53 protein-coding genes (2 of these 53 cut by a window edge) are annotated in these 56,626 nt (G+C 64.8%); 21 read left to right on the top strand and 32 right to left on the bottom strand.

Features of this window, described 5'->3' with window-relative positions; genetic code table 11:
• The 3 genes from J7I79_RS14505 to J7I79_RS14495 all read left to right on the top strand — a co-directional run.
• Positions 1-952, top strand: the 3' portion of a protein-coding gene (locus J7I79_RS14505) for an RNB domain-containing ribonuclease (protein WP_214954214.1). It extends 521 nt beyond the left edge of the window; only the last 952 of its 1,473 coding nucleotides appear in the window; its start codon lies off the left edge, out of view; its stop codon occupies positions 950-952.
• A gap of 289 nt (positions 953-1,241) precedes the next feature.
• Positions 1,242-2,972 (top strand): DEAD/DEAH box helicase, encoded by a 1,731-nt coding sequence (locus tag J7I79_RS14500; protein WP_214954212.1) that lies wholly within the window; start codon positions 1,242-1,244, stop codon positions 2,970-2,972.
• Between the two features lie 8 nt (positions 2,973-2,980).
• The gene (locus tag J7I79_RS14495; RefSeq protein ID WP_214954210.1) at positions 2,981-3,847 is read left to right on the top strand and encodes a site-specific DNA-methyltransferase; all 867 of its coding nucleotides are present in this window, start codon (positions 2,981-2,983) and stop codon (positions 3,845-3,847) included.
• A gap of 13 nt (positions 3,848-3,860) precedes the next feature.
• Here the strand turns inward: J7I79_RS14495 and J7I79_RS14490 are convergent, their stop codons facing one another.
• Entirely contained in the window at positions 3,861-4,709 is an 849-nt protein-coding gene (locus J7I79_RS14490) for a PHP domain-containing protein (RefSeq protein ID WP_214954208.1), read from the bottom strand.
• 28 nt (positions 4,710-4,737) lie between these two features.
• Positions 4,738-5,163: an ester cyclase gene (locus J7I79_RS14485; protein WP_214954206.1), complete on the bottom strand. Its 426-nt coding sequence runs from the start codon at positions 5,161-5,163 to the stop codon at positions 4,738-4,740.
• Positions 5,164-5,341: 178 nt separating this feature from the next.
• Here J7I79_RS14485 and J7I79_RS14480 point away from each other — a divergent pair, with 178 nt between their 5' ends.
• Positions 5,342-6,934 carry an aminopeptidase P family protein gene (locus tag J7I79_RS14480; protein WP_214954204.1) on the top strand — a complete coding sequence of 531 codons (1,593 nt, stop codon included), beginning with the start codon at positions 5,342-5,344 and terminating at the stop codon, positions 6,932-6,934.
• Positions 6,935-6,994: 60 nt separating this feature from the next.
• Here J7I79_RS14480 and J7I79_RS14475 read toward each other — a convergent pair whose 3' ends face one another.
• Positions 6,995-7,876, bottom strand: a complete 882-nt coding sequence (locus J7I79_RS14475; RefSeq protein ID WP_214954202.1) for a general stress protein — start codon at positions 7,874-7,876, stop codon at positions 6,995-6,997.
• 76 nt (positions 7,877-7,952) lie between these two features.
• Between J7I79_RS14475 and J7I79_RS14470 the strand changes: the two genes are divergently transcribed.
• From J7I79_RS14470 to J7I79_RS14460, 3 genes are read left to right on the top strand one after another with little or no spacing between them, the layout of a single operon-like run.
• Positions 7,953-9,236 (top strand): magnesium transporter MgtE N-terminal domain-containing protein, encoded by a 1,284-nt coding sequence (locus tag J7I79_RS14470; RefSeq protein WP_214954200.1) that lies wholly within the window; start codon positions 7,953-7,955, stop codon positions 9,234-9,236.
• Positions 9,217-9,939: a DUF1003 domain-containing protein gene (locus J7I79_RS14465; protein ID WP_104172175.1), complete on the top strand. Its 723-nt coding sequence runs from the start codon at positions 9,217-9,219 to the stop codon at positions 9,937-9,939. Before J7I79_RS14470 ends, J7I79_RS14465 begins: the two co-directional genes overlap by 20 nt.
• An 11-nt stretch (positions 9,940-9,950) precedes the next feature.
• Positions 9,951-11,078, top strand: a complete 1,128-nt coding sequence (locus tag J7I79_RS14460; protein ID WP_214954198.1) for an Mrp/NBP35 family ATP-binding protein — start codon at positions 9,951-9,953, stop codon at positions 11,076-11,078.
• A 36-nt stretch (positions 11,079-11,114) separates the two neighbouring features.
• Here the strand turns inward: J7I79_RS14460 and J7I79_RS14455 are convergent, their stop codons facing one another.
• The 3 genes from J7I79_RS14455 to sigE form a co-directional block, all read right to left on the bottom strand.
• On the bottom strand, positions 11,115-11,516 hold the full coding sequence (locus J7I79_RS14455; RefSeq protein ID WP_104172173.1) for a Sec-independent protein translocase TatB: 402 nt from the start codon (positions 11,514-11,516) through the stop codon (positions 11,115-11,117).
• Positions 11,517-11,597: 81 nt separating this feature from the next.
• Positions 11,598-12,731, bottom strand: coding sequence for an anti-sigma factor (locus J7I79_RS14450; RefSeq protein ID WP_251042775.1), 1,134 nt, complete (start codon positions 12,729-12,731; stop codon positions 11,598-11,600).
• Positions 12,732-12,739: 8 nt separating this feature from the next.
• Entirely contained in the window at positions 12,740-13,369 is a 630-nt protein-coding gene (gene sigE, locus J7I79_RS14445; RefSeq protein ID WP_214954196.1) for an RNA polymerase sigma factor SigE, read from the bottom strand.
• 312 nt (positions 13,370-13,681) lie between these two features.
• On the opposite strand from sigE, the gene J7I79_RS14440 reads away from it, so the two are divergent.
• Positions 13,682-14,314, top strand: coding sequence for an O-methyltransferase (locus J7I79_RS14440; RefSeq protein ID WP_104172170.1), 633 nt, complete (start codon positions 13,682-13,684; stop codon positions 14,312-14,314).
• Positions 14,315-14,359: 45 nt separating this feature from the next.
• Here J7I79_RS14440 and J7I79_RS14435 read toward each other — a convergent pair whose 3' ends face one another.
• From J7I79_RS14435 to J7I79_RS14420, 4 genes are all read right to left on the bottom strand, one after another.
• Complete coding sequence (locus J7I79_RS14435; protein WP_009357720.1) at positions 14,360-14,527, bottom strand: DUF3117 domain-containing protein; 168 nt, start codon at positions 14,525-14,527, stop codon at positions 14,360-14,362.
• A 246-nt stretch (positions 14,528-14,773) separates the two neighbouring features.
• Positions 14,774-16,003: a hypothetical protein gene (locus J7I79_RS14430; RefSeq protein WP_214954325.1), complete on the bottom strand. Its 1,230-nt coding sequence runs from the start codon at positions 16,001-16,003 to the stop codon at positions 14,774-14,776.
• 50 nt (positions 16,004-16,053) lie between these two features.
• The gene (locus J7I79_RS14425) at positions 16,054-16,413 is read right to left on the bottom strand and encodes a DivIVA domain-containing protein (protein WP_214954194.1); all 360 of its coding nucleotides are present in this window, start codon (positions 16,411-16,413) and stop codon (positions 16,054-16,056) included.
• Positions 16,414-16,436: 23 nt separating this feature from the next.
• Positions 16,437-17,258, bottom strand: a complete 822-nt coding sequence (locus tag J7I79_RS14420; RefSeq protein ID WP_214954192.1) for a TIGR00730 family Rossman fold protein — start codon at positions 17,256-17,258, stop codon at positions 16,437-16,439.
• Between the two features lie 164 nt (positions 17,259-17,422).
• Between J7I79_RS14420 and J7I79_RS14415 the strand changes: the two genes are divergently transcribed.
• From J7I79_RS14415 to J7I79_RS14400, 4 genes are all read left to right on the top strand, one after another.
• Positions 17,423-18,178 carry an amino acid ABC transporter ATP-binding protein gene (locus J7I79_RS14415; protein WP_043429919.1) on the top strand — a complete coding sequence of 252 codons (756 nt, stop codon included), beginning with the start codon at positions 17,423-17,425 and terminating at the stop codon, positions 18,176-18,178.
• A gap of 70 nt (positions 18,179-18,248) precedes the next feature.
• Positions 18,249-19,136: a glutamate ABC transporter substrate-binding protein gene (locus tag J7I79_RS14410; RefSeq protein ID WP_214954190.1), complete on the top strand. Its 888-nt coding sequence runs from the start codon at positions 18,249-18,251 to the stop codon at positions 19,134-19,136.
• 96 nt (positions 19,137-19,232) lie between these two features.
• Positions 19,233-19,883: an amino acid ABC transporter permease gene (locus tag J7I79_RS14405; RefSeq protein ID WP_160672472.1), complete on the top strand. Its 651-nt coding sequence runs from the start codon at positions 19,233-19,235 to the stop codon at positions 19,881-19,883.
• Positions 19,880-20,737 carry an amino acid ABC transporter permease gene (locus tag J7I79_RS14400; RefSeq protein ID WP_214954188.1) on the top strand — a complete coding sequence of 286 codons (858 nt, stop codon included), beginning with the start codon at positions 19,880-19,882 and terminating at the stop codon, positions 20,735-20,737. Before J7I79_RS14405 ends, J7I79_RS14400 begins: the two co-directional genes overlap by 4 nt.
• Positions 20,738-20,800: 63 nt before the next feature.
• On the opposite strand, the gene dapE is transcribed toward J7I79_RS14400, so the two are convergent.
• Positions 20,801-21,925, bottom strand: a complete 1,125-nt coding sequence (dapE, locus tag J7I79_RS14395) for a succinyl-diaminopimelate desuccinylase (RefSeq protein ID WP_214954186.1) — start codon at positions 21,923-21,925, stop codon at positions 20,801-20,803.
• 50 nt (positions 21,926-21,975) lie between these two features.
• On the opposite strand from dapE, the gene dapD reads away from it, so the two are divergent.
• Complete coding sequence (gene dapD, locus J7I79_RS14390) at positions 21,976-23,007, top strand: 2,3,4,5-tetrahydropyridine-2,6-dicarboxylate N-succinyltransferase (RefSeq protein WP_214954184.1); 1,032 nt, start codon at positions 21,976-21,978, stop codon at positions 23,005-23,007.
• A gap of 56 nt (positions 23,008-23,063) precedes the next feature.
• Positions 23,064-23,912 carry a hypothetical protein gene (locus tag J7I79_RS14385; RefSeq protein ID WP_214954182.1) on the top strand — a complete coding sequence of 283 codons (849 nt, stop codon included), beginning with the start codon at positions 23,064-23,066 and terminating at the stop codon, positions 23,910-23,912.
• A 51-nt stretch (positions 23,913-23,963) separates the two neighbouring features.
• Here J7I79_RS14385 and J7I79_RS14380 read toward each other — a convergent pair whose 3' ends face one another.
• Entirely contained in the window at positions 23,964-24,575 is a 612-nt protein-coding gene (locus tag J7I79_RS14380) for a hypothetical protein (RefSeq protein WP_214954180.1), read from the bottom strand.
• Positions 24,576-24,633: 58 nt separating this feature from the next.
• Positions 24,634-25,269 carry a TetR/AcrR family transcriptional regulator gene (locus J7I79_RS14375; protein WP_214954178.1) on the bottom strand — a complete coding sequence of 212 codons (636 nt, stop codon included), beginning with the start codon at positions 25,267-25,269 and terminating at the stop codon, positions 24,634-24,636.
• 81 nt (positions 25,270-25,350) lie between these two features.
• Between J7I79_RS14375 and galE the strand changes: the two genes are divergently transcribed.
• Positions 25,351-26,364: a UDP-glucose 4-epimerase GalE gene (galE, locus tag J7I79_RS14370; RefSeq protein WP_214954176.1), complete on the top strand. Its 1,014-nt coding sequence runs from the start codon at positions 25,351-25,353 to the stop codon at positions 26,362-26,364.
• Positions 26,365-26,444: 80 nt separating this feature from the next.
• On the opposite strand, the gene J7I79_RS14365 is transcribed toward galE, so the two are convergent.
• The 4 genes from J7I79_RS14365 to J7I79_RS14350 form a co-directional block, all read right to left on the bottom strand.
• Positions 26,445-27,728 carry a citrate synthase gene (locus J7I79_RS14365; protein ID WP_104172158.1) on the bottom strand — a complete coding sequence of 428 codons (1,284 nt, stop codon included), beginning with the start codon at positions 27,726-27,728 and terminating at the stop codon, positions 26,445-26,447.
• Between the two features lie 260 nt (positions 27,729-27,988).
• Positions 27,989-29,137 (bottom strand): succinyldiaminopimelate transaminase, encoded by a 1,149-nt coding sequence (gene dapC, locus J7I79_RS14360; protein WP_214954174.1) that lies wholly within the window; start codon positions 29,135-29,137, stop codon positions 27,989-27,991.
• 10 nt (positions 29,138-29,147) lie between these two features.
• Complete coding sequence (gene fdxA / locus J7I79_RS14355) at positions 29,148-29,474, bottom strand: ferredoxin (protein WP_055796733.1); 327 nt, start codon at positions 29,472-29,474, stop codon at positions 29,148-29,150.
• Positions 29,475-29,583: 109 nt separating this feature from the next.
• Complete coding sequence (locus J7I79_RS14350; protein WP_311380581.1) at positions 29,584-30,717, bottom strand: MFS transporter; 1,134 nt, start codon at positions 30,715-30,717, stop codon at positions 29,584-29,586.
• 62 nt (positions 30,718-30,779) lie between these two features.
• Between J7I79_RS14350 and J7I79_RS14345 the strand changes: the two genes are divergently transcribed.
• Complete coding sequence (locus J7I79_RS14345; RefSeq protein ID WP_214954172.1) at positions 30,780-31,289, top strand: helix-turn-helix domain-containing protein; 510 nt, start codon at positions 30,780-30,782, stop codon at positions 31,287-31,289.
• 7 nt (positions 31,290-31,296) lie between these two features.
• Here J7I79_RS14345 and J7I79_RS14340 read toward each other — a convergent pair whose 3' ends face one another.
• Entirely contained in the window at positions 31,297-31,689 is a 393-nt protein-coding gene (locus J7I79_RS14340; protein WP_214954171.1) for a hypothetical protein, read from the bottom strand.
• A 48-nt stretch (positions 31,690-31,737) separates the two neighbouring features.
• A complete protein-coding gene (typA, locus tag J7I79_RS14335; RefSeq protein WP_214954169.1) occupies positions 31,738-33,666 on the bottom strand; it encodes a translational GTPase TypA in 1,929 nt (642 codons plus the stop codon).
• A gap of 275 nt (positions 33,667-33,941) precedes the next feature.
• Here typA and J7I79_RS14330 point away from each other — a divergent pair, with 275 nt between their 5' ends.
• The gene (locus J7I79_RS14330) at positions 33,942-34,895 is read left to right on the top strand and encodes an SGNH/GDSL hydrolase family protein (protein WP_214954167.1); all 954 of its coding nucleotides are present in this window, start codon (positions 33,942-33,944) and stop codon (positions 34,893-34,895) included.
• A 115-nt stretch (positions 34,896-35,010) separates the two neighbouring features.
• Here J7I79_RS14330 and J7I79_RS14325 read toward each other — a convergent pair whose 3' ends face one another.
• The 5 genes from J7I79_RS14325 to J7I79_RS14305 all read right to left on the bottom strand — a co-directional run bounded on the left by J7I79_RS14325 (position 35,011) and on the right by J7I79_RS14305 (position 42,500).
• Positions 35,011-36,726 carry an ABC transporter ATP-binding protein gene (locus J7I79_RS14325; RefSeq protein ID WP_214954165.1) on the bottom strand — a complete coding sequence of 572 codons (1,716 nt, stop codon included), beginning with the start codon at positions 36,724-36,726 and terminating at the stop codon, positions 35,011-35,013.
• An 11-nt stretch (positions 36,727-36,737) separates the two neighbouring features.
• Positions 36,738-37,688 (bottom strand): ABC transporter permease, encoded by a 951-nt coding sequence (locus J7I79_RS14320; RefSeq protein ID WP_214954163.1) that lies wholly within the window; start codon positions 37,686-37,688, stop codon positions 36,738-36,740.
• Entirely contained in the window at positions 37,678-38,607 is a 930-nt protein-coding gene (locus J7I79_RS14315; RefSeq protein WP_214954161.1) for an ABC transporter permease, read from the bottom strand. Before J7I79_RS14315 ends, J7I79_RS14320 begins: the two co-directional genes overlap by 11 nt.
• A gap of 132 nt (positions 38,608-38,739) precedes the next feature.
• Entirely contained in the window at positions 38,740-40,425 is a 1,686-nt protein-coding gene (locus J7I79_RS14310) for an ABC transporter substrate-binding protein (protein WP_214954159.1), read from the bottom strand.
• Between the two features lie 239 nt (positions 40,426-40,664).
• Positions 40,665-42,500 (bottom strand): ABC transporter ATP-binding protein, encoded by a 1,836-nt coding sequence (locus J7I79_RS14305; RefSeq protein ID WP_214954157.1) that lies wholly within the window; start codon positions 42,498-42,500, stop codon positions 40,665-40,667.
• Between the two features lie 77 nt (positions 42,501-42,577).
• Here J7I79_RS14305 and J7I79_RS14300 point away from each other — a divergent pair, with 77 nt between their 5' ends.
• Positions 42,578-43,207 carry a PH domain-containing protein gene (locus J7I79_RS14300; RefSeq protein ID WP_214954155.1) on the top strand — a complete coding sequence of 210 codons (630 nt, stop codon included), beginning with the start codon at positions 42,578-42,580 and terminating at the stop codon, positions 43,205-43,207.
• A gap of 24 nt (positions 43,208-43,231) precedes the next feature.
• On the opposite strand, the gene J7I79_RS14295 is transcribed toward J7I79_RS14300, so the two are convergent.
• The 4 genes from J7I79_RS14295 to ychF all read right to left on the bottom strand — a co-directional run bounded on the left by J7I79_RS14295 (position 43,232) and on the right by ychF (position 49,247).
• Positions 43,232-44,332 (bottom strand): ABC transporter permease, encoded by a 1,101-nt coding sequence (locus tag J7I79_RS14295; protein ID WP_214954153.1) that lies wholly within the window; start codon positions 44,330-44,332, stop codon positions 43,232-43,234.
• Entirely contained in the window at positions 44,329-45,870 is a 1,542-nt protein-coding gene (locus J7I79_RS14290) for an ABC transporter permease (protein ID WP_214954151.1), read from the bottom strand. Before J7I79_RS14290 ends, J7I79_RS14295 begins: the two co-directional genes overlap by 4 nt.
• 176 nt (positions 45,871-46,046) lie before the next feature.
• Positions 46,047-47,825, bottom strand: coding sequence for an ABC transporter family substrate-binding protein (locus tag J7I79_RS14285; protein ID WP_214954149.1), 1,779 nt, complete (start codon positions 47,823-47,825; stop codon positions 46,047-46,049).
• Positions 47,826-48,161: 336 nt separating this feature from the next.
• Positions 48,162-49,247, bottom strand: a complete 1,086-nt coding sequence (gene ychF, locus J7I79_RS14280) for a redox-regulated ATPase YchF (RefSeq protein WP_214954142.1) — start codon at positions 49,245-49,247, stop codon at positions 48,162-48,164.
• A 186-nt stretch (positions 49,248-49,433) separates the two neighbouring features.
• On the opposite strand from ychF, the gene J7I79_RS14275 reads away from it, so the two are divergent.
• Positions 49,434-50,645, top strand: coding sequence for a DNA recombination protein RmuC (locus tag J7I79_RS14275; protein ID WP_214954140.1), 1,212 nt, complete (start codon positions 49,434-49,436; stop codon positions 50,643-50,645).
• A 28-nt stretch (positions 50,646-50,673) separates the two neighbouring features.
• On the opposite strand, the gene J7I79_RS14270 is transcribed toward J7I79_RS14275, so the two are convergent.
• Both J7I79_RS14270 and J7I79_RS14265 read right to left on the bottom strand, forming a co-directional pair.
• Positions 50,674-51,753 carry a 4-hydroxy-3-methylbut-2-enyl diphosphate reductase gene (locus J7I79_RS14270; RefSeq protein WP_104172142.1) on the bottom strand — a complete coding sequence of 360 codons (1,080 nt, stop codon included), beginning with the start codon at positions 51,751-51,753 and terminating at the stop codon, positions 50,674-50,676.
• A 9-nt stretch (positions 51,754-51,762) separates the two neighbouring features.
• Positions 51,763-52,620: a hypothetical protein gene (locus J7I79_RS14265; protein WP_214954138.1), complete on the bottom strand. Its 858-nt coding sequence runs from the start codon at positions 52,618-52,620 to the stop codon at positions 51,763-51,765.
• Positions 52,621-52,816: 196 nt separating this feature from the next.
• Between J7I79_RS14265 and xseA the strand changes: the two genes are divergently transcribed.
• A complete protein-coding gene (gene xseA, locus J7I79_RS14260) occupies positions 52,817-54,091 on the top strand; it encodes an exodeoxyribonuclease VII large subunit (protein ID WP_214954323.1) in 1,275 nt (424 codons plus the stop codon).
• A 66-nt stretch (positions 54,092-54,157) separates the two neighbouring features.
• On the top strand, positions 54,158-54,388 hold the full coding sequence (locus J7I79_RS14255; RefSeq protein ID WP_214954136.1) for an exodeoxyribonuclease VII small subunit: 231 nt from the start codon (positions 54,158-54,160) through the stop codon (positions 54,386-54,388).
• 65 nt (positions 54,389-54,453) lie between these two features.
• Here the strand turns inward: J7I79_RS14255 and J7I79_RS14250 are convergent, their stop codons facing one another.
• The gene (locus J7I79_RS14250) at positions 54,454-55,308 is read right to left on the bottom strand and encodes a polyphosphate kinase 2 family protein (RefSeq protein WP_214954134.1); all 855 of its coding nucleotides are present in this window, start codon (positions 55,306-55,308) and stop codon (positions 54,454-54,456) included.
• A 104-nt stretch (positions 55,309-55,412) separates the two neighbouring features.
• Positions 55,413-56,626, bottom strand: the 3' portion of a protein-coding gene (locus tag J7I79_RS14245) for a pyridoxal phosphate-dependent aminotransferase (RefSeq protein WP_104172138.1). 7 nt of this gene lie beyond the right edge of the window; the window shows 1,214 of its 1,221 coding nt (coding positions 8-1,221); the start codon falls outside the window, past its right edge; the stop codon is at positions 55,413-55,415.

Here is a 56,626-nt window from a genome sequence, read left to right as displayed (position 1 = left end):
CTATAAGAACGTCCAGGAGGACCTCGATTCGGGCGGTGCCGGCCCGGTCCTGCAGCTCCTCAGGGAGGTGGGGCTCAAACGCGTGGAACTGGAGAGGCTGCGCGGCGGCGCCAGCCTGAACATGCCGGACCAGGAAATCCAGCAACTGCCCGACGGCGGCTACCGCATCGTCGCGGCGCCGCCCCTCCCCGTGGAGGACTGGAACGCCCAGATTTCCCTGATGACCGGCATGGCCGCCGCGGACCTGATGCTCGAGGGCAAGGTGGGCATCCTGCGCACCATGCCGGCGCCGGATGAACGTTCCCTCCTGCATTTCAAGAGGCAGACGCACGCACTGGGAAGGCCCTGGGACGGCCAGGCCAGCTACGGCGAGTACCTCCGGTCCCTTGATCCCACCGACCCGCGGCAGCTGGCTATCCTGCACTCCGCCGGCATGCTGTTCCGGGGCGCAGGCTACACACCCTTTGACGGCACGGTTCCGGAGGATGCCATCCAGTCGGCCATCGGGGCGGCGTACGCGCACACCACGGCCCCGCTGCGCCGGCTGATCGACCGTTTTGTCCTGGTGATCTGTGAAGCGCTGAGCAACCGCGCGGCTGTTCCCGGCTGGGCCCGGGAGGCACTCCCTTCCCTGCCGGAAATCATGGCCGCCTCGGACCAGCTGGCAGCGCGGATGGAACGCCTGGCCCTCGACACGGTGGAGGCGGCCCTGCTCATCAACCATGTCGGGCAGGAGTTCGACGCGGTGGTCATCTCGGGGTCGAAACCGGGCAAGCCGAACGGCAACGGCGGCAACGGGAACGGCAACGGACCGTCCGGCATCATCCAGATCGCCGACCCTGCGGTGACGGCCAGGTGCCCCGGTGAGCTCGAATCCGGCACCACCGTGCGGGTCAGGCTTCTCTCTTCGGACATCGCCACGCGGGAGATCAAGCTGGAGCTGGTGGACTGACTTGCGAGGCGTGCACGGGGCGTCAGTCAGGGATGGTTGCGCTCAACGGCTAGACTGAATGAGTAGTAATGGATGCCCGGTCGTTGATTTCCTTGATTTACGAATTCAACAAGCCCGCCCCTACGCGATCTTGAGACACACCCGCTGGTCCCCAGTGCCAGCATTTAGATAGCCCGCGATCGGCTTCCACTGGATTTGCTTGTGCGCTCGAGCGTGCTCCGGAACGGCCTTGCGGCCGGCCCCGTTGAGCAGGCGGCGCCAATGCCCAAATGAATAAGGAAACTCCCCTGTGAGTGAATTGCACACGCACCAACTTCTGACTGACGACACCGGCACGGAATCGATCGAGCCGGAAGAGACCATCATCTCGGACGAAAAACCTCACGAGATCGAGGAGAAGTCCTTCGCTGACTTCAACGTCCGCGCCGACATCGTGGAATCCCTGGCCGATGCCGGGATCACCCACCCGTTCCCCATCCAGGCGATGACCCTGCCGGTGGCTCTCGCCGGCCACGACATCATCGGCCAGGCCAAGACCGGCACCGGCAAGACCCTGGGCTTCGGCATCCCCGCGCTGCAGCGCGTCGTGGGCCGCGACGACCCCGGCTTCGACAAGCTGGCAGTCCCGGGCGCACCGCAGGCACTCGTGATTGTGCCGACCCGTGAACTGGCCGTCCAGGTGGCCAAGGACCTGGAAAACGCCGCCAAGAAGCGCAACGCCCGCATCGCCACGATTTACGGCGGCCGCGCCTATGAGCCCCAGGTGGATGCCCTGCAGAAGGGCGTCGAAGTTGTTGTCGGTACGCCGGGCCGCCTGATCGACCTGTACAAGCAGAAGCACCTGAGCCTGAAGAACGTCAAGATCGTCATCCTCGATGAGGCCGACGAAATGCTGGACCTCGGCTTCCTGCCCGACGTCGAGACGCTGATCGCCGGAACCCCTGCCGTCCGCCAGACCCTGCTGTTCTCCGCAACGATGCCCGGCCCGGTCATCGCCATGGCCCGGCGCTACATGACCCAGCCCACCCACATCCGTGCGGCTGACCCGGACGACGAGGGCCTCACGAAGCGGGACATCCGCCAGCTCATCTACCGCGCGCACAGCATGGACAAGATCGAGGTCGTGTCGCGCATCCTGCAGGCCCGCGGCCGCGGACGCACCATCATCTTCACCAAGACCAAGCGCACCGCCGCCAAGGTGTCCGAGGAACTGGTGGATCGCGGCTTCGCTGCGGCCGCCATCCACGGCGACCTCGGCCAGGGTGCCCGCGAGCAGGCCCTCCGGGCCTTCCGCAACAACAAGGTTGATGTCCTGGTGGCCACGGACGTCGCTGCCCGCGGCATCGACGTGGACGACGTGACGCACGTGATCAACTACCAGTGCGTCGAAGACGAGAAGATCTACCTGCACCGCGTTGGGCGCACCGGACGCGCCGGCAACAAGGGCACGGCCGTCACGTTCGTTGACTGGGACGACATGCCGCGTTGGGGCCTGATCAACAAGGCCCTTGGCCTGAGCGTGCCCGAGCCGGTGGAAACCTACTCCTCCTCGCCGCACCTGTTCGAAGAGCTGGACATCCCCGAAGGCACCAAGGGCCGGCTGCCCCGCGACAAGCGGGTGCTGGCCGGTGTCGATGCCGAGGTCCTGGAGGATCTGGGCGAGACCGGCAAGAAGCCCGGGCGCGGCGGCGCAAGGGACAGCGGCCGCGACAACGCAAAGGACGGTGCCCGCGGAGCCGGACGGGACAGCGGACGCACAGGCGGACGCGATACCCGCCGCAGCGGCAGCGAGGCCGGCGGACGCTCAGGTGACCGCCGTCGTCGTACTTCCGACAGCAGCACCGCAGCCGCTCCGGCAGCCGAGGCAGCACCCGCGGTCGCGCCGGCTTCCGCGCCGGCCGAGGTGGACCGCGCCACCCGCGCCCGCCGCCGCACGCGCACCCGCCGCCGCAACGGCGAAGTGGTTGCCGGTGGAAACGCAGCGCAGGACGGCGCGCAACGTGGCAACACAGAGGCCTAAACCCCTCAATGACTGACACCGTCTGGGCGCCGGACGGCAGCAACCTGGTGGTACACGCGGACAACGCGGAGTACCTGCCAACGCTGCCGGACGGCGCCTTCACACTCATTTACGTCGACCCGCCCTTCAACACGGGCCGCTCCCAGCGCCGCCAGCAGACCACCATGGTGCGCAACGCGGACGGCGACGGCGACCGCGTGGGTTTCAAGGGCCGCTCCTACGACACGATCAAGGGCGCCCTCCACAGCTACGACGACGCGTTCAGCGACTACTGGTCCTTCCTGGAACCAAGGCTCGTGGAAGCCTGGCGGCTGCTTGCCGACGACGGCACCCTGTACCTCCATCTGGACTACCGGGAAGTGCACTACGCCAAGGTGATGCTGGATGCCATCTTTGGCCGCGAGTGCTTCCTGAACGAAATCATCTGGGCCTACGATTACGGCGCCCGCGCCAAGTTCCGCTGGCCCACCAAGCACGACAACATCCTCGTGTACGTCAAGAACCCGGCCAAGTACCACTTCGACAGTGCTGAAGTTGACCGCGAACCGTACATGGCACCCGGCCTGGTGACTCCCGAAAAAAGGGAACTGGGCAAGCTGCCCACTGACGTCTGGTGGCACACCATCGTCTCCCCCACCGGCAAGGAAAAGACCGGCTACCCGACGCAGAAGCCCGAGGGCCTGATCCGCCGCGTGGTGGCCGCCTCAAGCCGTCCGGGTGACTGGTGCCTGGACTTCTTCGCCGGATCCGGCACGCTCGGAGCCGTGGCCGCCAAGCTCGGCCGGAAATTCGTCTGCGTGGACCAGAACCAGCCGGCCATCGACGTCATGGCGGGCCGCCTCGCCGCGCACGCGACCTTCACGTCGTTCCCGTAAGGAACGGAAGAGTTCACGGACGTACGACGGCGGTGCCGGTGGCCTGCTCTTCGATCCTCGCCAGGACCTCCGGGGAGGTCAGGTTCTCGCCCAGCAGGTTCGGCTTGCCCGTCCCGTGGTAGTCCGAGGATCCCGTCACCAGCAGGCCGTGCTCCTCGGCGAGTCCACGCAGGTAGGCCCGTCCGTCTTCAGGGTTGTCGCGGTGTTCGACCTCCAGGCCGGCCAGGCCGGCGTCGATCATTTCCAGGTAGGTCCGCCTGCCCACCACACGGCCGCGCGCGGAAGCCACCGGGTGGGCGAACACCGGCACGCCGCCCGCCGCCCGGACAAGTGCCACGGCCACGGCCGGATCCGGGGCATAGTGCTGAACGAAGTACCGGGAGCGGGACGTCAGGATGGACGCGAAGGCCTCGGTCCGGTCCGCAACCACGCCGGCCGCCACCAGGGCGTCGGCAATGTGCGGCCGGCCCAGCGTTGCGCCCGGTGCCACGTGGTGGATGACGTCGTCCCAGCTCAGCGGGTAGTCCTCGGCAAGGAGCGTGACCATGCGTTCAGCCCGGGTGAGTCGGGCGTCCTTGGACTTGGTGATCTCCTCCAGCAGGCCCGGATGTGCGGGGTCATGGAGGTAGCTGAGGAGGTGGACGCTGATGCCCTCATCGGTCCGGCAGGAAATCTCCATGCCGGGCACGAGGGCGACGCCTTCCGCGCGGGCCGCCAGGGAGGCCTCGGCCCAGCCGTCGGTGGAATCATGGTCGGTCAGTGCCACCACGTCAAGGCCCGCCGCTGCCGCGGCTGCCATCACCGTCGCGGGCGCCTCCGTGCCGTCGGAAACATTCGAGTGGGCATGCAGATCAATCCTCACTTGCCCAGCCTAGTAGATGGTGCCGCAGTCATTCCCCGGGCAGACGGATTACGCCGAGCTGCTGCATGAGGTCCAGATCATCCCTGTTGGACCAGTGCTCGACGATCCGCCCCTGCGCGATCCGGTGCACGGCCACAGCGGTCTCCCGCAACTTCGCACCTGTGGCGGGGAGGGGACCCGGAAGCTCGGCCTCGTGGGTTCCGGACGCAGTCAGCCGGGTTACCACCTTGTCGCCCTCGGCGATCTGGTCCTCGATCTCGTGCCGCCCGGGAGTCGCCGTCCAGAAAATCCGGAAGGCCGCCTTCAGGCCCTCCCGTCCGCCCGGCATGCCTGGAAACGGAGGGTTGTGGTCAAGATAATCCTCCGCAACCAACTCATCCATCGCGTCGATGTTTCCGGCGTCGATTTCTTCGTAGAACCGTCTGATAAGAGCCTTGTTGTCGTCCGTTTCCATGGCTGTCTTTCCGGTTGTTCACGGACGCCCGTCCCGTTGACGGACATTCCCCGTGGGTGCACATCGTAGACCCAAACGCGGCCACGCGGGAGCCCACCCTTTAAGGCCCGTACCCACGGGCTGGAGTGACCGTTCCCACCGTTGGCCTAAGCCACGTCGCTGGTGAGACTATGGGACGGTGAACGATGCAGATAACGCCTACAACGGCGAAACTACCTCAAACCAGCCCCTCGAAGAGCGCGTCAACAACCGCTCGCAGCGGCCCAGTTCCGACGCCTTCAAGGCCTTTATGGCCAGCAATTGGGCGCCGTCGGCACAAGAGCTCCCCGATCGGGACGCCGTTGCCGACCACGCCGCCAAACGACGTCGCACCATTTCGGGCCTGTTCAAAGGCGAACGCCTGGTGGTCCCCGCGGGGCCGCTGAAGGTCCGCTCCAACGACTGCGACTACCGCTTCCGCCCCCACTCCGGCTTCGCGCACCTGACCGGCCTGGGCCTGGACCACGAGCCGGACGCTGTACTCATCCTGGAACCGGTTGAAGAAGGAAAGGGCGACGACGGCGGGAACCACCGCGCCACGCTCTACTTCCGTCCCCTGGCCGGCCGGGACACCGAACAGTTCTACGCTGACTCCCGCTCCGGCGAATTCTGGATCGGTCCGCGGCCCACGCTCGCGGAATTCGAGCGGAGGCTGGGCCTCGCCACGGCGCACATCGACGAACTTGAACTCGCCATCACCAAGAACGTGGGTGCCCCCGAAATCGGCGGCATCTCCATCCGGCTGGTGCGCAAGGTGGACGAGAACATCGACGCCCTCGTGGACACTGCCCGGTACAACACGGCCAAGGACCCGGACAACCTGGACCTGGGCGTGCTCGACGCCCTCGACGAGAAGCTCACGGAAGCCCTCTCCGAGCTCCGCCTGCTCAAGGACCAGTGGGAGGTCGAGCAGATGCAGATCGCAGTGGCTGCCACGGTGGAAGGGTTCACCGAAGTGGTCAAGGCCCTTCCGCGGGCCCTGACGCACCAGCGCGGGGAACGCGTGGTCGAAGGCGCCTTCTTCGCCCGTGCCCGGGAAGAAGGCAACGAGCTGGGGTATGACACCATCGCGGCCTCGGGCAACAACGCCACGGTGCTGCACTGGACCCGGAACACGGGTACGGTCAACGCCGGCGAACTGCTGCTGCTGGACGCGGGCGTTGAAGCTGATTCGCTCTACACCGCCGACGTCACCCGTACGCTGCCGGCCAACGGGACCTTCACCGACGTCCAGCGGAAGGTCTATGAAGCTGTCCTGGACGCTGCGGACGCCGGCTTCGCCGCGGCCCTGCCGGGCACCAAGTTCCGGGACATCCACACTGCCGCCACCACCGTCCTGGCTGAGCGCCTGGCCGAGTGGGGCCTGCTGCCGGTGTCCGTCGAGGAGGCCATCAGCCCCGAGGGCCAGCAGCACCGACGCTGGATGCCCCACGGCACCAGCCACCACCTCGGCCTCGACGTGCACGACTGCGCCCAGGCCAAGCGCGAGCTCTACCTGGACGGTGTCCTCACCCCCGGCATGGTGTTCACGATCGAGCCCGGTCTGTACTTCAAGAACGAAGACCTCGCGATTCCCTCGGAGTACCGCGGCATCGGCGTGCGGATCGAGGACGACATCCTGATGACTGCAGACGGTCCGGTCAACCTCAGCGCGGCCCTCCCCCGCAAGGCCGACGACGTCGAGTCCTGGATGGCGGGCATCTACCAGGAAATCGACCAGCAGCAGCCGTAAGACCCACGCAAAAGGCCTCCGCCCGGATCTCGTCCGGACGGAGGCCTTATGTGTCCCCGTCTACTGCTGAGCGTTGCCTTCGGCTGGCCCCTCTTTGTGGCCTTCCTCCTGCTTGGGGGCATCCGCCACCCGAACACCGTACTGCGGCCTGCCGTCGGGCAAGTCCGGGTAGCGGACGGGGGGCGTGGGAGCCGCGCTGTGCTGGGGGTGTTCCTCGGCAGCAGCCTGGGGTCCGGCACCCGGGGCTCCGGCCGCGTGGGCACCGGCGGACGGCTGGTTCCCGGCCTCAGGCGTCCTCTGGCCGTAAGGATCGTTCCAGCCGGCCGGCCGCTGGGGTCCCGTTCCCTGCTGCGGGCCCTGCTGTCCGGGCTGCTGGAACGGCTGGTTCTGGTAGTCCCGCTGGCCGTACGCTGCGGCACCGGAGGATGCATCCGACGTGGTCATGGGCAGCTGCTGCAGCATACGCCGCGCCTCATTGGACGCTTCAACGGCGACGACGACGTCGTAGTTCGTTGCCACCACCTGGCTCGTTGAGGTGAAGTCGCGCTTCCCGCGCTGCATGGCGTAGGTGACGATGCCGAAGAGCATAAAGAACGCCGCACCCATGAGCACCGAGGTCACAATCGAGAAGTAACCGCCGGTCGGAGAGAAAAAGGACAGCATTACGCCAACAAACAGGCCAAACCACATGCCGCTCAGTGCACCGGACAAAGCGACCCGGGGGTAGCTCAGGCGCCCGGTGACGCGCTCCACCATCTTCAGGTCGTTCCCCACGATGGACACCAGCTGGACGGGAAACTGCTGGTCCGCAAGGTAATCCACCGCCTTTTGGGCGTCCAGGTAGGAGGTATACGAACCGACGGTGTCCCCGGACGGGACCGTGCGGAATTCGTCCGGCCCGTTCGGGACACCAGCCTTGGGAGCACCAAAAATGTTTGACATACATCCATTCTTGCCCATCCGGCTGTACGCAGGCTGAAATTCAGCTAAAAGAGAGCAGACTCGGTAGCCTGTACACGTGAGCACAAATCTTTCGCGGGTGTTTGTTGCGCGCCTTCTCGGACTGGATGTCTTCGACCCCCTGGGCGACCGGCTCGGCAGGCTGCGCGATGTTGTCGTGCTCTCCCGCGGCACCCGGGGCGCACCGCACGTGGTGGGCATCGTGGTGGAAGTGCCCGGCAAGAAGCGGGTATTCGTCCCGATGACCCGGATCACCTCGATCGACCAGACCCAGGTGATCTGCACCGGCCTAGTGAACCTGCGCCGCTTCGAACAGCGCGGCGCGGAAACGCTGGTGGTGGCCGAAATGTTCGACCGCCGGGTGACCCTCGCGGACGGCAGCGGCGACGCCACCATCGAGGACATCGCGATGGACCGGCACCGTTCCGGTGACTGGTTCGTCAGCAAGCTGTTCGTGCGCCGCGGCCACTCCCTCTCGCCGCTGAGCCGGCTCCGCCGCAACGAGACCATGATCATCGACTGGGCTGACGCGCAGCAGGGTGCCAGGACGGAGCCCCAGGCCGCCACCCAGTTCGTCGCGACGCACGAGGGCCTGAAGCCGGCCGACTTCGCCGAAGCCCTCCAGGAGATGAGCGACAAGCGCCGCTTCGAGGTGGCCAGCGAACTCCAGGACGAACGGCTCGCCGACGTCCTTCAGGAGATGCCCGAAGGCGACCAGGTGGAGATCCTCTCCGCCCTCGACGTTAACCGGGCCGCCGACGTCCTCGAAGAGATGGACCCGGACGACGCCGCCGACCTCCTCGCAGAACTTCCCTCGGCCCAGGCGGAGGAACTGCTGCAGCTAATGGAGCCCGAAGGTGCCGAGGATGTCCGGCGCCTCCTCGAGTATGACGAGGACACCGCCGGCGGCCTCATGACGCCTGTTCCGGTGATCCTCCCGCCCGAGGCCACCGTGGCCGAAGCACTGGCCCACGTCCGCCGCGAAGAACTCTCGCCGGCCCTGGCGTCGTCGATCTTCATTGCCCGGCCCCCGCTGGAGACGCCCACTGGACGGTTCCTTGGTGTGGTCCACATCCAGCAGCTGCTGCGCTTTCCTCCGCCCGAACCACTGGGCAACCTCGTGGACAAGACCCTCGAACCTGTCTCCGACCAGGCACACATCAGCGAGGTGGCCCGGACCCTGGCCACCTACAACCTGAACTCGCTTCCCGTGGTCAACGCCGACGGACGCCTTGTGGGGGCGGTGACCGTTGATGACGTGCTGGATCACCTGTTGCCCGATGACTGGCGTGCCCACGAGGACGACGCCCCGATAAGGAAGCTTGGAGGCCGCATTGGCTGAGAACACCTCCGCACGGAGCTCCAACACCAGGCCGGGCAGCAAGGCCGCGGGCAAAGGCAGCCTCGATACGCCCCTGAGCGGACGCCAGCGCATTCTTCCCAAGTTCTCGCCCAATCCCGATGCGTTCGGCCACGCCACGGAAGGCTTTGCCCGTTTTATGGGCACGCCGACCTTCCTGGTCTACATGACGATTTTCTGCGTCTTCTGGCTGGTCTGGAATACCTTCGCGCCCGAGGAATGGCAGTTCGACTCGCAGGCCCTGGGCTACACGCTGCTTACCCTGATGCTGTCCCTCCAGGCCTCCTATGCGGCCCCGCTGCTGCTGCTCGCCCAGAACCGCCAGGACGACCGCGACCGGGTGTCCCTCCAGCAGGACCGGCAGCGCGCCGAACGCAACCTCTCCGACACCGAGTACCTCACCAGGGAGCTGGCCTCCCTGCGCATCGCGCTCCGCGAGGTCGCCACCCGCGACTACGTCCGCGCCGAGCTCCGCAGCCTCCTTGAGGACATGCTGGAGGCGCAGGAGGAACTCCGCACCCATGATCCGTCCGGCGCCGGCAGCCACGAGTCGCCTAAGGACAAAGTCAAAGAGAAGCTGAAGGAACGCCGCGACAAGCAGCGCAACCCGCGCACCCAGCAGATCCCCAAGGTCAAACCGGACAAGCCCGGTTATCCCGCGCACCTCAATTCCCCCGAAAGCTGAGCACTGACTGCATGAGCACCCCCCTGGCCCAGGCAGTGGACACTGCACTGGCCACTGTTATCGACCCCGAACTGCGGCGCCCCATCACCGAACTCGGCATGGTGGAGTCGGTGGACATCGCCGACGACGGCCTGGTCCGGCTCGTGGTGCTGCTCACCATCGCCGGCTGTCCGCTGCGCGGCACCATTACCGCGGACTCCGAGGCAGCGCTGACGGCAGTTCCGGGCGTCACGGGCGTTGACGTCGAGCTGAAAGTCATGTCGCAGGAGCAGCGTGATGCACTGAAGGAGCAGCTTCGCGGTCCCGGAGGACAGCGGGGCATTCCGTTCAACCAGCCCGGATCCCTCACGAAGGTGTTCGCGGTGGCCAGCGGCAAAGGCGGGGTGGGCAAGTCCTCGGTCACTGTGAACCTCGCCTGCGCCATGGCCGCCCAGGGCCTGCGCGTCGGCATTATCGACGCTGACGTGTACGGATTCTCGGTGCCGGCACTGATGGGCATCGACCAGTCCCCCACCCGCGTGGACGACATGATCCTGCCGCCGGTCGCTTACGGGGTGAAGGTCATTTCCATCGGAATGTTCGTCAAGGGCAATCAGCCGGTGGCCTGGCGCGGGCCCATGCTGCACCGTGCGTTGGAGCAGTTCCTCACCGACGTCTACTTCGGCGACCTGGACGCCTTGTTCCTGGACCTGCCTCCGGGAACCGGGGACATCGCCATCTCCGTGGCGCAGCTGCTTCCGAAGGCCGAGATCCTGGTGGTGACCACCCCGCAGACGGCGGCCGCTGACGTCGCCGAACGTGCCGGCGCCATTGCCACCCAGACGGGTCAGTCCGTTGCCGGCATTGTGGAGAACATGTCCTACCTTGAAATGCCCGACGGCGGCAGGATGGAACTGTTCGGCAGCGGCGGCGGGGCTGTCCTCGCCGAGCGGCTGAGCGCGACTGTGGGCGCGAAGGTCCCGCTGCTGGGCCAAATTCCCCTGGACATCCTGCTGCGCGAGGGCGGCGACGCGGGCGAACCGATCGTCCTCGGCCGGCCGGAGACTCCGGCGGCGATGGCGCTGACCGGGATTGCGGGGAAGCTAGCGGCAAGGCCCCGCGGTTTGACGGGGATGAAGCTGGGCCTCCAGCCGCGATAACTGTTGCGTGGGTGACTGAGGCAGTCCAAATCCGGCTTAGGTGGCCTCGGAGTCGAAGGGAGCCCGCTCGCCGTCGGCCAGCCGCTCGATGACGCGTGCCGGTCGTTCTTCGGCGTAGGACGCGGCGGAGGCTGCGGCTACTGCCGCAACCGCTGCGGGGGCACCGGCGCTGACAGGCTTGGTGTCGTCGTCGAGCAGCGCTTCCTTGATGATCCGGCGGGGATCGTACTGGCGCGGGTCGTATTTCTTCCAGTCAACATCGTCGATGTCTATGCCGACTTCGTCCTTGATCTGTTCCCGCGCGCCGGACGCCATCCGGCGGACTTCCTTGACCAGGTTCGCCAGTTTCTGGGTGTATTCGGGCAGCCGGCTGGGGCCGATCACCAGGACGCCGATGATCAGCAGAAGGAGAAACTCCGGGCCGTTGATTCCAAACACTTTAGGAAGATTACCCTCTCCGGTACGCCGGTGACGATTCTGACGCGGACCGCAGCGCGCACGCCGCAAAGGACGGACGGCTCACGGTGTGAAAAGCTCCATGATGCGCCCCAGTCCGCGCTGCAGCCTCGCAGGCAGTGCCTCGGGCGCCGCCGCGGCAACCTTGTCCGTTCCGGGACCTGCCGGTCCGCCGTCCACGCTGGGCGCGGCCGTCGCGGAGACCGAGCCGATCAGCTCCGCCACGCCGTCGTCGGCCGCCTCCGCGGGGAGATCCGAAATGTAGGTGAACGTCACATCGGAGGTCTGGTAGATGGCCTTCCACGGGGCGGATGCGTTGATCCACAGCAGCCCGCCAGCAGGCACGCCGCCTTCCGGCGCAGGCACGAACCCGTCTTCGGCGGCAGGACGGCCCGTCAGGATGTTCGTCGGCGAGGAGGCTGCTGCCGCCGACGGCAAACCACCCGCCGGGCGGACCTGCGGGTGCTGTTCCAACACAGTGGCAAAGTGCTTGCCGTCGGTTAGCCTCAGCTCCAGGACGCCCTGCCCTGAGACGGCTTCACGCCGCGCCCAGAGCACATGGAACCCCATTGCCTGGAGCTCCGGGCAGGACCATCCCTGCCCACGGAGTCTTTGGAGTTCCGCGGACGTCAGCATCCCTGCCGTCCCCAGCGGCGCGGCGCTCCCCGAACCGGCACTACCTGAACCGGCGTCGGGGGAAACGTCGTCCGGGGAAACAGAGCCGGGAGAAGCGGCACCGCCGGGCGGGAGGACGCCATCCGACGACTGAAGCCCGAAAGTGGCCGCCTGCTGCTGTAACGATTCTGCGGAAACACCGGCCGCCACGGGCCTGGGGTCACCGGCCAGGAAGTAGGCGGCCCCGGCGACCACGCCTGCCGCCGCCACGGCTCCGCCTGCTGCGAGGCCCAGCACCTTTACCGCCGGCGAGGCAGGAACGGGCGGCCGGGCAGCCGAGGAGGCAGGCGCCATGGCGAGGTGCTGCGTCCGGGCCAGCAGCCTGGCCGTCAGGTCGTCGCTGGCGGCAGGGATGGCCGCACGCCGCATGCGCTCAAGGTACTGGCGTTCACGCCACAGAAGGGACGCGCATTCGGGGCACGATTCCATGTGTTTCGCGCTGCGTCCGCGCTTGCCCCGTGGCAGGAATCCGCGCGAACAGTTGCCGCCAAGGCCACGCAGCAGGTTTCTCAGCTGACGCATGGAGCCGATCAGAGGATGCCGGCGATGCGCGGCATCTTGAGCCGCGGCTTGAGGGACTGCCTGGTCCGGGGATCGCGGTGGGCCAGCTTCTCCCGGAGCATGGTGCGGCCGCGGTGGATGCGGGACCTCACGGTGCCGAGTTTGACACCCAGGGCCTCGGCGACCTCGTCGTAGGACAGGCCTTCCAGATCACAGAGGACGACGGCGGCGCGGAAGTCCGGCGGCAGTTCCTCCAGGGCGGCCTGCACGTCAAGGTCCAGGTTGTTGAATTCGAAGCTCTGTTCCGGGCCAGGTTCGCGGCCGGGCAGCCGGGATTCGGCGTCGTCAGCGAGGGCATCAAAACGGATGCGGCTCTTGCGCCGGGCCTGGTCCAGGAACAGGTTGGTGGTGATCCTGTGGAGCCAGCCATCCAGCGTGCCGGGCTTGAAGTTCTCCAGTGACCGGAAAACGCGGACGAACACCTCCTGGGTGAGGTCCTCGGCGTCGTACTTGTTGCCGGTCAGGCGGTAGGCAAGCCGGTAGACCTTGGCGGAGTGGTTTGTGACCACTTCTTCCCATGTCGGCCTGACCCACTCGGCTTCCGACTGTGCGGCTGGATCTTCAATTGCCGGGACAGGTGCCACAACTGATGCTGACATCGTCCACTCCCCTCGTGGATGGTACAAACGCCTGGGCGGTTCTGGCACCAGTCGGACTGACACCAGTGCTTCGGCGCCGATCACCTCCTGGATGAGCGGATAACCATCATTTCAAAGTTGGCTGGGAATTTCCTGACTTTCGCCGGGCTTCAGCCTTCGGCGGAAACAAACGCGCCCCGGGATGTGAATCCGTGGTCCCGATCACATCCGCGGCTAGCCACAGCCTGCCGCGCCGTCACCTCCGGTCCGGGCACCGCCGGACACAGTACGCTGTTAGAAACAATCCCCCTGCCGCCCAGAAAGCGAATCCTCATGAGCGCCGATAAGTCCACGAGCTGGTCCTATGCAGAAGATCTGCCTGCCGAGGATGAAGTCCTGTTGCATGCTCGGGAACGCTCCTTTGAGCTCGGTGTGACTCCGGTGGGACCGGGGGTTGGAGCGGTGCTGACGGTACTGGCGGCGGCCTCCAAGGCGCAGACGGCTGTGGAAATCGGCACCGGGGCGGGCGTGTCCGGCGTCTGCCTGCTTCGCGGGCTTGGCCCCCAGGCGGTGCTGACCACCATCGACGTCGACGTGGAACATCTCCGGGCTGCGCGGGAGGCCTTCCAGGAAGCGGGAAGCCCCGCCAACCGTACCCGCACCATTTCCGGCCGGGCCGGAGATGTCCTGCCGCGCCTGACGGACAGCGCCTACGACCTGGTGTTCATCGACGCGGACAAGCCGAACATTCCGGGGTACGTGGAGCAGGCTATCCGGCTGCTGAAGTCCGGCGGCCTCCTGATCATCAACGACGCACTGGACAAGGACCGGGTGGCCAACCCGGCAGCCCGGGATTCCACCACCGCGGTTCTTCGCCAGGTGGGCAAGTCAATCCGCGACGACGATCGCCTGGCCTCGGCCATGCTCCCCACCGGCGACGGACTCCTGGTAGCGGTCAAGAAATAAGGAAGGGCCCGCAGCCTTCCGGCTGCGGGCCCTTCCCCACCAAAACTATTCGGTAACGCCGACGAGGCATTCCTTTAGGTTTGCCGCCTCTGCTGCGTTAAGTTCGACCACAAGCCGCCCCCCGCCTTCGAGCGGCACACGCATGATCAAGCTGCGGCCCTCTTTGGTTACTTCCATAGGGCCGTCGCCGGTGCGTGGTTTCATAGCCGCCATGAGGAAAATCCCCTCCAATAGTCCCAGGACCTACCAGCCCGGGCGGGCTGTGGCCGCGTCGTCAAACAAAGCCGCCTTGGCGGCCTAGCAGCGGCCGCCATGGCTGAACAGTTCTGAATGCAATGGTCAATGCAATTTGTTCATGCTTAACCCCTATTATCCTGTAATTACCCGCCTGTAGCTAATTGATGGATTTTCTTCATCGCTTGGAAAATTGTGGCCGCCGTCATAGCGGCCCGTTCCGGCTCACGGCGGATAGTCTCCCCCGCCGGGCAGCTGCGCCCACGCCCACAGCCACACGATCCAGACGATCTGGAGCAGCACGAACATGGTGACCACCGCCCCGCGGTAGGCCCGCGAACGCGAGAGCAGGGCCGCACTCAGCGCCAGCGGAAACAGCGGCAGCAGCATCCGGAACGTGCTGGTCTGGGGGTGCAGGAACACCAGCAAATACCCCATGTAGCAGACGCACCAGAGCCGCAGTTCGGCCCCGAGCGCCACCACCGGCGGGGACGTCATCAGAAGCCCGAACAGGGCCACAAACACAAACGGCGCAAGGATTCCCAGCAGCGGGCCAAAAAGCTGGATCCCGGTATCGAACCACGGCTTGAAGGGCACCAGGTCGTGGCCGCGCCAGACGGTTTCGGTCTTGGTATAGGCTGCGGGGTCCCCGGTCACCGCCCATGCAATGGCAGGCCACAGCAGGGCGCTGAGTCCGCTGACTGCCGCCAATGCTGCCAGGGAAAGAAGCTCACGTCCGTTGTGGGGCAGCGGGCCGGTGTTGTCCCGGCCGGATCGGGTCCGCTGCCACACGCGGTAGGCGAGCAGCCCTCCGGCCATGGCGGCGAACGGCACCCCTGTTGGCCTGGAGAGACACATCAGCACGACGACTGGCATCGCCCACAGATACCGCCGCTGCATCACCAGCAGCAGGGCCGATGCCAGCAGCAGGAGGTTGAGGGATTCGGCATAAGGCACCTGGAGCACCGCGGCCACGGGGAAGGCGGAAAAGAAGGCCACCGCCCACATCGCCGTGCGGTGGCTGGCCTTCTGCCGGAAGAGGCAGTACACCACCAGGGCAGCGCCCAGCCCCGCTGCCATCGCGATGAAGGTGAGGGCCAGTGCGGGGTCCAGCCCCGTCATGGCGGACAGCGCCCTCCCCAGCATCGGGAACAGCGCGTAGAACGCCCAGGCGTTCTCCTGGACGTTGCCGCTTTCGTCCACGGGTAGGTGGCTAGGGTACCCGTTCCGGAGTACTTCGCCGTACCAGCGGGCATCCCAAATGTTGATGAAGTTCCAGTAATCCGGCTTAGCGGGAAACCAGGGATTGACCCCCTGGTGGAGGGCAGCTGCCATGAATATGCAGGCGCTGACAATCCGAGCCGCGGCGTAGACGCAGGCCGCTTGCGCCCACCATGGCCACGCGCCCGAACGGGCGGCAACCGAGGCCACGCTCCTCCGCACGAGGCCGTTCAGCCCCGGGTAGTCCCCCGGCACCTCCTGCCCGGCGGAAGTGTCCGGTCGGCTCAAGGCCCGCTCTCCCCCGGCTGCGCCGATGCATGGAGTTCCGTGCGCAGCCGTTCAATTTCGCGGTCCTTGGCAGCAATCTGATCACGGAGTTCGTCCAGGACCTGGTCAACCTGGTCCATGCGGTAACCCCGCAGCCCAAGGGCAAAGCGGACCCGGTCGACGTCGGAGGGCAAGGCTTCAGCGGGAAGAAGCACCGGAGGCAGCGAGGCGACAGGTTCGTCGAATCCGTCCAAAAGCGCGGAGCCGCCGGACCGCCGACGCCGAAAAATACCCGACGCAAAATCGGCTCCGAAGAAAAGCGCGGCACCGATCAGCGCGATGGCGAGGAAAATCAGGAAGAAACTCACAGGATCCATCGTGCCAGACGTCGGCGCAGCCGCTATTCAGGGCGCTGGTTGCCGTTCGGCCCGCCGTTGCTGCTGCTGGTTCCCGGTGCCGGACGGATAGCGCCATGGATGACAAGGTCCACCGCATGCGCAGGCTCGTCAACGACCTGAATGAGCCCAAGGTCCTTCTCGGAGATCATGCCGTCTTCCACCAGCGTGCCCCTGATCCACTCGAGCATCGGTCCCCAGAAGGCAGTGCCCAGCAGCACGATGGGGAAAGAAGTGACCTTTCGGGTCTGCACAAGCACCATGGCCTCGAAGAGTTCGTCCAAGGTGCCCAGCCCGCCCGGCAGCACAATGAACCCCTGCGCGTATTTCACGAACATGGTCTTGCGCGCGAAGAAGTAGCGGAAGTTGATGCCAAGGTCCACCCACTGGTTGAGGCCCTGCTCGAACGGCAGCTCGATGCCGAGCCCCACAGATACTCCGTTGCCCTGGACGGCGCCCTTGTTCGCGGCCTCCATGGAGCCCGGTCCGCCGCCGGTAATAACAGCCACCCCGGCCTCGGCGAGTTTGCGGCCCACTTCGACGCCCAGCTCGTAGTAGGCAGAGCCGGGCTTGGTGCGGGCGGAACCGAAGACACTGACGGCCGGCCCGAGGTCCGCGAGGGCGCCGAAACCTTCCACGAACTCGCTCTGGATCCTGAGCACCCGCCACGGATCCGTGTGGACGAACTGACCGGGCCCCTTGGTGTCCAGCAGGTGCTGGTCCGACATCTCCACGGCCGCCTGTTTGCGGCGAAGCTCCAGCGGACCCTTGTGACGGGCGGCAAGGGGAGGTACTGGAGTGGAAGAAGACTGCGGATCGGTGCTCATCCACCAAGGCTAGCGCGCTTCTCCAAGTCAGTCTGTCCGGCACGTCCGAACCTGCGGCTGACGGCGTTCAAGCCGCTGACCAGCAGGTATCTCTTGAATTACGATCTGTAGGAACTTGGAGTGATTGCCGTCATATCTCGCTAATGTTCGCTAGATTCTCTCTTATGACTACTCAAGTGCCCGGCGATGCTCTCGTCTCCCTGAAAGCCGTGAATAAGCACTACGGCCAGCTGCACGTACTCAAGGACATCAACCTGAACGTCCGCAAGGGCGAAGTTGTTGTGGTCATCGGACCGTCAGGTTCCGGTAAGTCCACACTCTGCCGGGCCATCAACCGCCTGGAGACCATCGATGACGGCAAGATCGCCATCGATGGCAAGGAACTCCCGGAAGAAGGCAAGGAACTCGCCAAGCTGCGCGCCGACGTCGGAATGGTCTTCCAGTCCTTCAATCTCTTCGCGCACAAGACCATCCTGGAGAACGTCACCCTGGGCCCGATCAAGGTCAAGGGTGTGCCCAAGGCGCAGGCCGACAAGGACGCCATGGCCCTGCTGGAGCGCGTCGGCGTTGGACACCAGGCGCCCAAGCTTCCGGCACAGCTCTCCGGCGGCCAGCAGCAGCGTGTGGCGATTGCCCGGGCGCTGGCCATGAAGCCGAAGGTCATGCTGTTTGACGAGCCCACCTCGGCCCTTGACCCGGAAATGATCAACGAAGTCCTTGACGTCATGATCCAGCTGGCCAAGGAAGGGATGACCATGATCGTGGTCACCCATGAGATGGGCTTCGCCCGCAAAGCCGCCGACCGCGTGGTGTTTATGGCCGACGGCCAGATCGTCGAGGACGCGACGCCTGAGGAATTCTTCACGAACCCGCAGAGCAACCGTGCCAAGGATTTCCTCTCCAAGCTCCTCACTCACTGATTCCCCAGGATCGCACCCACTCAGTTCGCACCCAGGCCACTACAGCGGCCGCCCAATGAAAGGTAATGTCATGAAGGCATTTTTGACACGACGGAAGTCCTTTGTGGTTGCAGCCTCAGCAGCCCTCGCCCTGACACTTAGCGCTTGCGGCGGCAGCGGCACCGGCACCACCAGCGACCCCACCGTCGCCCAGAAGCCCACCTTCGCAGCCGGCAGCACTATGGAAAAGCTCGCCTCCGCCGGTTCCATCAAAATCGGCACGAAGTACGACCAGCCGCTGTTCGGCCAGGTTGGCCTGGACGGCAAGCCCATCGGTTTTGACGTCGAAATGGGCAAGCTGATTGCCGCCAAGCTGGGCATCGCAGCCGACAAGATCGAATGGTCGGAGACCGTCTCGGCCAACCGCGAGCCGTTCATCGAACAGGGCAAGGTGGATCTGGTCATCGCCACGTACACCATTAACGACAAGCGCAAGCAGGTCGTCAGCTTCGCCGGGCCGTACTACGAGGCAGGCCAGGCACTGATGGTCAACAAGGACAACGACTCCATCAAGAAGCCCGAAGACGTCAAGGGCAAGAAGGTCTGCTCCGTGACCGGCTCCACTCCCGCAGCCACCATCGTGGAAAAGTACGGAGCAGAACTCGTTCCCGCCGCCACGTACTCGGCCTGCCTCGAGCCGCTGCGGAACAAGCAGGTCGAAGCCGTCACCACGGACAACGTGATCCTCGCCGGTTTCGTGGACAAGGAACCTGACGCCTTCAAGCTGGCCTCCGACGAAACCTTCACCAAGGAGCCCTACGGCATCGGCCTGAAGAAGGATGACACCGTGTTCCGCAACTGGATCAACGACCAGCTGGAGGAGTTCGGCAAGGACGGGTCCTACAAGAAGGCCTGGGAAGCAACCGCCGGCTCCGTCATCAAGACTGCCCCGGAACTTCCGGCCATCAACCGTTACTAGGTAGCAACGGCGGCTTCCGGGGGAATTCGTTGCACGCATTCCCCCGGAAGCCGCCACCCTGCTTTTGACCCCCTACGCCTAGAGCCGAAGGATCCTATGGAAGTCATCATTGAAAACCTCCCTCTTTATTGGGAAGGCCTTCTCCGCACCCTTTTCCTGTCCGTCGTCTCCGGGATCATCGCCCTCATCCTCGGAACACTCCTGGCAGCAGCCCGTGTCTCCCCCGTTGCGGCCCTTCGGGGATTCAGCACCGTCTACGTGGAAATCCTCCGGAACACCCCACTGACCATTGCCTTCTTTTTTGCGGCTATCGTCCTGCCCCGTCTCGGCGTGACATTCCAGCAGTTCGAGGTCGCAGCGATCATCGCCCTCAGCGCCTACACAGCGGCCTTCATCGCCGAAGCAGTCCGCTCAGGCGTTAACAGCGTCCCTCTTGGCCAGGCGGAGGCCGCCCGCAGTATCGGCATGAATTTCGGCCAGGTCCTGAACCTCATCATCCTTCCGCAGGCGCTGCGGACCGTGATCCCGCCGCTGATCAACATCCTGATCGCCCTCGTCAAGAACTCCTCCGTCGCCGGCGCGTTCTTTGTCCTGGAACTGTTCGGCTACGGCCGCCAAATGGCCAACGCCAACGGTGACCAGGTCATGGCAGTACTGCTGGGCGTTGCGTTCTTCTATCTGCTCCTCACTATTCCGCTGGGCGTCCTTGCCAGCACGGTGGAACGAAAGGTGGCGATTGCCCGATGACTTCAGTCCTCTACGACGTTCCCGGCCCCAAAGCGCGCCGGGTCTCGCTGATCGGTTCCGTGGTTGGAACCGTGCTGATCCTGGGTCTCCTGGCATGGATCAGCATGACTCTCGCCCAGCAGGGCATTTTTGAAGGCCGCCGCTGGGCCATCTTCACCCGGGGCGACGTCTGGATGCTGCTCGGAAATGGCCTCGGTGCCACGCTAACCGCCGCCGCCCTCGCCGCAGTGATCGCGTTCCCCCTCGGCCTGATGTTCTGCCTGCTGCGCATCTCGCTGATCGCCTGGATCCGGATTCCGGCCCGCGTGGTCCTGGAATTCCTACGCGGCATGCCGGTTGTCCTGATGATGCTGTTCGTTCTGCTCGTATTCGGGACGAGTTCCTTCATCGCGGTGGTGGCAGGGCTTGTCCTCTACAACACCGCTATCTTCGCGGAGATCATCCGGGCCGGCATCCAATCACTACCGAAGGGACAGCGGGAGGCCGGCCTGACCATCGGCCTGACCAGTTTCCAGTCCAGGATGCTCGTCGAACTGCCGCAGGCTGTCCGTCGCATGATGCCGTCGCTGGTTGCCCAACTGGTGGTGCTCCTGAAGGACACCTCGCTGGGCTACATCGTGGCGTACGGCGAACTTCTGCGCGCGGTGCAGGTGATGGCGGACTTCCTGGGTAACGCGTTCCTGTTTCCCATCTTCTTTGTGGCTGCCGCCATCTACATTGTGATCAACATCTGCGTTTCCCGGCTCGCAATCTGGATCGAACGCCGCGGCTCCAACAAAGCCGCCGGTGGCGTGGCCAAGGCGCCAACCGCCGTCGTTGCACCGGAACTCCCGGATGTACGGGAACCCAAGTAGCAGCATCCACCAGACAAGCAAGAGGGTCCGCAGCCTGCAGGCTGCGGACCCTTTTGCTTGGGGCTAGGCCGAAAGCCAGGTCCGCAGCGCCCGGAGGCATTCGCGGATGGCTTCCGCGTCCACATGTTCGTTGTCCTTGTGCGCCAGCAGCGGATCACCGGGGCCGAAGTTCACGGCGGGAATTCCCAGTTCACTGAAACGCGCCACGTCGGTCCAGCCGTATTTCGGTTTCGGCTCGGCTCCCACGGCTGCCACAAAGGACGCGGCGGCAGGGTGGTTCAGTCCGGGCCGCGCGCCGGCGGCAGCGTCCGTGCGGACCACAGCGAAGCCCTCCAACAGCTCCCGGACATGCGCCTCCGCCTGGTCCGGCGTCTTGTCCGGGGCGAAGCGGTAGTTGATCTCCACCACGCACCGGTCCGGAATGACGTTACCCGCCGTGCCCCCGTTGATCTTCACAGCGTTGAGGCTTTCGCGGTAGTCCAGGCCGTCCACGTTGATGGTCTGCGGTTCGTAGGCTGCCAGTCGGGCAAGGATAGGTGCCGCCGCGTGGATGGCGTTACTGCCCATCCACGCACGCGCGGAGTGCGCGGCCTCGCCCACAGTGGTGGCCTCAAATCGGCTGGTGCCGTTGCAGCCGCCTTCCACCGTTCCATGAGTGGGCTCCAACAGAATGGCGAAGTCGCCGTCGAGCAACTCGCCGTGGTTTCGCACCAGCCGTCCGAGTCCGCTCTTGACCGCTTCCACTTCCTCATGGTCGTAGAACACAAAGGTGACGTCTTTGCTGGGTTCGGCGCCGCCGTCGAACATCGACGCCGCCAGCGCCAGCTGCACCGCGACTCCGCCTTTCATGTCCGTGGTGCCGCGGCCATACAGCAGCCCTTCCCCCGGCGCGCCGGACGGCCAGAAGGAGGGGACGGTGCCGAGGGACCCTTCGGTTGTCGGCAAGGGCACCGTGTCCAGATGCCCGGCCAGGATGACCCGCTCCTGCCGGCCCAGCGCGGTACGGGCAACGATTGAATCGCCGTCCCGGACGACTTCTAGCTGCGGAATCCTCCGCAGGGCATGTTCGACGGCGTCGGCCAGCTCCTCCTCATTGCCCGAGACACTGTTGATGTCGATGAGCGCAGCGGTGAGGAGGGCAACGTCCTGGCGGAGATCCAGGTGGGCGGAGGCGGTTTGAGCAGTCACGATCACAGTCTAGTTCGAGTCCTGCTCCCGCCTCTCGATAGACTGGAGCCATGACTGAAACCGCTGCTGCTTCCGCCGTGCCCGCTGACAATTCCGCATCCGCCGACGCCCGCTCCGCCTATGGCTACGGTGTGGCCACCATATCCACCCGCAATGGCGAGGCCACCGTGCTGGATGTCTGGTTCCCCGCGCCGTCCCTTGGAACCGCAGCGGACAGCCTCCGGGACGTCGGTAACGCGGATCCGGTGCTGGCCGAGATCGCCGCAGCCGGCACCGACGCGGACCGTGGCACCGAACAGCAGGTCGTTTTCGTCCAGGTGCACCTGGACGAGGCTCCTGCCGACACCGCCGACGCGTACCTCCGCCTGCACCTGCTCTCGCACCGCCTGGTCCAGCCCAACACGATCAACCTGGACGGCATCTTCGGAAAGCTCCCCAACGTCGTCTGGACGAACTTCGGTCCGGCAGCTGTTGAGGGCTTCGAACTGACCCGGGCCAAGCTGCGCCGGCGCGGTGCCGTGACTGTCTACGGCGTGGACAAGTTCCCGCGCATGGTGGACTACGTGGTGCCCGCGGGCGTCCGCATCGCCGATGCCGACCGCGTCCGGCTCGGCGCGCACCTGGCCGAAGGCACCACCGTGATGCACGAGGGCTTCGTCAACTTCAACGCCGGAACCCTCGGAACATCCATGGTGGAAGGCCGCATCTCGGCCGGCGTTGTGGCCGGCGACGGCACGGACGTTGGCGGCGGCGCGTCGATCATGGGCACCCTGTCCGGCGGCGGCAAGGAAAAGATCTCCCTGGGCGAACGCGTGCTGCTGGGTGCCAACTCCGGCGTCGGCATCAGCATCGGTGATGACTCGGTGGTGGAGGCCGGACTGTACGTCACGGCCGGAACCCGTGTCCGCTTGGTCGGACCGAATGATCCCGACGGCGAGGACACCACCAAGGTGGTCAAGGCCGTGGAGCTCTCCGGTGTTCCCAACCTGCTGTTCCGCCGCAATTCCACGAGCGGAGCCGTCGAGGTGCTCCCCCGCAAGGGCCAGACCGTTGAACTCAATGAGGCACTCCACGCCAACTGATTACGCCTACCCGCAGATGTTCAACCGGCCCATCGAGGGCCTGAGGGAGTAGCCTCGTGTCACGGAAACGTGGCCTGCGCCGCCTGCTAGTGCTGGGGCTGGCCCTGGCCCTGATTGCCGGCGGGATCTACACGGCAGTGGCTTTTATCCAGCGATCGGAAACGCTCGTTGCCGAAATATGCACTGCCGCCGTAGGTTCCGCCAAGGCCGAACTGGCAACCGACCAGGCGGCAAACGCCGCCCTGATCACCGCCGTCGCGGTGCGCCGGGGACTGCCGCCACGCGCGGCGAGCATCGCCCTGGCCACCGCCATGCAGGAGTCGAAGCTGCGCAACATCGAACACGGCGACCAGGCCGGGCCGGATTCCCGGGGCCTCTTCCAGCAGCGGCCCTCACAGGGCTGGGGCACCGCGGAACAGGTGATGGACCCCTACTATGCGACCGGTGCGTTTTACGACGCCCTGGTGAAAATCCCCGGATACGAGTCCCTGGAAATCACGGCCGCCGCGCAGCAGGTCCAGCGCTCGGCCTACCCGCAGGCCTATGCGCAGCACGAGGACATGGGCCGGGCGTATGCCTCAGCCCTGACCGGGCAGTCCACGGAAGCGTTGGACTGCACGCTCAAGTCGCCGGAAGGACCCGGCGATGCCCAGGCTATCGTTGGCGAACTGACAGCAGCCTTCGGGAATGTCCCGGCGACCGCGGACGGCAGCACGGTCGTGCTGGACGTGAGCGGCAGCCAGGCCTGGGCCGTTGGGCAGTGGGCGGTGGCGAACGCGAAATCCCTGTCCGTGACGGAGGTCGACGTCGGGGGACTCAGCTGGGACCGGAAGTCCCGGAACGGCTGGCAGGCTTCCGACGGGCAGCCGGGCCAAGTCACGGTCACGGTCGCCGCGACTTCCTGAAGGACTCCCTGACCGGGCTTCCTGAACGGGCAGCCGCGGGGGTGGCCGGGCTCAAACGAGCAGTTCCACCACCGGCTGGACGTAGCTCCGGAACACCTCAGGCTCAGACAGCAGTTCCTTGCTCATGATGATCTTGTCCGGCTCCAGGTACCAGGCCCGCGGTTCCGTAAGCGGGAGTTCGATGATGGTCAACGTGAAATCCCGCGAACTGCGGCCTACCTCCAGCAGCCGGTCCTCCACCAAGTCGCCGAGCAGCTGCGGGACGCCGCTGGCCTCCCGTTCGGCTTCCAGCTCGGCATATTCGGCGCGGCGTTCGCGTGCCCAGGTCAAGGCCGAGCCGAAATGCGCCTGGAGCACACGGCGCAGCGCCGGCGAGTTGCCAAAGGCATCAAAGCCCGGCGGCGTGACGTCGGGGGTCATCTTGGGATGCGCTTTGAGAAGCTGATCCCACCAGGCCTCCCATTCGGTCTTCAGCGCACTGATCCCGCCTACTTCGGACATGAGGTTGGCGTGGTCTACCGGACGGATCTTCGGGGCCATATGGCAAAGCGCCGGACGTCCCGCACTGTCGAGTCCGGCGGCGTCGCGAACGTATAGTGCAATGAGCATAGGACCCGAGGTGTCCATGGTAATTTGCCAGCCAGGACCGCCTGTGTGGTGCATCCGAATGGCCTCCCTTGGCTTGTTTACTGTCTCAGTGTATTCCTGATGACTACCGACGTTAATGGCCGGTTTGGGACTCGCCAAGGCTCAGCAGATGGGATGCCAGGACGTCCCGGCACATTTCGGCGGTCATCCATTCCGGCTGCAGCAGGGCGTGCATCGTCAGGCCGTCCAGGGTGGCGAGCAGCCGCTCCGCTTCGGTGACCAGGAACTGGTGGCCGTCGTCGTCCAGCTCCCCCGGCGCCCGAAGTTCCATGATGAGCCACCCCACAACGGCGGCGACGGCCCGGTGGCTGCGGTCAGCTTCGGCGGCCAGGAAGGGCCTGATTCTGGCGGCGTTCTTGAACGCCATCCAGACGCACGCGTCCACGGCCCGCTCCTCGTCAAGCGGCAGGAACTGGCCCAGCAGTGTTAACACTCCTTCACTGTGCCCCGCCGTCCCAGGGGCCAATTGGATGAGGTCTTCCCGGGCTACGTCCAGCCGGGCGTTGATCCTGTCCACCACAACCCCGAAGGAGTGGGCCAGGAGCTCGTCGCTGCTGGCAAAGTAGTGGCGGACGGAACCCACCGCAAGCCCGGCCTCATCAGCGACCTCACGCAGGGAGGCCCGTTCCAGCCCGTCCGCGGCGATGATCCTGAAGACTGCTTCAACAACTTCCTGTCGCCGGACTGCGGCATCAACGATTTTAGGCACCCCTATTATTTAGCACAGTTGTGCCGCCAAGGCGTGGGCAACACGGGCAGCAGGCTGGCCATTTGGGATAGCGTTGGGCCCATGAGAATTCTGGTCACGGGCGGCACCGGCTATATCGGGTCCCACACAGTACTGTCCCTGCAGGAAGCCGGCCATGACGTGGTGGCCATCGACAACCTGGTCAACTCGAGCGAGGAGTCGCTGCGCCGCGTAGCCGAGCTCAGCGGCAAGGAGGCGGTGTTCCACAACGTTGACCTCGTGGACGAGCCGGCCGTCGACGCCGTTTTCGCGCAGGACCGGATCGACGCAGTGATCCACTTCGCGGGCCTGAAGGCTGTGGGTGAATCGGTCCGGGAGCCGCTGAAGTACTACTACAACAACCTCGTCGGCACGCTGAACCTGATCCGCGTCATGGACAAGCATGACGTCCGCTCCCTCGTGTTCAGCTCCTCGGCAACCGTGTACGGCGAGCATAACCCCATCCCCTATGTGGAAAAGATGGAGATCGGCGCCAACAACCCCTACGGCCGGACCAAGGAACAGATCGAGGACATCCTTTCGGACCTCGGCGCCGCGGACAGCCGCTGGCACATCGCACTCCTGCGCTACTTCAACCCGGTGGGCGCACACCCGTCCGGCCGGATCGGCGAAGACCCCCAGGGCATCCCCAACAACCTCGTCCCGTTCATTGCCCAGGTGGCTGTGGGCCGGCGGGACAAGCTCATGGTGTTCGGCGGCGACTACGACACCCCGGACGGCACCTGCCTGCGTGACTACATCCACGTCGTGGACCTCGCCGAAGGCCACGTGGCAGCCCTGGACCACGTAGCTGACCGTACCGGCGTCTACCGCTGGAACCTTGGCTCCGGCAAGGGCTCCTCGGTACTGGAAGTGCTTCGATCCTTTGAAAAGGCCGTGGGGCACAAAATCCCTTATGAGATCACCGGCCGCCGCGCAGGCGACCTCCCGGCCTTCTGGGCCGACGCCACCTCCGCCCTGGCTGACCTGAGCTGGTTCACCACGAAGACCGTGGACCAGATGTGCGAGGACCACTGGCGCTGGCAGAAGAACAACCCCATGGGCTACAACTCCTAACGTCCCCGCCTCGACGTTAAACAACGACGCCGGCCGCGCACCTTGGGTGCGCGGCCGGCGTCGTACTAGCCGGTGGGGACCTAGCTGACCGGGTAGTTGCGCTCCGGCTCTCCGGTGTACAGCTGGCGCGGGCGGCCGATCTTGGTGTTGGGGTCGCTGATCATTTCGCGCCACTGGGCAATCCAGCCCGGCAGGCGGCCGATCGCGAAGAGCACCGTGAACATCTTCTCCGGGAAACCCATGGCCTTGTAGATCAGGCCGGTGTAGAAGTCGACGTTCGGGTAGAGCTTGCGCTGGATGAAGTAGTCATCATTCAGGGCCTTCTCTTCAAGGCGCAGGGCGATGTCCAGGAGTTCGTCGTTGCCGCCGAGCTTGGTAAGGATCTCGTGCGCCGTGTCCTTGACGATCCTGGCCCGGGGATCGTAGTTCTTGTAGACGCGGTGTCCGAAGCCCATGAGGCGGACGCCGTCCTCCTTGTTCTTGACCTTCTCCATGTAGTCCTCGGGCTTGGTGCCGTCGGCCTGGATCTGGCGCAGCATCTTGAGCACGGCCTCGTTGGCGCCGCCGTGGGCGGGGCCGAAGAGGGCGTTGATGCCGGCGGACACGGATGCGAAGAGGTTGGCGTTCGACGAGCCGACCAGCCGGACCGTGGAGGTCGAGCAGTTCTGCTCGTGGTCGGCGTGCAGGATGAGGAGCAGGTCCAGCGCCTTGGCGACGATCGGATCCACCTCGTACTGCTCGGCAGGAAGGCCGAAGCTGAGGCGCAGGAAGTTCTCCACGAGGTTGTGGGAGTTGTCCGGGTAAAGCATCGGCTGGCCAATGCTCTTCTTCAGCGCGTAGGCGGCGATGACCGGCATCTTCGCCAGCAGCCGGTAGGTGGAGACCTCCACCTGCTCGGCGTTGAACGGGTCCAGCGAGTCCTGGTAGAACGTGGAGAGGGCGGACACTGCCGAGGACAGCACCGGCATGGGGTGCGCGTCCCGCGGGAAGCCGCTGAAGAAGCCCTTGAGCTCTTCGTGCAGCAGGGTGTGGTGCCGGATCCGCTGGTCAAAGGCTTCCAGCTCGGTGGGGCTCGGCAGGTTGCCGTAGATGAGCAGATAAGAGACTTCCAGGAAGCTCGAGTGCTGGGCGAGCTGCTCGATCGGGTAGCCGCGGTAGCGCAGGATCCCGGCATCGCCGTCGATGTAGGTGATTGCGGACGTGGTGGCCGCGGTGTTCATGAAACCGGGGTCAAAAGCAACGGCACCGGTCTGCTTCAGCAGCTTGGAAACGTCGTAGCCTTCGTTTCCTTCTACAACCTGGATGCGCGGGAGTTCGAGCTCGCCGCCGGCATGGCGCAGGGTTGCGCTGGTGGTCTCAGTCATGGAGTCTCCTCATGAGGCGTCAGGGCCTCTCTGTAGAAAGCTTGATCCAACATCTGGTGAAGCCGCCCGAGGAGCCTGCATGGGCAGGGATTCCAACGGCCGGGCTACCTTCTTGTAGAAAGCCACCATTGATAGTCAGTTAAAAAGTACCGCTCCTTGGCAAGGTGGCACTAATCCGGTAGTGCCAAAATGCCCCAAAAACGCCCCACTTGTGTCGCGTGTCACACCATTGTTACGGACCTGCGCCTGCTTCGTGGCGGCTACGCGCCGATAGACAGCCGCTCCACAGCCGCATCGATCCGTTCGTCCGCGGCCGTCAGCGCAACGCGAATGAACCCGTTGCCTGCATCGCCGTAGAAAACGCCGGGACCTACCACGATGCCGATCTCGGCGAGCCTGCCCACGGTGTCCCATGTGGCTTCACCGGCAGTGCACCACAGGTAAAGCCCGGCCTGCGATTCGTGAATCGTCAGCCCGAATGCCTCGAGTGCCGGCACGATCCGTTCCCGCCGGCCGCGGTACAGGTCCTTCTGCGCCTGGACGTGGGCGTCGTCGCCAAGCGCCACGCGCATGGCTTCCTGGACCGGGTAGGGAACAATCATGCCCGCATGCTTGCGACTGTTCACCAGATTGGCCATGAGCACCGGGTCACCGGCCACAAAGGCCGCACGGTACCCTGCAAGGTTCGACTGCTTGCTGAGTGAGTACACAGCCAGCAGCCCCTCGTGGGAACCCTCGGAAACGCGCGGGTCCAGGACGCTGGGCACGGGCTGGCCGCCCCGCTGGACGTCCCATTCCCCCCAGCCAAGCTCCGCGTAGCATTCGTCGGATGCCACCACGGCGCCGAGGGCGCGGGCCTGGTCCACTATCCGCTTCAGGGATGCGGTGTCGCGGACGCTTCCGGTGGGGTTGGCCGGCGAGTTGACCCACACCAGCCGGACACGCTGCCGCGTTTCGTCGTCCAGTTCGTCGAGGTCGTCAGCGGCGAACTGTTCGGCTCCCGCGAACGTCGCCCCGATGTCGTAGGTGGGGTAGGCAACTGTGGGACGGACGACGACGTCGCCCGGCTTGAGCCCCAAAAGGAACGGCAGCCACGCCACAAGTTCCTTGGAACCGACCGTGGGCATCACATGCTGCGGGTCCACCCCGGGGACACCGCGGCGGCGACCGAACCACTCGGCGATGGCCGCGCGGAGCGCCGGCGTGCCGTGCACTGTGGGGTATCCGGGGGCGTCTGCTGCCCTCTGGAGCGCCTCCTGGACCAGTGGGGGTGTGTGATCCACGGGTGTGCCGATGGAGAGGTTAACCGCCCCGCCGGGGTGCTCTGCCGCCCTGGCGAGATAGGGCGCCATGGCCTCCCACGGGTAGTCGGGCAGGCTGAGGCCGAAGCTGCGTACCGCCGAAGTCACGCCAGGCGCCTCAGTGGTCCTGGTTCTGGGGCGGCAGGGCGGCAATCATCGGGTGGTCGGTGTGGGTGTTGCCGACCTTCGCGGCACCGCCGGGCGATCCCAGGTCGTCAAAGAATTCGACGTTGGCCTTGTAGTAGTCGGCCCACTCATCCGGGGTGTCGTCCTCGTAGTAAATGGCCTCCACGGGGCAGACGGGTTCGCAGGCACCGCAGTCGACGCACTCGTCCGGGTGGATGTAGAGGGACCGCTCACCCTCGTAGATGCAATCGACGGGGCATTCTTCAATACATGCCTTGTCCTTGACATCTACACACGGCTGCGCGATTACGTACGTCACGTCCCTTGCCTCTCCACGTTGGTTCCGGCACCTGCCGGTTATCACTCCCGGCCTGAGCGCCGGACTGCTGACTTCTGAGCCTATTATCTAACAGCCTGTTCCCGCGAACCTAGCGGCGCGTCATACAAGCCCGGCGTCCTAGTATGAAGTGGTGAATTCGCAGATCCCCACCCCCCGGCAGTTCCTTGAAGGCGCCCCCCTGGGCACGCGGGTGGTGGTGCGGTACAGGATATCGGATGGCCTGACGGATGCGCTGGGCGATCTGGTGCGGATCAGCGATACCGACTGCATCGTCCGCACGCGGCGGGCCGACGTCGTTATTCCGTTGGCACTGGTGGTGGCAGCGAAGCCGGTGCCGCCGGCGCCGGTGAGGCGCGCCCCGCGGACAGCTCCCTAGGAACTGCCCGTCTCCACGCTGTCCGGGAGCTTGCGCATCCCGGTGCCGGAGCACCAGGACGGGCAGCAGGGTGAAGACCAGTGTGCCGGCGAAATTCCCGCCGCCGGTGCACGGCACGATGCGCCTGATGAGGGGACGCGCTGCCACGAACCCCAGGCCCTCCCTGATCTCGGCTCCCAGGGAGTTCCTGCCCGCCGCAGGTAGCCGCCTCTCACCGTCCCGCGTGCGTCCCAGGAAGACGGCGGACAACAGGTAGCCCAGGGATTCGCCAATGAACAGCAGCGGCGCCGTCAGCACCGTCAGGAGCGCGCCGCCGGCGGCAGGTCCGCCGATCCGGGCGAGCTGGACCGTTGCCTCCAGCTTCGAGTTCGCCTCCCCCACTTTGCCCGGAGCACCCAGCAACGAAGCGAAGCTCTGGTAGGACACATCAAAGAAAACGGTGGCCACTCCCACTACCGCTGAAATCACGTAAAGATGCCCGATCTGCAGGGCACCGGCCCACCACAGGAGCGGGACAGCGGCCATGGCGGCCATCCGGACCAGGTCCGAGGTGATCATGGTCCGGCGTTTCAGCCAGCGGTCCACCCAGGCGCCGGCGGGCAGCCCCACCACCAGGAAGGCGGCGAGTCCGGCGGCGCTGAGGATGCCCACCTCGAGTTCGGTGGCCCCCAGCAGCGTCACCGCCAACACGGGAAAGGCCAGCTGGGCACCGAGCTGGCTCATGGCCTGCGCGGTCCAGAAGGCGGCAAAGTTCCAGTCGCGCCAAAGTGACGCCGGCGGTGCGTTGCCCGCAGGCGTTCCTGCGGCGGGCCCGCCAGTATGTTCGGCAGAGGGTCGGGCGGTCACGCGGCGCCAGTCTGGCAGGAGTGATTGGCATGTGTCAATCACTTGTTGGCTACACTTTCCTTATGAATCGGCCGGGGCAGGACTCTGATGCGGACGTTGTGGCCAAGGGGCGCGCCTTGAGCTCCCCGTTGCGGCTGCGGATCCTGCGGCTGTGCCTGCACCAGTCACGGACCAACAAGGAAATCGCCGAGCTCCTGGGCCTCAACCCGGCATCGAGCCTGCATCACGTCCGGACACTCGTGCGGACCGGATTCCTTGTGGCGGAGGAGCGCCGAAAAGGTAACCGGGGCGCCGTCGAGGTTCCGTATATAGCGAGCCGCAAGTCCTGGCAGACGCCGGTGGACAACGTAGCGCCGGTCCTGATCGAGACGTTCCTGCAGGAGACCAGGGACCTCCCGCCGGAGGACATCGAAGTCTGGCGGCTCGGGGTGAAATTCAATGCCGCCCGGCGCGAGGAAATGCTCGGCAAGCTGCGGGCGGTCATTGAGGAATATGTCCGGCTCCCGGCGGACGACGACGGCGAGGCCACCTCGCTGATGATCGCGCACCACCGGGACCCGACGGCGGGCTGACGCGCCGTCAGGCCGGCGGCTGTGGCTGCGTGTGCGGCTGCGGCTGCGTGTGGGGCTGCCGGTAGCGCCGGCACCAGGCGAGCATAAGCACTGAGGTACCTGCGATGCCGTAGATCCAGATATTCCCGGAAATGTCCCCGGCGATGAGCCGCTTGCCGGGCTCCAGTATCGACCACCAGCCCGCCAGCATGTAGCACAGCACGCCGCAGGCCGCCGTCGGGATCAGGGACCTGAAGGCCGCCCCGAGCAGCAGCTGGACGGAGCCGAGCAGGAACAGGGCTGCCACGGCACCCCAGGGAAGAATGACACCGGTCAGCATCCACTGCTGGCGGTGCAGGGCCGTCCCGGCGGCGGCGACAAAAAGAGCTGCCGGCACAGCGGCGGCAATGCCGCCTGCCATGCCGGCAGCTCTATTGTTCACGAGGGTGATGACCGGAACGTGCCGGGATCAGACCTTGGCGCGGGCGCGGTTGGCCTTGGCCCGCTCGTTGGTGTCCAGGATGAGCTTACGGATGCGGATGGACTCCGGGGTAACCTCGACGCACTCGTCTTCGCGGGCGAATTCGAGGGATTCTTCGAGGGTCAGGTCGCGCGGCGGCGTCAGGTTCTCGAAGGTGTCGGAGGAAGCAGCACGCATGTTGGTGAGCTTCTTTTCCTTGGTGATGTTGACGTCCATGTCGTCGGCGCGGGAGTTCTCGCCGACGATCATGCCCTCGTAGACCTCGGAGGTCGGCTTCACGAAGAAGGAGCCGCGTTCCTGCAGGTTGATCATGGCAAACGGCGTCACAACACCGGCGCGGTCGGCGATCATCGAACCGTTGGTGCGGTATTCGATCGGGCCCGCCCAGGGCTCGTAGCCCTCGGAGATCGAGGCCGCGATACCGGCGCCGCGGGTGTCCGTGAGGAACTTGGTGCGGAAACCGATCAGGCCACGGGCCGGAACGATGAACTCCATGCGGCACCAGCCGGTGCCGTGGTTGGCCATGTTGGTCATGCGGCCCTTGCGGGCAGCCATGAGCTGGGTGACGGCGCCGAGGTACTCTTCCGGCACGTCGATGGTCATGTGCTCCATCGGCTCGTGGATCTTGCCGTCGACGGTCCTGGTGACAACCTGCGGCTTGCCGACGGTCAGCTCGAAGCCTTCGCGGCGCATCTGCTCAACCAGGATGGCCAGCGCGAGCTCGCCACGGCCCTGGACTTCCCAGGCGTCGGGACGCTCGGTGGGAAGAACCTTGATGGAGACGTTACCGATCAGTTCCTTGTCCAAGCGGTCCTTCACCTGGCGGGCGGTGACCTTGGCGCCCTTGACCTTGCCGGCCAGCGGCGAGGTGTTGATACCGATGGTCATGGAGATCGCGGGATCGTCCACGGTGATCAGCGGCAGCGGCTGCGGGTTCTCGGCGTCGGTCAGGGTCTCACCGATGGTGATCTCCTCGATGCCGGCGACGGCGACAATCTCGCCCGGGCCTGCGGACTCGGTCGGGACGCGGTCAAGTGCCTTCGTGGCCAGCAGTTCGGTGATCTTGACGTTCTTCAGCTCGCCGTTGGCACGTGCCCATGCGACGGTCTGGCCCTTGCGCAGGGTGCCGTTGTAGATGCGGAGCAGAGCCAGGCGGCCCAGGAACGGCGAGGCGTCCAGGTTGGTGACGTGCGCCTGCAGGACACCGTTCGGGTTGTACGTCGGTGCCGGGATGTGCTCGATGATGGTCTTGAACAGCGGCTCAAGGTCCTCGTTCTCCGGAGCGGTGCCGTCAGCCGGCTGCTCGAGGGAGGCGCGGCCAACCTTGGCTGCTGCGTAGACGACCGGAACTTCGAGGATCTTGTCCAGGTCGAGGTCCGGAACTTCGTCGGCGAGGTCGGAGGCCAGGCCCAGGAGCAGGTCCATGGACTCGTGGACAACTTCTTCGATCCGCGCATCGGGGCGGTCGGTCTTGTTGACCAGCAGGATCACCGGCAGGTGCGCGGCGAGGGCCTTGCGGAGCACGAAACGGGTCTGGGGCAGCGGACCCTCGGAAGCATCGACGAGGAGCACAACGCCGTCAACCATGGACAGGCCGCGCTCCACCTCGCCACCGAAGTCGGCGTGGCCCGGAGTGTCGATCACGTTGATCGTGATGGTCTCGCCGTTGGAGGACGGTCCGTTGTAGGCCACCGTGGTGTTCTTGGCCAGGATGGTGATACCTTTTTCGCGTTCCAGGTCACCGGAGTCCATGACGCGGTCTTCGAGGTGGTTGTGCTCGGCAAAGGAGTTGGTCTGCTTGAGCATGGCGTCGACCAGCGTGGTCTTGCCGTGGTCAACGTGGGCCACGATCGCGACGTTGCGCAGGTCACTGCGCGATGCAGTGGCTACCGCGGTGTTGGTGGTGGTTTCAGACATGCGTTATTGCTCGATTCAGTGGTGAAGTCAGCTGTGGTATCGCGACATTTCCAACCGGAACGCACGACGGACGAGACCCTTTGGCACAGGGCGCCTTCTACCAGTCTAAGCGCTAGGTCATTTATTGGCCTAAAAACCAGAAAGTGGCTTGGTTCCGGGCCCGTTACAGGATCGTCACCGGAATGGGACGAATCGAGCCTAAAGTTACTGGAAATTCCTTGTGGGATGCCCCATTATTACGGTGACAACAGCAAAGAAAAGCCCGGAGACCACAGATGCGAAATGCCTCGGCTCTGACCCGCTTCGTCGCACCTATGATCGCCGTCGGCGTTCTGATGGCCGGCTGCGGGCAGGCACCACTAACACCCGACGCTGCCACGGGATCCACCGGTCCCGCCGCAAGCGCCCAGGCAGCGCAGCCATCCGCCGAGGCAGTTTCCCCCAAGGCAGCGGCCACCCCGCGGAAATCAGCGGCCGCCCCCGTGGCCGCGGCGCCGGGCGAACCGGTTGCCGCCGGCTCAGCCAGTAAGGCACAGCTGGCCACGGAGCCGGATCCGTCCACCATGGCACCCGGGTCCGTTTACAAGAACCCTGCCAACGGCCGGAACGAAGTCATTGTGGCCAACATTAGGCGGACCGCTGTCCTGATCGGCGATTCCCAGTCCGAACCTGAAGCCGGTTGGCCGCGCCAGGGACTGGCCGCCATCGGCTACAACGTTTTCTTCTGCGGCCGCGGCGGCACCGGCTTTGTTGCCTCGAACGGCAAGACCGGCAACTACATCGATGCCCTGCAGCGCGGCGACTGGCAGCTCCCCTATGGTTCACCGGGGCTTGTGGTCATCCAGGGCGGCGGGAACGATGCCGCACGCGGAGCAACTGACGCCCAGATCGTGGCCAACGCAGAACGCCTGATCTCGTCGCTGAAGCAGCGCTATCCTGGGGCTAAATTCGCCATGATCGGCACCCTGGCCCGCGGCATCAATTACGGCGGCGCCCGCCGGTCGCAGGTGGATGCCCTGCTCGGCACGGTGGCGGCCAAGCACTCGATTCCGTTTGTCAGCGTGGGTGACTGGCTGACGAAGTACAACCTGGCCAAGGATCTGGCTGACGGCGTGCACATGAACAATGTCGGCCACAAGGCACTGGGTGGCCTGCTGGCCACAAGGCTGCAGGAACTGGGGCTAAAGGCTCCGCCTGAGCTGGCCACTTCGGCGTTGCCGCTCGGTTGAGCAGGGCCTCCCGACTTTACCGACTGTCCACGTATTAAACTGTCCACGTATTAAAAGGAGCCGGTGCCCACCCCCTGCAGGGGTGGGCACCGGCTCCCTTAGTTATGCAGCTGCCTTAGGCGACTTCGGGCGGCAGCATCAGCCGCGCGCCCGGAATGGCGTGGAGCAGCGCCTTCGTGTAGTCCCGCTGCGGATCATCGAAGACGTCATCCGTTGAACCGGTCTCAACCAGCTTGCCCTTTTCCATGACGCACACGTGGTCCGCGATCTGGCGGACCACGGCGAGGTCGTGGGTAATAAACAGGTAGGTCAGGCCCAGCCGTGACTGCAGGTCGGCGAGCAGGTTCAGCACCTGTGCCTGGACCAGCACGTCGAGGGCGGAGACCGCCTCGTCGCAGATGATCACTTCCGGATCGAGTGCCAGTGCACGCGCGATGGCCACGCGCTGCCGCTGGCCGCCTGAGAGTTCGTTCGGGTACCGCTGCATGGTGGACTGCGGTAGCGCCACCTGGTCCAGGAGCTCGCGGACTTTCTTCTCGCGGCTGGCTTTGTCCCCGATCTTGTGTGTCCGCAGCGGCTCCTCGATGGTCCGGAAGATGTTGTACATCGGGTCCAGGGAGCCGTACGGATCCTGGAAGATCGGCTGTACGCGGCGGCGGAAAGCGAAGATCTCCTTGGTGTTCAGCGTGGAGGTGTCTACTCCGTCGAACACAATCTTGCCGGAGGTGGGCTTCTGCAGGTTCAGCACCATCTGGGCCACGGTGGACTTGCCGGAACCCGACTCCCCCACGATCGCCGTCGTGGTGCCACGCTTGACACTGAAGGACACGTCGTCGACGGCGGTGAAGTCGGTCGACTTCCCGAAGCCGGAGCGCAGCTTGAACACCTTGCGGAGGTTCTGGATCTGCAGCACGTCTTCGGTCATGGTCGGCTCGACGACGACCGGCTCGCCCTGAGCGAGCAGCTCGTCCGATTCGACACCGAGCTCCTTGGCTACCTGGATGCGCCGTGATGCCAGTGACGGTGCCGAGGCGACGAGGCGCTGCGTGTACGGGTGCTGCGGGTTCTGCAGCAGCTCCAGCGACGGACCCGCTTCCACCACGTTGCCCCGGTACATCACCACAACCTTGTCCGCGCGTTCCGCTGCGAGGCCCAGGTCGTGCGTGATGAGGAGCACTGACGTGCCCAGTTCCGAAGTCATCGTTTCGAGGTGGTCGAGGATCTGGCGCTGGACGGTGACGTCCAGTGCGGACGTGGGCTCGTCTGCGATGAGCAGTCGCGGCTGGCAGGACAGTCCGATGGCGATCAGCGCGCGCTGGCGCATGCCGCCGGAGAACTCGTGCGGGTACTGCTTTGCCCGGCGTTCGGCGTCGGGAAGGCCCGCCTGGGAGAGAACCTTCGCGACGTCGGCCGGTCCGCAGGGACGGCCGTTGGCGCGCAGCGTTTCCTTGACCTGGTAGCCGATCTTCCAGACCGGGTTGAGGTTGGACATCGGGTCCTGCGGGACCATGCCGATGGTGTTTCCGCGCAGCTCGATCATGCGCTTTTCCGAGGCATGGGAAATGTCCTCGCCGTCGAGCAGGATCTGCCCGCCGGAGACCCGGCCGTTGCCGGGCAGCAGGCCGATGGCGGCCAGCGCCGTCGTCGACTTTCCGGAGCCCGATTCCCCCACAATCGCGACGGTTTCACCGGGCATGATGGTCAGGTGGGCGTTCCGGACGGCCTGGACCTCGCCGGAACCGGTCTTGAAGGAAATGGCGAGGTCGCGGATTTCCAGGAGCGGCTTGTCGGCCAGCGCGGCCTCCCTGATTCTGACATCGGAAGTTGTCATGATTGCCTCGTTCATCGTTGACGGCTCTTCGGGTCGAGGGCGTCGCGCAGGGCGTCGCCGAGCATGATAAAGCTCAGGACGGTGACGGACAGCGCCATGGCGGGGTACAGAAGGATGGCCGGGTTGGTGCGGACGGACGACCTGGCGGCGGCGATGTCGTTGCCCCAGGACATGATGCTGCCGGGCAGCCCGATGCCGATGAAGGACAGCGTGGATTCCGCCACGATGAAGACGCCGAGTTCCATAGTGGCCAGGACGATGATCGGTGCGAGCGCATTCGGCAGCACGTGCCGGACCAGTGAGCCAATGCGCGAGACGCCCAGCGAGCGGGCAGCAGTGACGAAGTCGGCGTTGCGCACCTCGATCACGGCGCCTCGGGTGATGCGCGCCATCTGCGGCCAGCCCAGGGCCACGAGTATCAGGACCACTGTCCAGACGCCGCGGTTGTCACGCATGAACGGAAGCTGCGAGACCACCAGTGCACCCAGGACCAGCGGGAGGGCGAAGAAGATGTCCCCGAGACGGGCAATCACACCATCGATCCAGCCGCCGTAGAAGCCCGCGAGGGCGCCGAGGGTGACCCCGATGATAACGACGAAAAGCACGGAGAAGACGCCCACCATCAGCGACGCCTGGGTGCCGTGGATGATGCGGGAGTACACATCGCAGCCCTGGAACGTGAAGCCGAGCGGGTGCCCTGCTCCGGGAGCCCCGTCGGAGTTCGCCAGTTGGCAGTTGTTGTTGGGCTCCACCTGGGTGAACAGGCTTGGGAAGAGCGCCACAAGGATGATCAGCGCGATCATCACAGCGGAGATGATGAACAGCGGACGACGGCGGAGCTTGCGCCAGGCGTCTGCCCAGAGGCTCAGCGGTGCCTGGTCTGTTTTGAGCGAGTCCGTTGCGAGCAAAGGGGTCTCCTCCACGGGGGCAACGAAGTGCTCGATTTCGCGATTAGTTTTCATAACGGATCCTTGGATCAAGCCAGGCGTACAGCAAATCGACCAACAGGTTGGCAATGACGAAAACGAGCACCAGGACGCTGACAATCGCGACCACGGTGGGGCCCTCGCTGCGGATGACGGCCTGGAACAGCTTCTGGCCGACGCCCGGGACGTTGAAGATACTCTCCGTGACAATGGCGCCGCCCATCAGGCCGCCGAGGCTGGCGCCCAGGTAGGTGATGACCGGAATCATTGAGTTGCGCAGGATGTGGGTGACCACGACGCGCGGCCGTGACAGGCCTTTCGCGGTGGCGGTGCGAACATAGTCGGCATTCATGTTCTCGATGACCGAGGCACGCGTGAGCCGCAGGACGTAGGCGAATGAAACCAGCCCAAGCACCGTGGCAGGAAGGATCAGGTTGCCCCAGTCCGCGGTGGCGCCGACAGTCGGCTTGGCCCAGCCGAGCTGAACACCCACCAGCAGCTGCAGGACGAAGCCGAGCACAAAGGTGGGGATGGCGATGACCACCAGGGACGCGATAAGCACCGTCGCATCGAACACCTTGCCCTTGCGGAGTCCGGCGATGAGGCCGAAGGTCACGCCGAAGACAGTCTGGATAATGAGGGCTTCGACGGCCAGCATGACGGTGACGGGGAAGATCCGGCCCAGGGACGCCGCGATGGGCTGGCCGGTGAAATCGACGCCGAGGTTGAAGGTGAACAGGTTCTTGAGGAAGAGCCCGTACTGCACCCAGAACGGCTGGTCGAGGTTGTATTGCTGGCGGAGTTGCGCGATGACGGCTTCGCTGGGGGGACGGTCGCCGAACAGCGCACGGATGGGGTCCCCGGGAAGGGCGAAGACCATGAAGTAGACGAGCAGCGTGGTTCCGATGAAGACCGGAATAATCTGCAATAGGCGCCGGAGAATGTACTGGATCACAGCAACGTCTCCTGAGCGTTTGTGGGGCTAAGGGGGTTCATGTAGGACAGCTTTCGTGCCGGTTCCAAGGCTATGGGGGCCCGGCTTATGGCCGAACCCCCACTAGCTTTTGACGTGGATTTGTTCCGAGGACTACTTGGCGGTGATGGCCCAGTACTGCAAGACACCGTTCCAGCCGGAGTCAACGTTGCTGACGTTCTGGCTCCAGACGGCCTGGCGTGCCTGATACCACAAGGGCAGGTTGGGGAGATCCTGGAAGAGGATCTCCTGGGCCTGGGTGAACTTCTTATTGGCGTCATCCGTGGACTTCGCGGCCAGGCCTTCGGTGAGCAGCTTGTCGAACTCGGGGTTCGTGTAGGCCTCGTAGTTGGCGCTGGCCCCAGTCTTCAGGACAGGGCCCAGGAAGTTGAACAGCGACGGGTAGTCTGCCTGCCAGCCCGCTCGGGTCAGGCCCGGCAGATTCTTGGCGGTGCGCAGCTTCAGGATCTCGGCGAACTTGGCGAAGGGCTGGCCTTCGGCCTTGATGCCCAGGTTGTTCTTGAAGTTGTTGGCAACAGCGTCGATCCATTCCTTGTTGCCGCCGTCGGTGTTGTAGGCAAGCTGCAGGGTCTTGTCAGCCGGCCACGGGCTGATGGCATCCGCCTTCGTCCAAAGCTCCTTGGCCTTGGCGGCGTCAAACTTGAGGACATCTGAGCCGGCAACATTGTCGTCGTAGCCGTCAACAGCCGGGGACGTGAAGTCCTTCGCCGGGATGCGGGTGCCGGAGAAGATGACCTTGGTGATCTCTTCGCGGTTGATGGCCATGGAGAGGGCCTGGCGGCGGAGCTTGCCCGCTTCGCCCTGGAACTCGGGCAGGTAGCCCGGGATGTTCAGGGTGGCGTTGCCTGCATACGGCTTGTTGAGGTGGTTCTCAGGGAAGTCAGTCGTGTAGGTCTTGAGGGCATCGGTCGGCAGAACGTCCGTGACATCGAGGTTGTTGGCCTGGATGTCCGTGTAGGCCGGAGCCGGATCGGTGTAGAACTTGAAGGTCACGCCGCCGTTCTTGGCAGCACGCGGACCCTGGTAGTCGGCGTTCTTGATTAGTTCGATCTGGCTGTCGTGCTGCCAGGCGCCTTCCTCGGCCATCTTGTACGGACCGTTGCCGATCGGGTTCTCGCCGAACTTCTTCGGGTCCTTGATGGCGTCCGCGGGCAGCGGCATGAAGGCCGAGTAGCCCAGGCGCAGCGGCCAGTCGGCCTCAGGCTGTGCCAGCTTGACCGTGATGGTGGAATCGTCCTTGAGGACCAGGCCCGAGAGAGTCTGCGCGGTGGGGGCCGGGACGTCGATGTCCTTGCCGTCCGCGCCCTTCTCGGTCTTGGTGGCACTGACGGCGTCGTAGCCCTCGATGGATTCGAAGAAGCTGCTGTTGTTCTGGGCGTTGGTGCTCAGCGCGGCGAAATTCCAGGCATCAACGAAGCTCTTGGCCGTTACGGTCTCGCCGTTGGTGAACTTGCCGCCTGACTTCACCTTGATGGTGTAGTTCTGGCCGTCCGCGGATTCGATGGACTCGGCCAGCGCGTTGACCGACTTGCCGCTGGGGTCGTAGCTGCGCAGGCCCTCGAACAGGAGCTCAACCACGCGGCCACCGTAGACTTCGCTGGTGTCGGCGGGCATGAGGGGGTGCTGCGGTTCATTGCTGTACGCGGTGATGACCTTGTTGGGGTCGCCGGCAGCCTGGCTGCCACCGTCAGTGGCGCCGCCTGCGGCGCCGCATCCGGTCAGGGCCAGGGCTGCGATGGCAACCATGCCCAGTGCTTTGGAAGTGCGCGAAAAACGCATTCCGCCTCCTATGAGTTGTGGGAGTTGAGTGGGGAAAATTGTGTTTTCCCTGCAGGCCCAGGCACAGAGGTGTCCTGTGACGTGGCATACATAAGTGAGTAGCCTAACCCCAACATGTCCAGATAATGGAACCCTGTTGCCAAACCGTGACCGGGTCACAATTTGACCATTCGAGTCAACTCGGGCGTATTTCAAGTCACATGTTACTCACTGGTATGCTGCCCGTGACGAGACGAACGCTACTCCACTCCACTCGCCAGCAACTGTGCCCGCAACTCCCTGCGCTCACGCTGTTTTTCGGGGTCCGGCAGGGGCACCGCAGCAAGGAGGCGCTGCGTGTAGGGCTCCTGCGGGTTGCGCAGGATCTGGTCCCGGGAGCCCTGCTCCACGATCCTGCCCCGCTGCATCACGCAAATCCGGTCGGCCAGCACGTCGACCACTGCCAGGTCGTGTGTCACGAACAGGCAGGCAAAGCCGAGGTCCTTCTGGAGGTTCTGGAACAGTTCAAGCACTTTTGCCTGCACGGACACGTCCAGTGCCGACGTCGGTTCGTCCGCCACCATCAGCTTCGGTTTGAGCGACAGTGCCCGCGCGATGCCCACGCGCTGCTTCTGCCCGCCGGACAGCTCATGCGGGTAGCGGTTGCGGTAACTCCTCGGGAGCTCAACCTGGTCAAGTAGGGCCTCGATCCGTTTCTGCAGCCCGCTTCCCTTGGCCTCCCCGGCAAGGAACATGGGTTCGCCGATGCTCTCGCCGATCGGAAGGCGGGGATTCAACGACGACGACGGGTCCTGGAACACCATGCCGATGTGGCGCCGGACCTGGTGCAGCTGCTTCCCGTTCTTTTTGGCGGCGGAAATGTCCTGGCCCACCACCCGCATGGTGCCGGCTGCGACAGGAAGCAGCCCCACGGCGGCCCTGCCGATGGTGGTCTTGCCCGAGCCTGATTCGCCCACGAGACCCACAACTTGGCCGGGGTAGATCACGAGGTTTGCACCCTCCACGGCCCTGAAGGCCGGTACGCGGCCCTGCTTGGGGTATTCGATGGCTACATCCGTGAGTTCCAGGACCGGTTCGCCCTGGGGCCGTTCCGCGGCTGCGGCAGCCAGCGCCGCAGCGTTCTCACGCTCGCGGCGGACCAGGTCGTCGTGGTCCACTGACTCCAGTTCAGCGTGCGTGACGGCAGCCAGCGCGGCTGTGACGTCCACTTCGGCGCCCTGGTCCGCACCGCCCTGGCCGAGGTGCGGCACTGCTGCCAACAGTGCCTGGGTGTATTCATGCCGGGGGTTGCGGAAGACCTGCTCGGCCGTTCCCGTTTCAACAATCAGCCCCCGCCGCATGACGGCGATCCGGTCTGCCAGGTCCGCCACCACGCCCATGTCATGGGTGATGAGCACAATGGCGCTGTCCAGCTTGTTCCGCAGGTTGCGCATGAGATCCAGGATCTCGGCCTGGACGGTGACGTCCAGGGCCGTGGTGGGCTCATCGGCAATCAGCAGTTTGGGGTCACAGGACAGCGACTGCGCGATCATGGCCCGTTGCCGCTGGCCGCCCGAGAGCTGGTGGGGGTAGGACTTGAACGCCTTTTCCGGGTCCGGCAGTTCCACGAGTTCCAGCATCCGCAGGGCACGTTCCCTGGCCTGGTCCGGTGAAACTTCATTGTGGAGCCGCACCGTCTCAACAATCTGCGCCCCGACCGTGTACACAGGGTTGAGGGCGGTCATGGGCTCCTGGAAGATCACGGCCACATCCTTGCCGCGGACCTCCCGGATGTTGGCGGCATTGGCGCCGAGGAGCTCCTTGCCCGAGAGGCGGACGCTGCCGGATACCCGGCTGTTGCTGGGCAGGAGACCCAGCAGGGCCATGGAACTGGCGCTCTTGCCGGAGCCGGACTCCCCCACGATGGCAAGGACTTCCCCGGCACGAACCTCATAATTCAGGCCGATGGCGGCGGGCACCCATTTTTTGTCCACGCCGAAGTCGACGCTGAGATCGCGGACCTCGAGGACTACCGCTCCCTTGACGGGCTCCTGCACCGGGGCGGTGTCCTGGTTCGGGGTGATGTTGTCAGTCATGACGGGTTCCCTTCCGCCCAAGCCACGCCAGCACCGGAGATTAGTGCTGTGGCCTGGAATCCTGAATTATTGGGGGCATGAGCAGTGTGCCGCACGCCGGAAATGTTGAAGTCTTCAAAGCCCGCACGAACAAATGGTTCGCCTGGCTTTCCTGGCTGGTCGCCGCCGTCGGCCTTGTTGTCACTGCGGCGGCCGGCGGGCCGGCAGCGCTGCTGGGTACGGGCCCGCTGCTGCTGATCGGTTTTCTCGGCTGGCTGCTGTTCTGGATGCCCTCCGTGGTGGTGCACGACGGCGGCATCACCTTGGAGAATCCGTTCCGCTCCATAGACGTCCCGTGGGCCGCCCTGGTGAACGTCGATACCCGGTACGCCCTGACGCTGGTCACACCGGCCAGGAGCTACGCCTCCTGGGCTGCCCCTGCGCCGGGCATCTGGGGTGGCCGGAACGCCCGCCCTGAGGATCTCAAGGGCCTTCCTTCCGCGACCTACGGACCCGGACAGTCCGTTCGCCCGGGTGACCTGAAAACAACTGACTCCGGCCAGGCAGCCCGGCTGGTTCGCAGCCGTTGGGAAGAGCTGGTCGAAGCCGGCACCCTGGACGCCGGAAATGCCGAGACCACGGCTGTCAGCGTGACATTTCGCTGGACGGCGATCGCCACCACCGTGGTGCTCCTTGCCGCCAGCTACTGGGGGGTCGCAGTTCCGTAGGGCGGATGCCCGGACAGCCCGCATTCAGTCGCCCGCAGTCCCGTCGGCCGCCGCAGCGCGTGCCTTCCCGGGCTCGGCAGCGGGCTTCACATCCGTGGCTTTCTTGGCGTTGAATTTCTTCTGCCGCGGATCGAACGCGTCCCGCAGGCCATCGCCGATGAAGTTGATGCTGAGGCAAATCAGCACAATGAAAATACCCGGGAACCAGAACAGCCACGGGCGGGTGGCAAATGCCTCCTGGTTTTGCGAAATGAGCAGGCCCAAGGAGGTGTCGGGTGCCTTCACACCGACACCGAGGTAGCTCAGGGCCGTTTCCAACAGAATGGCCGCCGACATTGTCAGGGTGACATTAACGATCAGGACGCCGATTGCATTGGGCAGGATGTGTTTGAAAATGATCCTGGCATTGCTGGCTCCCGAAATGCGTGCCGCATCCACGAACTCCCGTTCGCGCAGGGTGAGGAATTCTCCGCGCATCAGGCGCGCGAGGCCCACCCAGCTGACAAGGCCGAGGAAGATTCCAAGGATCAGGATGCCATTGGTGGACGCGAAGCCGGAAAACCAGCCGCCCTGGTCCCTGCGGTTGACGGACTGGGCCACCACCGCGGCGAGCAGCAGCACGGGGATGATGATGATGACGTCGGTGATGCGCATCAGCACGGCTTCCACCCAGCCGCGGAAGTACCCGGACAGTCCGCCAATGACGGTGCCCAGCAGTCCCGCGATGGCGCCGATCAGGATCATGATGATGATCGACTGTTGCGCTCCGCGCATGGTCATCGCGAAGAGGTCACGGCCGATCCGGTCCTGCCCGAACGGGTGTTCGCCCCAGGCAGGCGGCCAAAGCGAAGCGGTCGGAACACCGTCGTTGACGAGCGGGGAGACATCAAGGTGGTCGTACTTCCACCAGCCCGGAATCCCGGCCCAGCCCACTGAGCTGAAGGCCATGATGAAAATGACCGCGAAAATGAACAGTCCGGCTATTGCCCCGCTGTGGCCCAGGAACCGCTTGCGGACAATCTGCCCCTGGCTCAGGCCCTTCGCCTCCGGCTCAAAGGAAGCTCCCGGCGGCCGGGGGTGCGAGTGCTCGGCGAGGAACTCTTCCTGCTGGGTTGGCTGGCTCATGCCTTAATCCTTACGCGGGGATCGAGTGCGGAATACGCAAGGTCTGCTATCAGGTTGAACACCATCGCGGTCACAGCCACGCAGACGAAAACGCCCATCACGGGGTTCGGATCGATGTGCACGATTCCGTCCAGGAACAGGAACCCCATGCCCCGGACGGAGAACACTGTCTCCGTAATGACGGCGCCGCCGATGAGGGCGCCGATATCGAAGGCAACGATCGTCGCGATGGGGATCAGTGCGTTGCGGAACGCGTGTCCCATCACCACGGACCGTTCGGAAAGACCCTTGGCGCGCGCGGTCCTGATGTAGTCCATATTCATGATTTCCAGCATGGAAGAGCGCGTAAACCGTGTGTAACTGGCGAGCGAAACCAGGATCAGGGCCAGCGTCGGCAGGATCAGGTGCGTGAAGGTATCCAGCGTCAGGATCCAGAAATCGCCCTGGATGTTGGGCGTGCCGGCACCGATGGTGGCGATGGGCCGGCCCCTGACCCGGCTGTTGCTGAAGTAGCTGGGCCAGGCCTGCATGAAGCGGTCCAGAATGACGAGACCGCCGACCAGGAAGGCCGTGATTCCGGCGGCGCGCATCGACCGGCCACGGTCGTAGCCGCCCATCAGGTAGCCGGTCGCCACTCCGACACCGATCGTGGCGAGGCCCAGCAGCACGATCATGAGTGCAGTCGCCTGGTTCAGCAGTGGTTGCACGGCAAAGTACGCAACCACACCTAGTGCCACCACGATGAGCGATGCCTGCAGCGCCTTCCGGTTCTTGAGTCCGGCGACCAGGAGGGTCACGGCGAAGGCGAGCCCAACCCCGGCAATGGCGATGAGCACGGGGCCAAGGCCCGGATTGCGGAACCACTGGACCACGGAGAAGTAGACGAGGACGAGGCTGGTTGCGAGGAAAACGATGCCGCCTGAAACCAGCCGGCGGCGGGCCGCTCCGCCCACGGCCACGGCCACGATCAGGCCCGTGACGGCACCTATCCCCAGTGCCACGGGCAGCGGGATTTCGGGATTTCGGAGGAAGTCGTTAAAGCCGATGGCGCCGTATTCCTTCAGCAGCACGGCAACCCAGAAGATGGGCAGGGAGAAGAACAGGAACGCCATGAAGGTAACGCCGTAGTCGAGCGCGCTGTACTGCCGGAGCGCCGTGATGATTCCAAGGGCGATGCCGATCAGGATTGCCAGTACGGTGGCGCCGGTGACCAGCGTGAGAGTCTGCACCAGGGCGAAGCCGAGGGCTTCGGTAATGGGCTGACCTGCGATGTTCTTGCCCAGGTCGCACGAGTTGCCGAAGGGAACCAGGCACTGGGCTGCTCCCCCAAGCCACTTGAAGTAGCGGAGCGGGGCAGGTGTATCAAGATCCAGGAGCGCGCTACGGGCGTCGATGAGCTGTTGTTTGTTGGGGGCGCTGCTGGCGCGGAATTCCTCAAGCGGATCCCCTGACGACGCTGTCAGGAGGTACACGAGGAATGAAGCCCCGAGAAGTATCAGTGCGGCCGTGATCAGCCGCCGGACGATGTACGTCACCATGGTGCAAAGCCTCTATATCCGGGCCGGGATCGTACCGGACCCATCGCAGAATCAGGCCGGCTTTCCGAATGAGGTGGGCGGAAGGCCGGCAGAATGCCGGTGGCGGCGAAGGCGCCGGGACGCTACTGCTTTTGTCCCGGCGCCTTCACCTGTAGTTCGCTCGCTGAGCGGGGGCTTTACTTCTCTGCCCACTCCCAGAAGTTCCACCAGACACCGGTCTGGTTCGGCATGAACTTCACACCGGTGATGCGGTCGCTGTAGGCGTCCACACCGACGGACTGGAAGAGCGGAAGACCGTAAGCGGAATCCCAGATCTTCTTGTCGATCTCCTTGCTGAGGTCATCCTGCTTGGCGCGGTCCGTCGTGACGATCAGCTCGTCCATCAGCTTGTCGGCATCAGGATCAGAGAAGACGTTGAAGTTCGAACCGTTGCCGCTGCGGAAGATCTGCGGTACGCCGGAAACGCCGACGCCCGGGTTGATCCAGCCGAAGATGGTGGCGTCGTAGCTGCCGTCCCCCAGGGCCTTGCCCCAGTCGGACTTGCCCAGGCCGCCGTCGACGATCTTGAAGCCGGCCTTAGTGGCCGACTCGCGGATCAGCGAGAAGGCGTCCACGCGGTTGGGGTTGTCCTTGTTGTACATGATGCGGATCTCGGGGGTCTTGCCGGCCAGCAGGGCCTTGGCGCCGTCAATGTCCACGTCCTGGTAAGCCGAGGAACCGTTGTTCTTGGCGGAATCCGCGTAAGCGGCCTGGGCCGGCACGAAGAGCTGCGAGTCCAGCGGCTTGGCCTCAGGATCGAGCTTCTTCACGATCTTGTCGACGATGTCCTTGCGCGGGACAGTCTTCATGAACGCCTCGCGGACGCTCTTCTCGGCCAGCGGACCCGAGTAGTTCAGGTCGATGTGGTCGTAGGAAAGCTGGTTGCCCTGCTCCACGGTGACGCCCTGGCTTTCGAGTGCCTTCAGCTGCTCGATGGTGTCTGCCGAGGCCTGCGGAGCGATGATGTCAGCTTCGCCGTTCTTGAGCGCCTGCACCTGCGCCGGAGCGGAACCGATGTATCGGACTGTGATTTCGTCCAGGCTCGCGTCCGGTCCCCAGTTGTAGTCCTTGTTGCGGACCATGGTCAGCGACTGGTCCTGGGTGACGCTCTTGACGATGTACGGACCGTTGGAAAGGAAGAGGCTGGGATCCGACGGCAGGGTCTTGGTGTCGAAACCGGTGTTCCAGAAGTCGGCCATGGCCTTCAGCTTCTCGTCGGCCGGCTTGGGGGCTTTCGCGTCACCCTTCGGCTTGGCCTTCAGGTAGTCCACGAGCGCCTTGGCGTCGGTAAGCCCGGCTTTTTTGGCCATAACGTGCGCAGCGATGTCGATGCCGGGACCGCCGAGGATGGTTTCCCAGTCAGCGAACGGCTTGGAGTACTTGATGGTCATGGACCGGTTGTCGTCGCCGAGTTCAGGGAAATCGGTGAGCTTGAGGCCGGTGGGGTCACCGGCGTAGGAGAAGTACTGCGTGCCCGTCTTCGCCTCTGAGTCGGCGTCGTCGTAGTAGCCGGAGAACGCTGCCCACTGCAGCAGGAGGTCGGCTGCCGTGACCGGGGTTCCGTCGGACCACTTCACGCCCTCGTTGACGGTGTACTTGACCGTCAGCGGGTCATCGGAAGTCTTTTCCATCTTGCCGAACTTCTCGTTGCGGACAACGTTCAGCTGATTGTCGATGTAGTAGAAACCCGAGTGGGTGGCATAGCTGATCTTCGAGTTGATGTCAGTGTTGCCGTCGGCAGTGTTCGGGTTGAACGTGTTGAAAGCGTTCACCTCGACCACCGTGGCTGAGCCACCCTGTTTGCCGGCAGTAGCGCTGGACGGGGTTGTCCCGCCGCTGTTGCCGGCGCAGGCGCTGAGAGCAAGCGCGGCAGCTGCCGCGACGCCTACCGCTTTGGAAATACGACCGAAGCGCATTCCGCCTCCTATGTTTCTGTGGTTTGAAAAGACCGCCGCTGTAGGCGCCGGCCAGACCGCCCATTCCCCCAGTGAGAATGTGGCTGGCCTCACATGAGCAGTAGCCTAAACCCGAAAGGTGCGCCTGTGGGACCAAAGTTGCCCATGAGTAAAGGTTGTTACCGAGCTGCAACAATGGGCCAGCTGTGCCACTTTAAATCGTTGGAGAACCTTGATGCGCAAAAGGCCGGGCGGGAACGGGGCCAATCACAGCAAAAGCCCCGATCCAAGGGAATCGGGGCTTTTGCTGTTAATGCTCAATCACTGACCTGTGGCTGTGCCTTGCGGCGCTGCCTGCTACACGTTGAAGCGGAACTCCACGACGTCGCCGTCGGACATGACGTATTCCTTGCCTTCGATGCGGACCTTGCCGCGGGCCTTCGCCTCGGCCATGGAGCCGGCCTCGATGAGGTCGTCGAAGGAGACAACTTCGGCCTTGATGAAGCCGCGCTGGAAGTCGGAGTGGATCACGCCGGCGGCCTGCGGTGCGGTGTCGCCCTGGTGGATGGTCCAGGCGCGCGTTTCCTTGGGCCCTGCCGTCAGGTAGGTCTGCAGTCCCAGGGTGTGGAAGCCGACGCGGGCCAGCTGGTCGAGGCCGGATTCGTCCTGGCCGTTCATCTCCAGCATTTCGCGGGCCTCTTCCTCATCCAGCTCGACGAGGTCGGACTCGAGCTTGGCGTCGAGGAAGATGGCGTCCGCCGGGGCAACCATGGCACGGAGTTCGTCCTGCTTCTCCGGACTGCCCAGAATGCCTTCGTCCGCGTTGAAGACGTAGATGAAGGGCTTGGCGGTCAGGAGGCTGAGCTCCTTGAGGTGCTCCATCTCCAGTTTGTCGCTCTTGACCGAGGCGAAAATGGTGTCGCCACGCTCCAGCACAGCCTGGGCCGCCTTGATGGCAGCCAGCTCGGCAGCTTCCCGCTTCTTGATCTTGACTTCTTTTTCGATCCGGGGCATCGCATTTTCGATGGTCTGAAGGTCGGCCAGGATCAGCTCGGTGTTGATGGTCTCCATATCCGAGCTGGGATCCACCTTGCCGTCGACGTGGATCACGTCGGGGTCGTCGAACACACGGACAACCTGGGCGATGGCCTCGGCCTCGCGGATGTTGGCGAGGAACTTGTTGCCCAGGCCTTCGCCTTCCGACGCACCTTTCACGATCCCGGCGATGTCCACGAAGGACACCGGGGCGGGCAGCAGACGCTGGGATCCAAAGATGGCCGCCAGCTTCGCCAGGCGGGGATCCGGCAGGTTCACGACGCCGACATTCGGCTCGATGGTGGCGAACGGATAGTTCGCGGCCAGCACCTGATTGCGGGTCAGTGCGTTGAAAAGGGTTGATTTGCCGACGTTGGGCAGTCCGACGATGCCAATAGTAAGAGCCACGAGCATTGATTCTACCGGTAATCGGTCCGGAACCCTGCGGCCGCCCGTTCCTGGTCACCGGAGCTGTTCGCCAGCGGCAGGCGCGGGTCTGCAGCATGCGGGCAGTGCGGGTCGGCAGCGTGCGGGCCCCGCGGCCGCGCGTGCGCCTGCGCTAAAAATGTCAGGGGCCCGTGCCAAAGTGAACCCATGGACGCTTTTGCACTGATACTTGCCCTACTGATGCTGATACTCGGAGCCTTGATCGGCGCCGCCTTCACCTACGTGGTGTTCCGGCGGCGGAACGTTGCCCTGGAACAGGATTTCGACGGCGTCTCGGCCCGTCTTTCGGAGGTCAGCGCCCAGTTCGCGGCAGCCGACGCCGAACGGCGCCTTTTGTCGGCACAGAACAGGGAGCTCGGCGAGTCACGCAACCAGGACGGCAGCGTCCTCCGCGCCCTGGCTCCCGTGGCGGAGAAGCTTACGGCGGTCCAGCAGCAGGTGTCCCTGCTGGAACGTGACCGGCTGGAGCAGTACGGACAGCTCGCACAGCAACTGCAGGAAGCCCGCCTCTCCGACGAACAGCTCCTTCGCTCAACCCATGCCCTCGAGTCCGCCCTGCGGTCCAACAGCGCCCGCGGCCAGTGGGGTGAAGTCCAGCTGCGGCGTGTGGTGGAAGCAGCCGGCATGCTCCGCCACGTGGATTTCCATGAGCAGCACCACAGCGCCGCGGCGGGGAACGCCCTGCGGCCCGACCTCGTGGTCCAGCTCCCGGGCGAGAAGCAGCTTGTGGTCGACGCCAAGGTGCCGCTGGCGTCCTACCTTGAAGCCCAGGACCTGGGGCCTTCCTCGGGACAGCAACAGCACGGGCACGGGCTCAACGGACAAAGTGCGCTGCTGGCAGCACACGCAAAGGCATTGAAATCCCATGTGGACGCCCTGAGCAACAAGAAGTACTGGGATATCCCGGGCAATTCACCCGAACTCGTGATCTGCTTCCTGCCTGCGGAATCCATCCTGGCCGCCGCCCTGGCAGCTGATCCCGGTCTCCTGGACTATGCCCTGAACAAGAACGTGGTGCTCGCTTCCCCCGGCACCCTGCTGGCCGTACTGAAGTCGGTGGCGTTCACCTGGCGCCAGGACGTGCTGACGGACAGTGCCCGGGAGCTGTTTGAGCTGGCCCGGCAGCTCTACGAGCGCATGGGAACACTCGGCGACAACGTGACCAAGCTGGGGTCTTCCCTCAAGACCTCCGTTGACCGCTACAACTCGATGGTCGGGACGCTCGAAGCACGCGTCCTGCCCACGGCCCGAAAGCTCAACGCCCTCGAAGCCGAGGGGCTGACCACGCCGCCCGCCATCGAAGTGACCACGCGCTCAGTGGCCGCCCCCGAACTCCAGTCGGAGGAATCAGCCGCGTAGTCGCGCCAGGGACAGAACCCCGGAGGGGTCAGGCCCGCGCCTTGTTTCCGCCCAGGGCGCGGGTCACGTCTCCGGATTTCTTCAGCGTCGCCCGCAGCTCCTTGGGCAGGGAGAAGAGAAGGTCTTCCTCCGCTGTGACCACTTCCTCCACGGCGCCGTAGCCGTAGTCCGCGAGGAGCCGCAGCACGTCCTTGACCAGCACTTCCGGAACGGATGCACCAGAGGTGACCCCAACAGTGGCGACACCTTCGAACCAGGCCTCGTCCACTTCGTTGGCGAAGTCAACGCGGTAGGAGGCTTTTGCACCGTATTCCAGGGCAACCTCCACAAGGCGGACGGAGTTGGAGGAGTTGGCGGAGCCCACCACGATGACCAGGTCGGCCTGCGGGGAAATCTTCTTGATGGCCACCTGGCGGTTGGTGGTGGCGTAGCAGATGTCGTCGCTGGGCGGATCCTGCAGCGTCGGGAAACGCTCTTTCAGCAGCCGGACCGTTTCCATCGTTTCGTCCACGCTCAGCGTGGTCTGCGAAAGCCAGATGACCTTTTCCGGGTCCCGGACCGTCACTTTATCTACCTCGTGCGGGCCGTTGATGATCTGGATGTGCTCGGGGGCTTCACCGGCCGTCCCCTCAACTTCCTCGTGGCCGTCGTGGCCGATCAGGAGGATGTCGAAGTCGTCCTTGGCAAAGCGGACAGCTTCCCGGTGCACCTTGGTCACCAGGGGGCATGTGGCGTCAATGGTGCGAAGGCCACGGTCCTCGGCCGACTGCACTACCGCGGGCGACACGCCGTGGGCCGAAAAAATCACCAGGGCGCCTTCGGGGACCTCGTCGGTCTCGTCAACGAAGATGGCACCCTTTTCCTCGAGGGAGCTGACCACGTGAACGTTGTGGACGATCTGTTTGCGGACGTAGACCGGCGGACCGTAGTGTTCCAGCGCCTTCTCAACGGCGATAACGGCCCGGTCCACTCCGGCACAGTAGCCGCGGGGAGCCGCGAGCAGGACCTTTTTGGGGCCTGACACCGGAGCCGCTGCCAGTACGTCCTCAGGCGAACGGCGCCTCCGCGGAATGGAAGGCATGGGGATGGAGACAGCTGAGGTGGTCATTGTTCAATGCTACCGGGAACGCAGGGCACGGCCTGCGCCGGCAACAACGCGGAAAATGACGCCGGCCACGACGAGGACGGCCCCGGCGATGAGCGTTGCCAGGATCCACTGCCCGAACCGGTCGGAGGACGCGGCGACGAATTCGCTTTTGAAGATGTCCGCCACCTCATTCCCGCTGGCTGTTCCGGCAACCGCGAGGCCAACTGCATCTGCGCCCAGTTTCCAGACCGCCGCCAGCACCAGCCCTCCGGCCCCCGCCCCCACCAGCACGGTCCAGCGCCGGCGTGCGGCAATCAGGCCAAGCAGCAACGCGATTGCCGCTCCCGCGGCCAACGCATAACCCATGGGCGCGTAGGCCGACACCTGGTCCACGAGTTGCCGCTGGCTTGGCTGCCCAATGTCGATCAGCGTCTGTTCCGGCGCCTCCACCGGCACTTTGGTTACGTCCGAAATCTGCTGGGTCAGCAGGCCCACCAGGGGTGCCACATCCAGGGTGAGGGTCGTGGACGGCTCGGCCTCCGACGGGGCGGTTCCGGAAGCCGTGAAGTTGAGGCGGTGGCTCTTCCTCAGCGTTTCCTCCCACGCCGCGGGGTAGCCGGGAAGCGTTGTCAGGGATTTGGCGGCTGAATCCAGGATCGGCTGCACCAGTTCCGCGAACGGTTCAGGAATCTGGCCGGTCGGATCGATGCTGCCAACCGCGGCGGATGCCAGCCTTTGTTGGAAGACAGAGTCCTTGCCCAGCGGAGCGGCGAGGGAGACAAAACCGTCCTCCTGCACAATGTTCCGGTCCACCCAGATGGCGGGAACGGCGACGGCGGCCAGCAGCAGTCCAAGGATGACGGCGGCAGCTGAGACAAAAGTGCGCAAGGGATTCCTAGGTTTGGTTGGCGGTACTGCCATCCTAGGGGTGCCGGCGGGGAAGCAAAAATGTCGGCGGACAGTGGTAGAGCTATGGATAGAGTTGATTCGGTTTGATGCCATTCCGTTTTGATGCACTGCCACCCGCAAAGGATTCCCATGCCCAAGGCTCCCACCCCGTCACGGTTCGCCCGTGGCTGACAACATGCCCGCGGCAACCACGGTTCCTGCGACGGCTGCCGAAACCAGCCCGGACAACCCTTGGCCCTTGCAGCTTCTGTCCCAAAAACTCAAAGCCCACATCGACCGGACCCCCTCGGCATGGGTCGAAGGCCAGGTCATCGAGCTGAACCGCCGCGGCGGCAGTGCCTTCATGACGCTCCGGGATGTTGACGCCGAAACCTCCCTACCGGCGTCCATCTGGTCGAATGTCCTGGACCGCCAGGAGGTTCCCCTGGAGCGGGGCTCCAGGGTGGTGGCACTCCTGAAGGCAGAGTTCTGGCTCAAGACCGGACGCATCAACATGTCGGTGAAGGACATCCGGCCGGTAGGGCTCGGAGACCTGCTGGCGCGGATCGAGCGGCTCCGCCACGCGCTTTCCATGGAAGGCCTTTTTGCGGATTCCCGGAAGAAACGTCTGCCGCTCCTCCCCCACCGGATCGGACTCATCACCGGACGCGACTCCGATGCCAAAAAGGACGTGCTTCGCAACGCCGCGCTCCGGTGGCCAGCCGTCGAATTCGACGTCCGGGAAGTGGCAGTGCAGGGAAATACCGCTGTGTCCCAGATCATTGGCGCGCTGCGCGAACTCGATGCGGATCCCCACGTTGACGTCATCGTCATCGCCCGCGGCGGCGGCGCTTTGGAGGACCTGCTCCCCTTCAGCAACGAGGACCTGATCAGGGCAGTGTCCGGCGCGTCCACACCCGTGGTCAGCGCGATTGGGCACGAGGCGGACCGGCCCATCCTCGACGACGTCGCCGACCTCCGGGCCTCCACGCCCACGGATGCCGCAAAGAGGATCGTTCCCGACGTCGCGGAAGAACTCACCAGGGTTCGGCAGGCCCGCGACCAGCTCAGGCGCGGTGTTACGCGGCTGGTGGAACGTGAATCCGACCGGATGGCCTCCCTGCATTCGAGGCCTGTCCTCGCTTCGCCGGAAGTCATGGTCAGCTCCAGGGCCGAAGACGTTGCACGACTCAGCAGCCGCTCACGCGCCGCCATCAGCACCGCAGTACTGAGGGCCGCCGACCAGGTCGTCCACCTCCGCAACCAGGTGCGCTCCCTCTCACCGCAGCAAACGCTGGACCGCGGCTACGCCGTGGTGCAGGTGGCCGGCGCAGACCAGGCAGCGGATACCCGGAAGGCCGTCGTGCGGCACCCGTCGCAGGCACCGGAGGGCTCCGAGCTTTTCGTACGGGTTGCAGGCGGCAGTTTTTCGGCCCGGTCCTCCGGCGGCCAACAGATTTCCGACAACTGAATCAGCGCGGTGCCGGACAAACACCGGAACCGCCCAGTCCACTTACCACCAGCAGGGAGAAGCACATTGGCAGCAGAACAGAAACCGAACGCGGACATCGAAGGGCTGAGCTACGAGGAGGCCCGCGAACAGCTCGTGGGCGTGGTAGGCAAGCTCGAAGCCGGGGGCGCCAGCCTTGAGGACTCACTCGCGTTGTGGGAGAGGGGCGAAGCGTTGGCCAAGCGCTGCGAGGAATGGCTCGAAGGCGCCCGCAAGCGGCTGGCTGCGGCCAGGAACCAGGCCGGGCCGGAGTCTTAATCCGCCCCAGGCCGGAGTCTTAGTCCGCCCCGGGCCTTAGGCCGCCCGGGTCCCGGGCCGCCCGATCAGGACCTTTCCACCATGCTACGTTCCAAAGCAACGTCGAACTCGGCGGCGGGCCAATCCAGATGGAGGTCTTCCATGGCGTGTAGCAGCAGCTGCTGCACGGCGATGCGCGCGTACCATTTCTTGTTTGCCGGGACCACATGCCAGGGCGCCACCTCAGTGTGCGTCTTGTCAAAGGCCACCTGGTATGCGGCCATGTAGTCGTCCCAGAAAGCTCGCTCCTTCAAGTCGCCGCTGCCGTACTTCCAGTGCTTCGAGGGATCATCCAGCCGCGCGAGCAGCCGGGCCTTCTGTTCATCCCGGCTGATGTTCAGCATCACCTTGACGATCCGCGTACCGGAGGCCGCCAGCCTGGCTTCAAATTCGTTGATCGCGGTGTAGCGCCGCTCCAACTCTTCCGGGGATGCCCAGCCGCGGACCCGGTGGATGAGTACATCCTCGTAGTGGGACCGGTCGAAGACACCCACCATCCCGGCCGCGGGGACTTCCTTCTCAATCCGCCAGAGGAAGTCGTAGCTTTTTTCCTCGTCGGTGGGCGCCTTGAACGCCTTGAGCTGCACACCCTGCGGGTCCATGGCACCCACGACGTGGGCCACGATGCCGCCTTTGCCCGCGGTGTCCATGGCCTGGAGGATCAGCAGGATGCGCTTGCTGCCGCCAAACTTGGCTTCGGCGAACAGCTTCTCCTGAAGCGTGGCGAGTTTGCCGTCGAGTTCGGAAAGAAGGGCTTGCCCGTCCGCTTTGCCGCCCGGATATCCCGGTGTGGAATCAGCGTCCACATCCGCGAGCTTGAATCCGTCACCCGCTGAGAGGGTCCCTGCGGGCGATTTTTTGAACGTTTCGATGCCTGCCATGAGTAGCCTTCCGCCGATGTGCCACCAGTCCGGAGCACCGCCTCAGGCGGTTCCCTCCGGCTGCCGCCGCCCGGGATCCACCGGGCGGCGTTGCTGCCATCAGGCTAGTTCCCTTGGTACCGGCTCAGGAAGTCCCCCATGCGGCCAATTGCCTCTTCGATGTCCTTAACGTTGGGCAGGGTGACCATCCGGAAGTGGTCCGGCCGGACCCAGTTGAAGGCGCGTCCGTGGGAAACGAGGATCTTCTGGTCGCGGAGGAGGTCCAGGACGAACTTTTCGTCGTCGCGGATGTGAAAGACCTCGGGGTCCAGCTTGGGGAACAGGTACAGTGCTCCCCTAGCCTGCTGTGTGCTAACGCCGGGGATGGCGTTGAGCAGGTCGTAGGCCTTGTTCCGCTGTTCCAGCAGGCGCCCGCCGGGCAGGATCAGGTCGTTGATGCTCTGGTATCCACCCAAAGCCGTCTGGATGGCATGCTGCGCCGGCACGTTGGCGCAGAGGCGCATGTTGGCCAGCAGGCTGATGCCTTCGAGGTAGTCGGCGGCGTCCTTCTTCGGCCCGGAAATCGCCATCCAGCCCGCCCGGTAGCCGCACACCCGATACGCCTTGGACAGTCCGCTGAAGGTCAGGCACAGGACGTCGTCGCCGGTGAGGCCGGCAAGGTTCACGTGAACGGCGTCCTCGTACAGGATCTTCTCGTAGATTTCATCCGCGAAAAGCACCAGCCCGTGCTTTTCGGCCAGGGCCACGATCTTCTTGAGCGTCTCTTCGGGATACACCGCACCGGTGGGGTTGTTCGGGTTGATTACCACGATTCCCTTGGTGCGCGGGGTGATCTTGGATTCGAGGTCCTCCAGGTCCGGCTGCCAGCCTGACTCCTCATCGCAGAGGTAGTGCACCGGCCGGCCGCTTGCGAGGGCCACGGAGGCGGTCCACAGCGGATAGTCCGGCGTGGGGATAAGGACCTCGTCGCCGTCGTCGAGGAGCGCCATGAGCGACATGGTGATGAGTTCACTGACGCCGTTGCCGAGGTAGATGTCATCCACGTGGATGTTCTGGATCCCGCGGGTCTGGTAGTACTGCGACACGGCGGTCCGGGCGGAAAATATGCCGCGGGAATCACTGTAGCCCTGGGCATGCGGCAGGTGGCGGATCATGTCCACCAAAATGGCGTCCGGCGCTTCAAAACCAAACGGGGCCGGGTTTCCGATGTTCAGTTTGAGGATGCGGTGACCCTCTGCCTCCATCTGCTGGGCGGCCTGAAGAATTGGTCCACGGATGTCGTAGAGGACATTGTGAAGCTTGGTGGACTGCTTGAATT

It is taken from the genome of Arthrobacter sp. ISL-69 (assembly GCF_018613775.1).
GTDB lineage: Bacteria > Actinomycetota > Actinomycetes > Actinomycetales > Micrococcaceae > Arthrobacter.
The sequence above is the reverse complement of the archived record's forward strand: the minus strand, read 5'-3'. Positions and strand labels throughout refer to the sequence as shown.

What these genes read in the sequence shown, in the direction of transcription:
- J7I79_RS14495 (WP_214954210.1), top strand. Translation starts at nt 2,981, where the DNA reads ATGACTGACACCGTCTGGGCGCCGGACGGCAGCAACCTGGTGGTACAC.
- J7I79_RS14485 (WP_214954206.1), bottom strand. Translation starts at nt 5,163, where the DNA reads ATGGAAACGGACGACAACAAGGCTCTTATCAGACGGTTCTACGAAGAA.
- J7I79_RS14475 (WP_214954202.1), bottom strand. Translation starts at nt 7,876, where the DNA reads ATGTCAAACATTTTTGGTGCTCCCAAGGCTGGTGTCCCGAACGGGCCG.
- J7I79_RS14460 (WP_214954198.1), top strand. Translation starts at nt 9,951, where the DNA reads ATGAGCACCCCCCTGGCCCAGGCAGTGGACACTGCACTGGCCACTGTT.
- J7I79_RS14450 (WP_251042775.1), bottom strand. Translation starts at nt 12,731, where the DNA reads ATGCGTCAGCTGAGAAACCTGCTGCGTGGCCTTGGCGGCAACTGTTCG.
- sigE (WP_214954196.1), bottom strand. Translation starts at nt 13,369, where the DNA reads ATGTCAGCATCAGTTGTGGCACCTGTCCCGGCAATTGAAGATCCAGCC.
- J7I79_RS14440 (WP_104172170.1), top strand. Translation starts at nt 13,682, where the DNA reads ATGAGCGCCGATAAGTCCACGAGCTGGTCCTATGCAGAAGATCTGCCT.
- J7I79_RS14435 (WP_009357720.1), bottom strand. Translation starts at nt 14,527, where the DNA reads ATGGCGGCTATGAAACCACGCACCGGCGACGGCCCTATGGAAGTAACC.
- J7I79_RS14425 (WP_214954194.1), bottom strand. Translation starts at nt 16,413, where the DNA reads ATGGATCCTGTGAGTTTCTTCCTGATTTTCCTCGCCATCGCGCTGATC.
- J7I79_RS14420 (WP_214954192.1), bottom strand. Translation starts at nt 17,258, where the DNA reads ATGAGCACCGATCCGCAGTCTTCTTCCACTCCAGTACCTCCCCTTGCC.
- J7I79_RS14415 (WP_043429919.1), top strand. Translation starts at nt 17,423, where the DNA reads ATGACTACTCAAGTGCCCGGCGATGCTCTCGTCTCCCTGAAAGCCGTG.
- J7I79_RS14410 (WP_214954190.1), top strand. Translation starts at nt 18,249, where the DNA reads ATGAAGGCATTTTTGACACGACGGAAGTCCTTTGTGGTTGCAGCCTCA.
- J7I79_RS14405 (WP_160672472.1), top strand. Translation starts at nt 19,233, where the DNA reads ATGGAAGTCATCATTGAAAACCTCCCTCTTTATTGGGAAGGCCTTCTC.
- J7I79_RS14400 (WP_214954188.1), top strand. Translation starts at nt 19,880, where the DNA reads ATGACTTCAGTCCTCTACGACGTTCCCGGCCCCAAAGCGCGCCGGGTC.
- dapD (WP_214954184.1), top strand. Translation starts at nt 21,976, where the DNA reads ATGACTGAAACCGCTGCTGCTTCCGCCGTGCCCGCTGACAATTCCGCA.
- J7I79_RS14380 (WP_214954180.1), bottom strand. Translation starts at nt 24,575, where the DNA reads ATGCACCACACAGGCGGTCCTGGCTGGCAAATTACCATGGACACCTCG.
- galE (WP_214954176.1), top strand. Translation starts at nt 25,351, where the DNA reads ATGAGAATTCTGGTCACGGGCGGCACCGGCTATATCGGGTCCCACACA.
- J7I79_RS14365 (WP_104172158.1), bottom strand. Translation starts at nt 27,728, where the DNA reads ATGACTGAGACCACCAGCGCAACCCTGCGCCATGCCGGCGGCGAGCTC.
- J7I79_RS14345 (WP_214954172.1), top strand. Translation starts at nt 30,780, where the DNA reads ATGAATCGGCCGGGGCAGGACTCTGATGCGGACGTTGTGGCCAAGGGG.
- J7I79_RS14340 (WP_214954171.1), bottom strand. Translation starts at nt 31,689, where the DNA reads ATGGCAGGCGGCATTGCCGCCGCTGTGCCGGCAGCTCTTTTTGTCGCC.
- typA (WP_214954169.1), bottom strand. Translation starts at nt 33,666, where the DNA reads ATGTCTGAAACCACCACCAACACCGCGGTAGCCACTGCATCGCGCAGT.
- J7I79_RS14330 (WP_214954167.1), top strand. Translation starts at nt 33,942, where the DNA reads ATGCGAAATGCCTCGGCTCTGACCCGCTTCGTCGCACCTATGATCGCC.
- J7I79_RS14325 (WP_214954165.1), bottom strand. Translation starts at nt 36,726, where the DNA reads ATGACAACTTCCGATGTCAGAATCAGGGAGGCCGCGCTGGCCGACAAG.
- J7I79_RS14320 (WP_214954163.1), bottom strand. Translation starts at nt 37,688, where the DNA reads ATGAAAACTAATCGCGAAATCGAGCACTTCGTTGCCCCCGTGGAGGAG.
- J7I79_RS14310 (WP_214954159.1), bottom strand. Translation starts at nt 40,425, where the DNA reads ATGCGTTTTTCGCGCACTTCCAAAGCACTGGGCATGGTTGCCATCGCA.
- J7I79_RS14305 (WP_214954157.1), bottom strand. Translation starts at nt 42,500, where the DNA reads ATGACTGACAACATCACCCCGAACCAGGACACCGCCCCGGTGCAGGAG.
- J7I79_RS14300 (WP_214954155.1), top strand. Translation starts at nt 42,578, where the DNA reads ATGAGCAGTGTGCCGCACGCCGGAAATGTTGAAGTCTTCAAAGCCCGC.
- J7I79_RS14295 (WP_214954153.1), bottom strand. Translation starts at nt 44,332, where the DNA reads ATGAGCCAGCCAACCCAGCAGGAAGAGTTCCTCGCCGAGCACTCGCAC.
- J7I79_RS14290 (WP_214954151.1), bottom strand. Translation starts at nt 45,870, where the DNA reads ATGGTGACGTACATCGTCCGGCGGCTGATCACGGCCGCACTGATACTT.
- J7I79_RS14285 (WP_214954149.1), bottom strand. Translation starts at nt 47,825, where the DNA reads ATGCGCTTCGGTCGTATTTCCAAAGCGGTAGGCGTCGCGGCAGCTGCC.
- J7I79_RS14275 (WP_214954140.1), top strand. Translation starts at nt 49,434, where the DNA reads ATGGACGCTTTTGCACTGATACTTGCCCTACTGATGCTGATACTCGGA.
- J7I79_RS14270 (WP_104172142.1), bottom strand. Translation starts at nt 51,753, where the DNA reads ATGACCACCTCAGCTGTCTCCATCCCCATGCCTTCCATTCCGCGGAGG.
- xseA (WP_214954323.1), top strand. Translation starts at nt 52,817, where the DNA reads ATGCCCGCGGCAACCACGGTTCCTGCGACGGCTGCCGAAACCAGCCCG.
- J7I79_RS14250 (WP_214954134.1), bottom strand. Translation starts at nt 55,308, where the DNA reads ATGGCAGGCATCGAAACGTTCAAAAAATCGCCCGCAGGGACCCTCTCA.